The organism is Ramlibacter humi, from assembly GCF_004681975.1.
In the GTDB taxonomy this organism is placed as follows: domain Bacteria; phylum Pseudomonadota; class Gammaproteobacteria; order Burkholderiales; family Burkholderiaceae_C; genus Ramlibacter; species Ramlibacter humi.
This window is the reverse complement of the sequence record NZ_SMLK01000006.1, coordinates 165,071-222,246: the sequence shown is the minus strand read 5'-3', so window position 1 is coordinate 222,246 and position 57,176 is coordinate 165,071. Positions and strand designations below refer to the sequence as shown.

Annotated in this window: 48 protein-coding genes and 2 pseudogenes (2 of these 50 running past the window's edge); 25 read left to right on the top strand and 25 right to left on the bottom strand. The window is 69.0% G+C overall.

Features of this window, described 5'->3' with window-relative positions; translation table 11 throughout:
• Positions 1-380, bottom strand: the 5' portion of a protein-coding gene (locus EZ216_RS17380; protein WP_135251053.1) for an ATPase domain-containing protein. It extends 1,123 nt beyond the left edge of the window; the window shows 380 of its 1,503 coding nt (coding positions 1-380); it begins with the start codon at positions 378-380; its stop codon lies beyond the left edge, outside the window.
• A gap of 114 nt (positions 381-494) precedes the next feature.
• The gene (gene pyrE / locus EZ216_RS17375; RefSeq protein ID WP_135251052.1) at positions 495-1,175 is read right to left on the bottom strand and encodes an orotate phosphoribosyltransferase; all 681 of its coding nucleotides are present in this window, start codon (positions 1,173-1,175) and stop codon (positions 495-497) included.
• Between the two features lie 10 nt (positions 1,176-1,185).
• Here pyrE and EZ216_RS17370 point away from each other — a divergent pair, with 10 nt between their 5' ends.
• The 6 genes and pseudogenes from EZ216_RS17370 (at position 1,186) to EZ216_RS17345 (ending at position 4,953) form a co-directional block, all read left to right on the top strand.
• Complete coding sequence (locus tag EZ216_RS17370; protein ID WP_135251051.1) at positions 1,186-1,977, top strand: exodeoxyribonuclease III; 792 nt, start codon at positions 1,186-1,188, stop codon at positions 1,975-1,977.
• A gap of 84 nt (positions 1,978-2,061) precedes the next feature.
• Positions 2,062-2,286, top strand: coding sequence for a hypothetical protein (locus EZ216_RS17365; protein ID WP_135251050.1), 225 nt, complete (start codon positions 2,062-2,064; stop codon positions 2,284-2,286).
• A 189-nt stretch (positions 2,287-2,475) separates the two neighbouring features.
• A pseudogene (gene rbp / locus EZ216_RS17360) lies at positions 2,476-2,766 on the top strand (RNA-binding regulator); the annotation flags it as partial.
• Positions 2,767-2,886: 120 nt separating this feature from the next.
• The gene (gene infA, locus EZ216_RS17355; protein WP_239024428.1) at positions 2,887-3,162 is read left to right on the top strand and encodes a translation initiation factor IF-1; all 276 of its coding nucleotides are present in this window, start codon (positions 2,887-2,889) and stop codon (positions 3,160-3,162) included.
• A gap of 46 nt (positions 3,163-3,208) precedes the next feature.
• Complete coding sequence (locus tag EZ216_RS17350; protein WP_135251047.1) at positions 3,209-4,450, top strand: FAD-dependent oxidoreductase; 1,242 nt, start codon at positions 3,209-3,211, stop codon at positions 4,448-4,450.
• The gene (locus tag EZ216_RS17345) at positions 4,447-4,953 is read left to right on the top strand and encodes an MOSC domain-containing protein (RefSeq protein WP_135251046.1); all 507 of its coding nucleotides are present in this window, start codon (positions 4,447-4,449) and stop codon (positions 4,951-4,953) included. Before EZ216_RS17350 ends, EZ216_RS17345 begins: the two co-directional genes overlap by 4 nt.
• A 3-nt stretch (positions 4,954-4,956) precedes the next feature.
• On the opposite strand, the gene EZ216_RS17340 is transcribed toward EZ216_RS17345, so the two are convergent.
• The 3 genes from EZ216_RS17340 to EZ216_RS17330 are packed head-to-tail and all read right to left on the bottom strand — an operon-like array spanning position 4,957 to position 8,627.
• Positions 4,957-6,102, bottom strand: coding sequence for a phospholipase A (locus EZ216_RS17340; protein WP_135251045.1), 1,146 nt, complete (start codon positions 6,100-6,102; stop codon positions 4,957-4,959).
• A gap of 18 nt (positions 6,103-6,120) precedes the next feature.
• Positions 6,121-6,543 carry a hypothetical protein gene (locus tag EZ216_RS17335; RefSeq protein WP_135251044.1) on the bottom strand — a complete coding sequence of 141 codons (423 nt, stop codon included), beginning with the start codon at positions 6,541-6,543 and terminating at the stop codon, positions 6,121-6,123.
• Complete coding sequence (locus tag EZ216_RS17330; RefSeq protein WP_135251043.1) at positions 6,543-8,627, bottom strand: ATP-dependent helicase; 2,085 nt, start codon at positions 8,625-8,627, stop codon at positions 6,543-6,545. Before EZ216_RS17330 ends, EZ216_RS17335 begins: the two co-directional genes overlap by 1 nt.
• 116 nt (positions 8,628-8,743) lie before the next feature.
• On the opposite strand from EZ216_RS17330, the gene EZ216_RS17325 reads away from it, so the two are divergent.
• The 5 genes from EZ216_RS17325 to EZ216_RS17305 all read left to right on the top strand — a co-directional run bounded on the left by EZ216_RS17325 (position 8,744) and on the right by EZ216_RS17305 (position 15,090).
• A complete protein-coding gene (locus EZ216_RS17325) occupies positions 8,744-9,709 on the top strand; it encodes an AEC family transporter (RefSeq protein WP_135251042.1) in 966 nt (321 codons plus the stop codon).
• Positions 9,710-9,841: 132 nt separating this feature from the next.
• Positions 9,842-10,459, top strand: a complete 618-nt coding sequence (locus EZ216_RS17320; RefSeq protein ID WP_135251041.1) for a biliverdin-producing heme oxygenase — start codon at positions 9,842-9,844, stop codon at positions 10,457-10,459.
• Entirely contained in the window at positions 10,440-12,632 is a 2,193-nt protein-coding gene (locus EZ216_RS17315; protein WP_135251040.1) for an ATP-binding protein, read from the top strand. Before EZ216_RS17320 ends, EZ216_RS17315 begins: the two co-directional genes overlap by 20 nt.
• A gap of 36 nt (positions 12,633-12,668) precedes the next feature.
• The gene (locus EZ216_RS17310) at positions 12,669-13,127 is read left to right on the top strand and encodes a response regulator (RefSeq protein WP_135251039.1); all 459 of its coding nucleotides are present in this window, start codon (positions 12,669-12,671) and stop codon (positions 13,125-13,127) included.
• Positions 13,120-15,090 carry a hybrid sensor histidine kinase/response regulator gene (locus EZ216_RS17305; protein ID WP_135251038.1) on the top strand — a complete coding sequence of 657 codons (1,971 nt, stop codon included), beginning with the start codon at positions 13,120-13,122 and terminating at the stop codon, positions 15,088-15,090. The genes EZ216_RS17310 and EZ216_RS17305 overlap by 8 nt, the downstream gene beginning before the upstream one ends.
• A gap of 50 nt (positions 15,091-15,140) precedes the next feature.
• On the opposite strand, the gene EZ216_RS17300 is transcribed toward EZ216_RS17305, so the two are convergent.
• From EZ216_RS17300 to EZ216_RS17290, 3 genes are all read right to left on the bottom strand, one after another.
• Entirely contained in the window at positions 15,141-16,670 is a 1,530-nt protein-coding gene (locus EZ216_RS17300) for an MFS transporter (protein ID WP_135251037.1), read from the bottom strand.
• 38 nt (positions 16,671-16,708) lie between these two features.
• Positions 16,709-17,011, bottom strand: a complete 303-nt coding sequence (locus EZ216_RS17295; protein WP_135251036.1) for a hypothetical protein — start codon at positions 17,009-17,011, stop codon at positions 16,709-16,711.
• A 95-nt stretch (positions 17,012-17,106) separates the two neighbouring features.
• Positions 17,107-18,300, bottom strand: coding sequence for an esterase/lipase family protein (locus EZ216_RS17290; protein WP_135251035.1), 1,194 nt, complete (start codon positions 18,298-18,300; stop codon positions 17,107-17,109).
• A gap of 233 nt (positions 18,301-18,533) precedes the next feature.
• On the opposite strand from EZ216_RS17290, the gene EZ216_RS17285 reads away from it, so the two are divergent.
• Positions 18,534-18,872, top strand: a complete 339-nt coding sequence (locus tag EZ216_RS17285; protein WP_135251034.1) for a hypothetical protein — start codon at positions 18,534-18,536, stop codon at positions 18,870-18,872.
• Positions 18,873-18,884: 12 nt separating this feature from the next.
• Here EZ216_RS17285 and EZ216_RS17280 read toward each other — a convergent pair whose 3' ends face one another.
• Complete coding sequence (locus EZ216_RS17280; RefSeq protein WP_135251033.1) at positions 18,885-20,702, bottom strand: carboxyl transferase domain-containing protein; 1,818 nt, start codon at positions 20,700-20,702, stop codon at positions 18,885-18,887.
• Positions 20,703-20,763: 61 nt separating this feature from the next.
• Between EZ216_RS17280 and EZ216_RS17275 the strand changes: the two genes are divergently transcribed.
• Entirely contained in the window at positions 20,764-21,093 is a 330-nt protein-coding gene (locus EZ216_RS17275; RefSeq protein ID WP_205959699.1) for a hypothetical protein, read from the top strand.
• A gap of 4 nt (positions 21,094-21,097) precedes the next feature.
• Here the strand turns inward: EZ216_RS17275 and EZ216_RS17270 are convergent, their stop codons facing one another.
• The 8 genes from EZ216_RS17270 to EZ216_RS17235 all read right to left on the bottom strand — a co-directional run bounded on the left by EZ216_RS17270 (position 21,098) and on the right by EZ216_RS17235 (position 29,984).
• Complete coding sequence (locus EZ216_RS17270; RefSeq protein ID WP_135251031.1) at positions 21,098-22,237, bottom strand: YeeE/YedE family protein; 1,140 nt, start codon at positions 22,235-22,237, stop codon at positions 21,098-21,100.
• A gap of 187 nt (positions 22,238-22,424) precedes the next feature.
• On the bottom strand, positions 22,425-23,837 hold the full coding sequence (locus EZ216_RS17265; protein ID WP_135251030.1) for an enolase C-terminal domain-like protein: 1,413 nt from the start codon (positions 23,835-23,837) through the stop codon (positions 22,425-22,427).
• Positions 23,830-24,675, bottom strand: coding sequence for a sugar phosphate isomerase/epimerase family protein (locus EZ216_RS17260; protein WP_135251029.1), 846 nt, complete (start codon positions 24,673-24,675; stop codon positions 23,830-23,832). The genes EZ216_RS17265 and EZ216_RS17260 overlap by 8 nt, the downstream gene beginning before the upstream one ends.
• A gap of 13 nt (positions 24,676-24,688) precedes the next feature.
• Positions 24,689-26,221, bottom strand: coding sequence for a tripartite tricarboxylate transporter permease (locus EZ216_RS17255; RefSeq protein WP_135251028.1), 1,533 nt, complete (start codon positions 26,219-26,221; stop codon positions 24,689-24,691).
• Between the two features lie 15 nt (positions 26,222-26,236).
• Complete coding sequence (locus EZ216_RS17250) at positions 26,237-26,791, bottom strand: tripartite tricarboxylate transporter TctB family protein (protein ID WP_135251027.1); 555 nt, start codon at positions 26,789-26,791, stop codon at positions 26,237-26,239.
• Positions 26,791-27,795: a Bug family tripartite tricarboxylate transporter substrate binding protein gene (locus tag EZ216_RS17245; protein WP_135251026.1), complete on the bottom strand. Its 1,005-nt coding sequence runs from the start codon at positions 27,793-27,795 to the stop codon at positions 26,791-26,793. The genes EZ216_RS17250 and EZ216_RS17245 overlap by 1 nt, the downstream gene beginning before the upstream one ends.
• Positions 27,796-27,892: 97 nt before the next feature.
• Positions 27,893-28,960: a dihydrodipicolinate synthase family protein gene (locus tag EZ216_RS17240; RefSeq protein WP_135251025.1), complete on the bottom strand. Its 1,068-nt coding sequence runs from the start codon at positions 28,958-28,960 to the stop codon at positions 27,893-27,895.
• Position 28,961: 1 nt separating this feature from the next.
• Positions 28,962-29,984: an NAD-dependent epimerase/dehydratase family protein gene (locus tag EZ216_RS17235; RefSeq protein ID WP_135251024.1), complete on the bottom strand. Its 1,023-nt coding sequence runs from the start codon at positions 29,982-29,984 to the stop codon at positions 28,962-28,964.
• A gap of 382 nt (positions 29,985-30,366) precedes the next feature.
• Here EZ216_RS17235 and tehA point away from each other — a divergent pair, with 382 nt between their 5' ends.
• The gene (tehA, locus tag EZ216_RS17230) at positions 30,367-31,323 is read left to right on the top strand and encodes a dicarboxylate transporter/tellurite-resistance protein TehA (RefSeq protein ID WP_135251023.1); all 957 of its coding nucleotides are present in this window, start codon (positions 30,367-30,369) and stop codon (positions 31,321-31,323) included.
• On the opposite strand, the gene EZ216_RS17225 is transcribed toward tehA, so the two are convergent.
• Entirely contained in the window at positions 31,320-32,024 is a 705-nt protein-coding gene (locus tag EZ216_RS17225; RefSeq protein WP_135251021.1) for a TerC family protein, read from the bottom strand. The genes tehA and EZ216_RS17225 overlap by 4 nt on opposite strands.
• Before the next feature lie 333 nt (positions 32,025-32,357).
• Between EZ216_RS17225 and rocF the strand changes: the two genes are divergently transcribed.
• Entirely contained in the window at positions 32,358-33,269 is a 912-nt protein-coding gene (gene rocF / locus EZ216_RS17220) for an arginase (RefSeq protein ID WP_135251020.1), read from the top strand.
• 100 nt (positions 33,270-33,369) lie between these two features.
• On the top strand, positions 33,370-33,639 hold the full coding sequence (locus EZ216_RS17215) for a hypothetical protein (protein ID WP_135251019.1): 270 nt from the start codon (positions 33,370-33,372) through the stop codon (positions 33,637-33,639).
• Between the two features lies 1 nt (position 33,640).
• Here EZ216_RS17215 and EZ216_RS21490 read toward each other — a convergent pair whose 3' ends face one another.
• Positions 33,641-33,790, bottom strand: a complete 150-nt coding sequence (locus EZ216_RS21490; RefSeq protein ID WP_167772948.1) for a hypothetical protein — start codon at positions 33,788-33,790, stop codon at positions 33,641-33,643.
• Between the two features lie 282 nt (positions 33,791-34,072).
• Here EZ216_RS21490 and EZ216_RS17210 point away from each other — a divergent pair, with 282 nt between their 5' ends.
• On the top strand, positions 34,073-35,788 hold the full coding sequence (locus EZ216_RS17210) for a ShlB/FhaC/HecB family hemolysin secretion/activation protein (RefSeq protein ID WP_239024424.1): 1,716 nt from the start codon (positions 34,073-34,075) through the stop codon (positions 35,786-35,788).
• Positions 35,789-35,808: 20 nt separating this feature from the next.
• Positions 35,809-44,493, top strand: coding sequence for a two-partner secretion domain-containing protein (locus EZ216_RS17205; protein WP_135251018.1), 8,685 nt, complete (start codon positions 35,809-35,811; stop codon positions 44,491-44,493).
• 601 nt (positions 44,494-45,094) lie between these two features.
• Here EZ216_RS17205 and EZ216_RS17200 read toward each other — a convergent pair.
• A protein-coding gene (locus EZ216_RS17200) for an IS5 family transposase (RefSeq protein WP_239024423.1) occupies positions 45,095-46,076 on the bottom strand; the annotation gives its coding sequence in 2 pieces (ribosomal slippage) (positions 45,095-45,821 and positions 45,820-46,076; 984 coding nt in all).
• A gap of 541 nt (positions 46,077-46,617) precedes the next feature.
• On the opposite strand from EZ216_RS17200, the gene EZ216_RS17195 reads away from it, so the two are divergent.
• Positions 46,618-46,977: a hypothetical protein gene (locus EZ216_RS17195; protein ID WP_135251017.1), complete on the top strand. Its 360-nt coding sequence runs from the start codon at positions 46,618-46,620 to the stop codon at positions 46,975-46,977.
• Here EZ216_RS17195 and EZ216_RS22085 read toward each other — a convergent pair.
• From EZ216_RS22085 to EZ216_RS17185, 3 genes and pseudogenes are all read right to left on the bottom strand, one after another.
• Entirely contained in the window at positions 46,970-47,410 is a 441-nt protein-coding gene (locus EZ216_RS22085) for a RecQ family zinc-binding domain-containing protein (RefSeq protein ID WP_369126985.1), read from the bottom strand. The genes EZ216_RS17195 and EZ216_RS22085 overlap by 8 nt on opposite strands.
• Before the next feature lie 26 nt (positions 47,411-47,436).
• Positions 47,437-47,775: pseudogene (locus EZ216_RS21850) on the bottom strand (DEAD/DEAH box helicase); the annotation flags it as partial.
• 3 nt (positions 47,776-47,778) lie between these two features.
• Positions 47,779-48,141 carry a hypothetical protein gene (locus tag EZ216_RS17185; RefSeq protein ID WP_135251015.1) on the bottom strand — a complete coding sequence of 121 codons (363 nt, stop codon included), beginning with the start codon at positions 48,139-48,141 and terminating at the stop codon, positions 47,779-47,781.
• A 140-nt stretch (positions 48,142-48,281) separates the two neighbouring features.
• On the opposite strand from EZ216_RS17185, the gene EZ216_RS17180 reads away from it, so the two are divergent.
• Both EZ216_RS17180 and EZ216_RS17175 read left to right on the top strand, forming a co-directional pair.
• Positions 48,282-50,294, top strand: a complete 2,013-nt coding sequence (locus EZ216_RS17180) for a hybrid sensor histidine kinase/response regulator (protein WP_135251014.1) — start codon at positions 48,282-48,284, stop codon at positions 50,292-50,294.
• A 58-nt stretch (positions 50,295-50,352) separates the two neighbouring features.
• Positions 50,353-50,616: a DUF378 domain-containing protein gene (locus EZ216_RS17175; RefSeq protein WP_135251013.1), complete on the top strand. Its 264-nt coding sequence runs from the start codon at positions 50,353-50,355 to the stop codon at positions 50,614-50,616.
• Here the strand turns inward: EZ216_RS17175 and EZ216_RS17170 are convergent.
• On the bottom strand, positions 50,610-53,576 hold the full coding sequence (locus EZ216_RS17170) for an L-glutamate gamma-semialdehyde dehydrogenase (RefSeq protein ID WP_135251012.1): 2,967 nt from the start codon (positions 53,574-53,576) through the stop codon (positions 50,610-50,612). The two genes, EZ216_RS17175 and EZ216_RS17170, sit on opposite strands and share 7 nt — an antisense overlap.
• Positions 53,577-53,650: 74 nt before the next feature.
• On the opposite strand from EZ216_RS17170, the gene EZ216_RS17165 reads away from it, so the two are divergent.
• From EZ216_RS17165 to EZ216_RS17150, 4 genes are all read left to right on the top strand, one after another.
• Positions 53,651-54,127 carry an Lrp/AsnC ligand binding domain-containing protein gene (locus tag EZ216_RS17165; protein WP_135251011.1) on the top strand — a complete coding sequence of 159 codons (477 nt, stop codon included), beginning with the start codon at positions 53,651-53,653 and terminating at the stop codon, positions 54,125-54,127.
• 89 nt (positions 54,128-54,216) lie between these two features.
• Entirely contained in the window at positions 54,217-54,432 is a 216-nt protein-coding gene (locus EZ216_RS17160) for a hypervirulence associated TUDOR domain-containing protein (RefSeq protein ID WP_135251010.1), read from the top strand.
• A 57-nt stretch (positions 54,433-54,489) separates the two neighbouring features.
• Positions 54,490-56,007: a glycerol kinase GlpK gene (gene glpK / locus EZ216_RS17155; RefSeq protein WP_135251009.1), complete on the top strand. Its 1,518-nt coding sequence runs from the start codon at positions 54,490-54,492 to the stop codon at positions 56,005-56,007.
• Between the two features lie 44 nt (positions 56,008-56,051).
• Positions 56,052-56,591: a DUF3617 domain-containing protein gene (locus EZ216_RS17150; RefSeq protein WP_135251008.1), complete on the top strand. Its 540-nt coding sequence runs from the start codon at positions 56,052-56,054 to the stop codon at positions 56,589-56,591.
• 42 nt (positions 56,592-56,633) lie between these two features.
• Here the strand turns inward: EZ216_RS17150 and EZ216_RS17145 are convergent, their stop codons facing one another.
• Positions 56,634-57,176, bottom strand: the 3' portion of a protein-coding gene (locus EZ216_RS17145) for a YggS family pyridoxal phosphate-dependent enzyme (RefSeq protein WP_135251007.1). The gene runs 153 nt beyond the window's last position; only the last 543 of its 696 coding nucleotides appear in the window; its start codon lies off the right edge, out of view; its stop codon occupies positions 56,634-56,636.

Genomic DNA, 57,176 nt, shown 5'->3' with positions numbered 1-57,176 from the left:
GTGCGCTCCACCGCTTCGAGCACCTTGCGCGTGGTCTCGCTCAGCTCGATCTCGGCCGGGTGGAACATGGTCAGCCCGCCGTCCTCGCCGGCCACCTGCTGGTCCGAGGTCAGCTCGAAGAACTCGATGCCGTCCAGCGTCCAGCCGTGCGAAACGGCGTTGGCCACCAGCTCGTCTTGCGTCTCCGACAAGGTGACGTAGAGGCACTTCTCCCCTTCGGCGACCCCCGCGAGGAGGTACTGCAAGGCCAGGGTGGTCTTGCCCGCGCCGGGCTCGCCTTCGAGCAGGTAGAGGCGGTCGCGGATCAATCCGCCGTGGAGGATCTCGTCGAGACCAGGAATGCCCGTGCTGCAACGGGACGGCAAGGGAGGTCGTTTCATGGGCCCGGTTCCCGGCGCTGTAACCGGCCCATTCTAGGGAGACTGCCGCCTCAACGGGGCAGCGCAGATGCTGCTGAGCTGGGCCGGTGAAGCGCCGCCGGCCAGCTCATCGGCTCAGTCGACGCCGTAGCGCTCGCGGTACGCCAGCACGCCGGCGTAGTGCTGTCCGAGTTCCGCGCCGCCCTGCGCCTGCAGGTACGCCAGCAGGTCCGACAGTTTCGCGATGGCGCACACCTGCAGCCCCAGCTGGTCCCGCACGTACTGCACGGCGCTGTGGTCGACGTCCTGGCCGTTCTCGGTCGCTTTTTCCTGGCGGTCCAGCGCGATGGCCACCGCGTGCGGCGTGGCGCCGGCGGCCTGGATGATGGCGATGGATTCGCGCGCCGCGGTGCCGGCGGACATGACGTCGTCGACGACCAGCACGCGGCCCTTGACCGGCGCGCCGACCAGGTTGCCGCCCTCGCCGTGGTCCTTGGCTTCCTTGCGGTTGTACGCGTACGGCACGTTGCGGCCGGCACGCGCCAGCTCGATGGCGACGGCCGCGGCCAGCGGGATGCCCTTGTACGCGGGCCCGAAGATCATGTCGAACCGGATGGCCGAGGCGAGGATGCGGCGTGCATAGAATTGCGCCAGCCGGCCGAGCTTCGCCCCATCGTCGAACAGGCCCGCGTTGAAGAAGTACGGCGACAGCCGCCCGGCCTTGGTCTTGAACTCGCCGAAGCGCAGCACGCCGGATTCCACCGAGAACTGAACGAACTCCTGCGCCAGGGCGTCCTGGCCGAGCGCTGCCGACATGGGAAATTCCTTGTTCAAACTCACGAGCCTCAACCTGAACGGCATCCGTTCGGCCGCCAGCAAGGGCGTGGAAGCCTGGCTCGAAAAAGAGAAGCCGGATTGTATTTGCGTGCAGGAGGTCAAGGCCCAGGCCGATGACGTCGCCGGGCGCTTCGAATCGCTGGCGGGCCTGAAGGGCCACTTCCATTTCGCGCAGAAGAAGGGCTACTCGGGCGTCGCCGCGTACAGCAAGCGCGAGCCCAGCGACGTGGTGGTGGGCTTCGGCTCTACCGAGTTCGACGCGGAAGGGCGCTACGTCGAGCTTCGCTTCGATACGCCGCAGCGCAAGCTTTCCGTCATCAGCGCGTACTTCCCCAGCGGGTCTTCCGGTGAGGAGCGCCAGCAGGCCAAGTTCCGCTTCCTGGGCGAGTTCGAGCCTCACCTGCAGCGCCTGAAGGGCGAGCGTGAGTTCGTGCTGTGCGGCGACGTGAACATCGCGCACCAGGAAAAGGACCTGAAGAACTGGCGCAGCAACCGCAAGAACAGCGGTTTCCTGCCCGAGGAACGAGCGTGGATGACGCGGCTTTTGTCCGAGCACCGCATCGTCGACGTGTACCGGCACCTGCAGCCCGACACCACGGACACCTGCTACACGTGGTGGAGCAACCGCGGCCAGGCGTACGCCAACAACGTGGGCTGGAGGCTCGACTACCACCTGGCCACGCCGGGCGTCGCGCAGCAAGCCCGGCGCGAAGCGATCTACAAGGCCGAGAAGTTCTCCGACCACGCGCCGATCAGCGTTGACTATGACCTGACGCTTTGACGGTTGTTCGCGGCTGGGCCGCCGCGAAAACGCCGTGGCTGCCATACTCGGTCGTTTGGAAAGGGACAGTCGATGAAGGAATGGATGGAAGAACTGGCCCTCGTTGAATCTGCGGCGCTGCACATGGAATCGCTCGAAGCCGCCGCCGAACGCCGTTTCGATTCGGTCCATGCCGAAGCCGTCGCCGCCGGCGACGCCGAGCGCGCGAAAAACACGCCTGAACTGGAGCAATGGCTGAGCGCCCGTGAGCAGACCGATGCCGCCTGGTCCCGCTGGGCCCAGGTGATGGACGCCAAGCCCGCAGCCTGACGGCCGGTGCGGTTAATTGCACCGGCGGTGGGCACGGGGGCCCGTCTCGGTGGATAATGCGGGTTGCATCCCTCGTGGGTGCACACCTCGCGGTGACTAGTCAGTACGTGTTTCCGGATGCCCCGCTTTTCCAGGGTTTTTGATCGCACAGGCTCCCATCGCGGTCAACTCGTTCACTCTGGAGGCCTCATGGGCAACAAACTTTACGTGGGCAACCTGCCCTACTCGTTCCGCGATTCCGACATGGAGCAGGCGTTCAGCCAGTTCGGCTCCATCACCAGCGCCAAGGTCATGATGGACCGCGACAGCGGCCGCTCCAAGGGCTTCGGCTTCGTGGAGATGGGCAGCGCCGAAGAAGCGCGTGCCGCGATCGAAGGCATGAACGGCCAGAACTTCGGCGGCCGCGACCTGGTGGTCAACGAAGCGCGTCCGATGGAACCGCGTGCTCCCCGCTCCGGCGGCTTCGGCGGCAACCGCGGTTACTGATCCGCGGCCGGGCCGTCCCGGCATCCACATCGCGCGCCTGTCGTGTCCCGGGGTTCCGGGACAGGCACGGCGCGCTTGTCTTTTTGATGCGCGCGAACGCGCGCGGAAGGAAACATCATGGCCAAGGAAGAGCTGATCGAAATGCGCGGCCGGGTCGAGGAAATCCTCCCCGATTCCCGCTGCCGCGTGGTGCTGTCCAACGGGCACGAACTGGTGGCCTACACGGGCGGCAAGATGAAGAAGCACCGCATCCGCATCATCGCCGGCGACGACGTGACGCTGGAGATGTCGCCCTACGACCTGAGCAAGGGCCGCATCATGTTCCGCCACCTGCCCGAGCGGCGTCCCGACGCCGGCGGCGCGCCCCGCCGCCCGCCGATCCGCCGCTGACGCGCGGCCCTGCAGGATCACGCGGCCGGGCGTACGATGCCCGGCCATGTCCCAGCCCGAAGACACCACGCAGTGCTGCATCGCCGGCGGCGGACCCGCCGGCCTGATGCTGGGCTACCTGCTCGCGCGTTCCGGCGTGCGCGTCACCGTGCTGGAGAAGCACGACGACTTCCTGCGTGACTTCCGCGGCGACACCATCCATCCGTCCACGCTCACGGTGCTCCAGGACCTGGGGCTGCTGGACTCGTTCCTGAAGCTGCCGCACGACGAAGTGCCCGAGCTGGTGGGCGACGTGTTCGGCGAAATCACCCCCCTCGCCGACTTCCGGCACCTGCCCGCGGCCCGGCCCTTCCTGGTGCTGGTGCCGCAGTGGGACTTCCTCGACTTCCTGGCCGACGAGGCGCGCAAGCTGCCGAACTTCACGCTGCTCCTGGGCACCAAGGCGGAAGCCGTGATCGAGGAAGGCGGCGCGGTGCGCGGCGTGCAGGTGCGCAACCGCGAGCGCGCCTGGCACATCCGCGCGGACCTGGTCGTGGGCGCGGACGGCCGCCACACCACCATCCGCGAAAGCGCCGGCTTGCCCATCACCGAAGTCGGCGCGCCCATCGACGTGCTCTGGTTCCGCCTGGAACGCGATGCGCAGGCGCATCCCGCGCGCACCGGCGGCATCCTGCGGCCGGGCGCGATGCTGGTGATGCTGGGCCGCGGCACTTACTGGCAATGCGCGTACGTCATCCCGAAAGGCTCGCTGGAGACGCTGCGGGCCCAGGGCCTGGCGCATTTCCGCGACCGCGTCGCCGCCATCGCGCCCTACCTGGCGCCGCAACTGGCGGCGCTGCAAAGCTGGGACGACATCAGGCTGCTCAGCGTGCAGATCACCGACCTGCCGCGCTGGTGGCGCGAGGGGCTGCTGTGCATCGGCGACGCCGCGCATGCGATGTCGCCGGTGGGCGGCGTGGGCATCAACCTCGCCATCCAGGACGCGGTGGCCGCGGCCAACCTCCTCGCGGTGCCGCTGCGCGAAGGGCGCTTGCGCGCCAGCGACCTGGAAGCGGTGCAGAAGCGCCGCCAGTGGCCCGCGCGCGTCACGCAGCGCGCGCAGGTCGCGGTGCAGAACTCGCTGCTGTCGCCGCTGCTGGCGCGCCCGGCCGGCGAACATGCGACGCCGCCGCTCGGCGTCAGGCTGCTGCAGCGGCTGCCTTTGCTGCGCCGCCTGCCGGCGCGCCTGGTGGGCATCGGCGTGCGGCCCGAACGCGTGCGCGTCGCGCCGCATCCTCCGGTTCAGTGAGCGACCTGCGCGAGCTGTCTTCGCGCTTCCCGGCCGCCGGCCGGGTGGAAGCGATCTACCTGCGACCCGCCCGCGGCCAGCCTGTGCTGCGCCCGTCCGCGGCCATCGCCATCGCGGGCCGCGGCATCGATGGCGACCGCACGGCGGCCGGCCGCGGCGGCAGCAGGCGGCAGGTCACGCTGTTCCAGGCCGAGCACTTGCCGGTGGTGGCCGCGCTGCTGAGGCGCGAAGTCGATGCGGGCGAGCTGCGCCGCAACCTGGTGGTGTCGGGCCTCAACCTGCTCGCCGCGAAATCGCTGTTCGCGGACCGTCCGCTGCGCTTGCGCATCGGCGCCGAGGTGCTGCTGGAGATCACCGGTCCATGCGAGCCCTGCTCCAAGATGGAAGACCGCCTGGGCGAGGGCGCCTACAACGCGCTGCGCGGGCACGGCGGCGTCACCGCGCGCATCCTGCGGGGCGGCCGCATCGGCATGGGCGATGCGGCCACTGGCGAGCCCGGCTGACGATCACCAGTCGGACAGGCTCAGCCCGATGCTCAGCATGGTGCGGCGCCGGTTGTAGTCCAGCAGGCTGTCGCCGTAGCCGCTGAACAGCTGCGTGTGCAGCTGCAGGCCTTCGCCGCCGCTGCCGGCCAGCGTGTGGAACCACTCCAGCCGCACCGATCCGCGCGCGTCACGCTGCAGGTTGTGCCGCACGGTCAGCCGCAGCTGGTTGTCCAGGTTGGCGCGCCAGTTCACCACGCCTTCCGCGCGCCCGATGAACGAAGAGATGTTCGGGTTGTCGTCGTTCGCGGCGCTTTCGTGGATGCGCTGCCACACGCGCGCCTGCACCACCACGTCGCCGCGTTCGGCGCCCGCCATCAGGTACACGCGGTTCCAGCTTCGCGACAGCGGCAGCGACTGGCCGTTGGACTGGTGCGAGATGCCGATACCGCCGAAGCGCAGCCGCCAGCGCGAGGCGTCGGCCGCCTGCAGCGGGTACAGGTAGAAAAGCTCCGGCTCGTGGTCGGTGCTGCGGAACGGCCGCGAGATCGCCGGCGTGAACAGCTGCCAGTACGACTGCTGCGTGTAGCCGAACCACAGCGAGTCGTTCAGCGTCGGGTCGCGCACGGGCAGCAATCCGGTGGCGAGCTTGGTGCGCACCGACAGCTGCAACCGCGTCTCGGTGTTGCGGTACGGCTGCGGGGCGGCGGCGTTGTTGAGCGGGTTGGGTGACGTCGGCTGCTTGTTCACCGAGTCGGACGCGACGACGGCGATGCTGGTCGGGCGGTAGCCGCGCAGGCCGAAGGTGCCGCAGTCGCTGGTGTCCTCCAGCTCCCACGCGGCCGACAGGCCCGTGAGCTCGGGGTTGTGGCAACCCTGCTTGCGCGTCAGCCGCAGGCCGCCGCCGCGCGTGGCCGCCAGCGCTTCGCGCACGGCCTTGGCCGCGCCGGCATCCACGGGAGGCGCAGCCGATGGCGTGGCGGGTGAAGCCGCCTGCTGGGCGGCTTCACGTTGCGCGGCCGCCCATCGGTCGTAGCAGGCGAGGCGTGCTTGGGGATCGTCCAGCGCCGTGCAGGCTTGCCACGGGTCGGTCTGCGCGTGCAGCGCGCCTGCGCTTGTGAGCAGTGCGGCAGCGAAAAGGGAGCGGGAGAGTCGTCTCGGAAAAGGCACCGGTTGATGGTAGCCGTGCTACCAGCCCTGCACCCGCCTGAGCACGAAGTTACGTTCTTGACCGCCGCCTTCGGGCTTCCACTGGCCGCGGATCTCGCGCCCGCACGAACCTTCGACCAGGTCGCCCAGCCAGGTGGCGCTGATGCGCCGGCCGTCGGCCGATTCCTCCAGCGTGAAGGCGCCGTCTTCCAGGTCGGCCGCGACGCGCGATTTCTCGCCGTTGCGGTTGATCTCGCCGGACAGGCTTTGCGCGTATTCCTTGTGCGGTTCCAGCAGCAGCGTGGCGCCGGCACCGCCGTCGGCGAACTCGGCGCGCCACAGGCCCACCAAATGGCGCGGCGTGACGTCGGCCGCCTTCGGGCAATCGGCGGGCGCCGCGCCCTGCGCGTGCGCGGCGGCCAGCGGCAGCGCGAGCAGCAGCGCCAGGACCTGGCGGCGCATCAGGCTGCGCCGCCCGCGGCAGCCGCCGATGCGGCGGCCGCCGACTCCGCGCTCTTGCGCGCGAACTCCGCGCGCAGCGCTTTCAGCTTTTCGCGCGGGTCTTCCTTCACCGTCTTCACGTCCAGCGCCATCTCGGCGATGAAGCGGCTGGGCTGCGCGGCGATGACGTCGCGGCCCTTCTTGCGCTTGCGCGTCCAGCTGACGGCCAGCGAGCGCTGCGCGCGCGTGATGCCCACGTACATCAGCCGGCGCTCTTCCTGCAGCCGCTGCAGGATGCCTTCGTTCACGGTGTCCTTGCCGGCGCCTTCGTCGTCCAGCTTGAACGGCAGCAGCCCTTCCACGCAGCCGGCCAGCGTGACGTGCGGCCACTCCAGTCCCTTCGAAGCGTGCAGGGTGGACAGCGTCACCACGTTCTGGTCCTGCTCGCGCTCGGACAGCGTGGACAGCAGCGAGATGGTCTGCGCCACTTCCAGCAGGCTCTTCTTCTCGCCCGCGATCTGCACGCCCGCGGTGTCGTCGATCTGCCCGCCGCAACGCTGCGCCATCCAGTCGCAGAACTCCATCACGTTGGTCCAGCGCGAAGCCGCCAGCCTCTCGCTGTCCTCGCTGTCGTACAGGTGCTTCTCGTAGCCGATGTCTTTCAGCCAGTCGGTGAGGAAAGCGCGCGCATCCTCTGCACCCATGGTGTGGCGGGCGCGGAACTCCAGGTCGTTCACGTACCGGCCGAACTCGTGCAGGCTGCCCACCGCCTTGGCCGGCAGCACCGAGCCGAGCGAGGACGAGAACAGCGCCTCGAACAGCGACAGCTTCATCTTGGTGGCGAAGATGCCCAGGTTCTGCAGCGTGGTGTGGCCGATGCCGCGCTTGGGCGTGGTGATGGCGCGCAGGAAGGCCGGGTCGTCGTCGTTGTTCACCCAGAGGCGCAGCCACGCGCACAGGTCGCGAATCTCGGCGCGGTCGAAGAAGCTCTGGCCGCCCGACACCTTGTACGGGATCTGCGCCTTGCGCAGCGCCTGCTCGAACACGCGCGCCTGGTGGTTGGCGCGGTAGAGGATGGCGAAATCCTTCCACTCGTGGCCCATGCCGTTGGCGCGGATCGACTGGATGCGCGCCACGGCGCGCTCGGCCTCGTGGTCCTCGCCGTCGGCGTCGACCACGCGCACCGGCTCGCCTTCGCCCAGCTCGGAGAACAGCGTCTTGGGGAACAGCTTGGGGTTGGGCTGGATGACGTTGTTGGCCGCGCGCAGGATGGCGCTGGTGGAGCGGTAGTTCTGCTCCAGCTTCACCACCTTCAGCTGCGGGTAGTCCTGCGGGAGGCGCTTCAGGTTGTCCAGCGTGGCGCCGCGCCAGCCGTAGATGGACTGGTCGTCGTCGCCCACCGCGGTGAAGCGGCCGCGCTCGCCCACCAGCAGCTTCAGCAGCTCGTACTGGGTGGCGTTGGTGTCCTGGTATTCGTCGACCAGCACGTGGCCCAGGTGCTTCTGCCACTTCTCGCGCACTTCGGCGTGGTCGCGCAAAAGCTTCAGCGGCAGGCCGATCAGGTCGTCGAAGTCCACGCTCTGGTAGGCGGTGAGGCGCTCCTCGTAGCGCGCCATGATGCGAGCCGTCACCTTTTCGTTGTCGTCCTTGGCCTGCGCCTCCGCCTGCGCGGCGTTCAGCCCCATGTTCTTCCACAGGCCGATGGCCCATTGCCACTGGCGCGCGGTCGCCGAATCGGTGGTTCCACCGGCGTCCTTCAGGATGGAAGTGACGTCGTCGCTGTCCAGGATGGAGAACTGCGGCTTCAGGCCCAGCACCGCGCCGTCGCTGCGCAAGAGGCGCACGCCCAGCGCGTGGAAGGTGCAGATCACCACTTCGCGCGCATCGCGCCCGATCAGCGACTTGGCGCGCTCGCGCATCTCCGCCGCGGCCTTGTTGGTGAACGTGATCGCCAGGATGCGCTTGGCTTCCACGCCGGCCTGGATCAGGCGGCCCACCTTGTGCGTGATGACGCGCGTCTTGCCCGAGCCGGCGCCGGCCAGCACCAGGCAGGGGCCCTGCATGTAGTTGACTGCTTCCTGCTGGGCGAGGTTGAGGCCGGACATTCGGTGGGAGGGGAAGCTGCGGGCGGCTGTCGATGCGGGAGCGACGGATCATACGGGCCGCCGCGGAGCGCCTCCGCGCAATAAGACCGCTTCCGGTTGCATCGACAATACGCGCCGTGCTGGACATCCTGAAGGTCACGTTCCCGTTTTTCGCGCTGGTGCTGTGCGGCTACGTGGCCGCCCGCCGCCGGCTGCTGCCGCTGGAGGCGATCGGCGGGCTGAACACCTTCGTGCTGTTCTTCGCGCTGCCCTGCATGCTGTATCGCTTCGGCGCCGGCACGCCCATCGCGCAATTGCTCGATCCGGCGGCGCTGCTGGTCTACCTGCCGTGCGCGCTGCTGATGGTGTGGGGCACCGTGGCCATCAGCCGCAACGAGCGCATCGGCTGGAACGATGCGGCTTTCGGCGCGCTGGTGGCGGCGTTTCCCAACACGGGCTTCATGGGCGTGCCGCTGCTCGTGGCGCTGCTCGGTGCGGCCGCGGCGGGGCCCGCCATCCTCACCATCCTGCTGGACCTGATCGTCACCAGTTCGCTGTGCATCGCGCTGTCGCGGCTGGATGGCGCGGACGAACACGGGGCGGCCATCGCGGCGCGCAAGGCGCTGCGCGGCATGGCGGGAAACCCGATGCCGTGGGCCATCGCGTGCGGCGCTTTCTCGTCGGCGCTGGGCATCGCGCCGGTCAAGCCGGTGATGGACACCATCGGCCTGCTGGCCGACGCGGCTTCGCCGGTGGCGCTGTTCACCATCGGCGCGGTGCTGGCGCGCTCGCAGGCCGTGGCCGCGGCGTCGGAACACGGACCGATGCCGGCCAGCGACTTCGTCCCGGTGGCGATCGCCAAGCTGGCCATCCACCCGCTGCTGGTGTGGCTGGTGGGCAAGGCGGCCATCCGCTTCGGCCTGCCGCTGGACCCTTTCGCGCTCACCGTGATGGTGCTGGTGGCCGCGCTGCCCAGCGCCAGCAACGTTTCGTTGCTGGCCGAGCGCTTCGGCGCCGACACCGGCCGCATCGCCAGGATCATCCTTTTGACGACGGCGGCGGCCTTCCTGACCTTCTCCGGCGCGGTCGCACTGCTGCGTTGAACCCCGGAAGGGTTGGACGACGCTGGGTGTGGGAGTGGTCCTACAGATCGGCAGGGAGGCTTCTGGCATGCTGATCCGAGCTCCCCAAGGCGGCCCCGAGGGCCCGCCCCGCCAGGAGCCCTTCCATCCAAGATGCTCCCATCCCAGCAGTTTCCGGCGCCGACCTCCGGGCGCGACGGCGCCATGGCCGCGCTTCGCGCCGGCACGGCTGCGCAACACGATCGCATCGAGGCGCTGCTCGGCCTGGGCGGCCCGTTCGGTCATGCGCACTACGGTCGCGTGCTGCAGGGCTTCTTCACCTTTCTCGCCGGATGGGAGAAGCTCGTCGCTGCGGCGCTGCCGCAGCGCCTGCTCGGCTGGGCCGGCGGGCAACGCTCCGGCCGCGTGGCCGATGACCTGCACATGCTGGGCCTCGAAGCGCCCACGGCCGGGGCGCAGCTGCCCGCCATCCATGGTCCGGCGCAAGCGCTCGGCTCCCTTTATGTACTGGAAGGCTCCGCGCTGGGCGGCCAGGTGATCTCGCGCCACCTGCGCGACCAGCTGGGCATCGAGCCGCACAGCGGCGGCGCCTACTTCCATGGCGAAGGCGCGGCCACCGGCGCGCGGTGGCGCGACTTCCGCGCCACCGTCGAAGCCGAGCTGGCCGGCGACGACCGCGCGCTGGCGCAAGCCGTGGACGCGGCCGCGCGCACGTTCGAAGCCTTGCTCGCCACTTTCCAGGACCGCCTGCATGAACGCGCAGCTGCCTGACCTTTCGCTCTGCGCGCAGGAGCCGATCCGGCTGCCCGGCGCGATCCAGCCGCATGGCTGGATGGCGGTGCTCGATTCGCAAGGCAAGCTCGCCGCGTGGAGCGCGAACTGGCGCAATGCCGACCGCGCCGCCGAGGCCGCGGCGCTGGTGCTGCGAGGCCAGCTGGAAGACCTGTTCGGCGGCGACGGTCCCGCGGCGCTGGGCCGCATCGACGTGGACCGCACGCCGCTGGACGTGGTGGGCCACCGCAGCGGCGAGTGGTTCGTGCTGGAGTTCGAGCCGGCCACGGCCGAGACCGGCACGCGGGCGCCGATCTATTCGCTGGCGCGCCACTTCCTGCCGCAGCTGCAACGCGCCGACTCGGTGCAGTCGCTGGCGGAACTGGCGGCGGTGGAGATCAAGCGCCTGTCCGGCTTCGGCCGCGCGCTGGTGTACCGCTTCGACGGCGAGGGCCACGGCGAGGTGCTGGCCGAGGCCATCGACCCCGGCTACGACTCGTACGAAAGCCACCATTTCCCGGCCGCCGACATCCCCGCGCAGGCGCGCGACCTCTACCGGCTGAACCACATCCGCCTGATCCCGGACGCCAACTACGCGCCGGTGCCGTTGCTGTCCAACCGGGCCGGCTGGGATGCAGGCAAGCTGGACCTCTCGTGGGCCGGCCTTCGCAGCGTGTCGCCCGTGCACCTGGAGTACATGCGCAACATGCGCACGCTGGCGTCGATGTCGGTGTCGATCGTCGTGCGCGGACGCCTGTGGGGCCTGATCTCCTGCCACGACCACGACCCGAAGCACCTGCCGTTCCAGACCCGCGCGGCCTGCGAGCACCTGGGCTGGCTGCTGTCGCTGCAGATCGCGGCCAAGGAAGACAACGCCGAGGTCGCCGCGCGGCTGGAATTGCGCCAGCTGACGCTGCAGATCGTCTCGCACCTCGCCGAAGGCGATGCCACGCTGCAGCGCATGGTGCAGGAACCGGCGCCTCTGCTGCGCATGGCGCAGGCCACAGGCGCGGCCGTGGTGCTGAACGACGAATGCTGGACCACCGGCGACACGCCCGGCCGCGCGCAGATCGCGCAGCTGGCCAAGTGGATCGCGGCGAAGGGACAGGAAACCTGGTCGAGTGACCGGCTGCCGGACGTGTTTCCGGAAGCCAAGGCGTATGTGGACCGCGCGGCCGGTGTGCTGGCGATTTCGATCTCGCAGGTGCACCAGCACCTGGTGCTGTGGTTCCGGCCGGAGCTGGTGACCACCATCCGCTGGGCCGGCGACCCGCGCAAGGAACTGAGCGTCAGCGAAGGCCGCATCCATCCGCGCCAGAGCTTCTCCAGCTGGCAGGAGCAGGTGCGCGACCGCTCCGCGCCGTGGACCGCCGCGCAGGTGTCCGCGGCCGGCGAGCTGCGCAACGCGCTGATCGGCATCGTGCTGCGCCGCGCCGAGGAGATGGCGGAAGTCGCCACGGAGCTGGGCCGCGTGAACAAGGAGCTGGAAGCCTTCTCGTACACCGTGTCGCACGACCTGCGCGCGCCGATGCGCCACATCGCGGGCTACGTCGACCTGGTGCAGGACGCGGAAGGCAAGCAGCTGTCCGAGCGCTCCATGCGCTACCTGTCGCACGTGAAGGATGCCGCCGCGTACGCGGGGCACCTGGTCGATGCGCTGCTGGACTTCTCGCGCATGGGCCGCTCGGCGATCAAGCGCGCGCGCGTGGACACGCGCCTGCTGGTGGGCGAGCTGGTGGCCGAGTTCAGCCACCAGGAAGGCGGCCGCAAGATCGAGTGGGACATCGCCGATCCGCTGCCCGCGCTGTGGGCCGACCCGTTCCTCATGCAGGTGGCGCTGCGCAACCTGCTTGGCAATGCGGTGAAGTACACGCGCACGCGCGATGTGGCCCGCATCCGCATTTCGGCGGCGCGCAATGCCGAGGGCGAGGGCCTGGAGATCAGCGACAACGGGGTCGGCTTCCAGCAAAAGTACGTGGCCAAGCTGTTCGGAGTGTTCCAGCGGCTGCACCAGGCCGAGGATTTCGAGGGCACGGGCATCGGCCTGGCCAGCGTGCGCCGCATCGTGGAACGCCATGGCGGCGCCGTCTGGGCCAGGGGCGAACCCGGCCACGGCGCCGCCTTCGGCTTCACCCTGCCCGTCGCCAAAGCGGATGCCAAGCCGCGGCGCTGAGCGAAGAAACAAGAGACGAGGAAAGAGGACTCCATCATGCTCAAGCCGATCCTGCTGGTCGAAGACGACAAGAGGGACCTGGAGCTCACGCTGGTGGCGCTGGAGCGAAGCCAGCTGGCCAACGAGGTCATCGTCGTGCGCGACGGCGCCCAGGCGCTGGACTACCTGCTGCGGGAGGGCGACTTCAGGGACCGCGCCGAAGGCAACCCCGCCGTGGTGCTGCTGGACCTGAAGCTGCCCAAGGTGAACGGCCTGGAAGTGCTGCAGAAGGTGCGCGCGACGCCCCACCTGCGCAGCATGCCCATCGTGATGCTGACTTCCTCGCAGGAGGAGTCGGACGTCGTCAAGAGCTACGAACTGGGCGTGAACGCCTACGTGGTCAAGCCCGTGGAGTTCAAGCAGTTCGTCGCCGCCATCGCCGACCTGGGGGTGTTCTGGGCCGTGCTCAACGAGCCCCCGCCGGGCTCCATGAGGTCCTCCCGAAGGTATGAATGAACACCTGCCGGAGAACGGTTTCCGCGACCGGCCCCTGAAGGTCCTGCTGCTGGAGGATTCGCGTTTCGATGCCGAACTCCTGCGCGAGGAACTGCTCGCCAGCTACCCGCAGGCGATGCTGGAAGTCGTGCGCGACGAACCCGGCTTCATCGGCGCCCTGGCGTCCACTGGCTGGGACCTGATCCTCTCGGACTTCGAGCTCCCCGGCTTCACCGGCGAGCAGGCGCTGGCCGAGGCGCGGGTGAAGAGCCCGCGCGTGCCCTTCATCTTCGTCTCCGGCGTCATCGGCGAGGACAACGCGGTGGAGATGCTCAAGCGCGGCGCCACCGACTACGTGAGCAAGAACCGGCTGGCGCGGCTGCCGCTGGTGATCGACCGCGCGCTGCGCGAAGTGGCGCAGCGCCAGGGCCGCGAGTCGGCGCAGGTGCAGCTGCGCGAAGCCAACGCGGTGTTCGCGCGCGTGGTGGACTCGCTGCGCAACTACGCGGTGGTGCTGATGGACGCGCGCGGCGTCATCCGCTCGTGGAACCAGGCGGCGCGCGACATCTTCGGCTACGAGGCCGGCGAGGTGATCGGCCGGTCCGCCACCATGCTGTTCACGCCCGAGGATCGCGAGGCGCGCGTGTTCGAGCGCGAGATGGCGCAGTCGCTGGACAAGGGCAAGGCCGACGACAACCGCTGGATGATGCGCCGCGACGGCCTTCGCCTGTGGGCCGAAGGCGTGGTGATGCCGCTGTACAGCGATTCGAAATCGCACAGCGGGTTCTCCAAGATCGTCCGCGATGCCACGTCCGATTACCGCGACGCGGAGGCGCTGCGCGCCGCGAAGGAGGAAGCCGAGCGGGCCAACCAGGCCAAGGACCGCTTCCTCGCCGTGCTGTCGCACGAGCTGCGTACGCCGCTGTCGCCCATCGCGACGGCCGCGCACCTGCTGGAACGCACGGCCACCGTGCCGCCCAAGTACCAGCACCTGCTGCCCATGATCCGGCGCAACGTGGCGCTGGAGGCGCGGCTGATCGAGGACCTGCTGGACCTCACCGCCATCTCCGCGGGCAAGGTGAGCCTGAAGCCCAGGCCGGTGGACATGCACCACCTGGTGCAGGTGGTGCTGGACATGCTGGACGGGCAGGTGAAGGAAAAGCGGTTGCGCGTGCAGCTGGACCTGGCTTCCCGCGAGCCCACCGTCACCGCCGACGAGGCGCGCATGCAGCAGGTGCTGTGGAACCTGCTGCGCAACGCCATCAAGTTCACGCCCGGGGAAGGGCGCGTGCAGGTGCGCACGCGCAGCGAAGGCGCGTGGTTCGTGCTGCAGGTGACCGACAGCGGCATTGGCATCGAGCCCGAGGCGCTGCCGCGCATCTTCACCGCCTTCGAGCAGGCCGACCGCGAGGTGTCGCAGCGCTTCGGCGGGTTGGGCCTGGGCCTGGCCATCGCGCGCGGCCTGGTCGCGGAACACAAGGGCGAGCTCAGCGTCGCCAGCGAAGGCCGCGGCCTGGGCGCCACCTTCACGCTGCGCCTGCGCACGCATGCGCAACTGGAAGCCACGGCCAAGGGCGACGCGCCTTCGGAGCCGGCGTCCGGCGAAGGCGGCTGGCGGCTGCTGCTGGTGGAAGACAACCACGACGCGGCCGAGACCATCGTGATGTGCATGGAGAGCTACGGCTACCAGGTCACGCACGTGGGCACGTGTGCCGACGCGGTGCGCACCGCGCGGCAGGGCGATTTCGACATCGTGCTGACCGACCTGGGATTGCCCGACGGCAGCGGCATCGACGTGGGCCGCGCGCTGAGCAGTTCGCTGCCCGTGGTGGCGCTGTCCGGCTACGGCGCCACGCCCGACCTGCAACGTTCCGCGATGGCGGGGTTCTCCGGCCACCTGGTCAAGCCGGCGGAACCGCAGGCGATCCACGCCACGCTGCAGAAGGCGCTGGCCGCGCGGCGGGCGCTGAGCAGCCAATCCTGACCCGTCATCCCCGCGCTTTCGCGGGAATGACGCTGGTGGCGCCGGCCGCGCTAGTGGTGCCGCCGGTCCATCACCAGCCGCTGCTCCGCCCACAGCTCCGGCCGCGATGCGCGCCGCCGGTCGCCGCGCCACCACTTCCTTCGCTCGGACAGGCGCTCGAACGGGAACAGCGCCGCGATCGCCACCGACGACAGGCTGTTGAGGCCACGCCAGGCTTCCAGCGCGAACGCCTGCACCACCTGCCGCTCGCTCACCTCGTGGCCTTCCTGCACGCGCGACAGCGCATGCAGCACGTACAGACCCACTAGCGCCGAGATCGCGAACAGGAATTCCCAGTGGGCGAAACTGAGCAGGGCCATCTCGTGCCACTGCCCCGGCGACTGCCAGCGCACGATGGCGCTCAGCTCGCTGGTCTGAAAAGTCTGCGCCAGCGCGCCCGCCACGATGGGCGCGATGCCGCCGGCCACCGCCGAGGCCAGCCCCACCGCGGCCAGGTAGGCCGTGCCTTCGCCCTGCGGCGCGAGCTTCAGGCCGAGGTTGCCGGTGGCCAGCGCGATGCCGCCGCCCGCCACGCCCATCGCCAGGTGGATCACCAGCAGCAGGGCCATCTGCCACACCGGCGTGTGCACTGCGCCCACGAAGACGAGCGCCAGCACGCAGGCGAAGTGAACCGGCAGGGCCACCGCCAGCACGCTCTTGTTGGTGAAACGGTCCGACAGGCTGCCCCACAGGTACAGCGTCATCGCGTTGGCGACCTGGCTGGCCACCCACAGTCCGGTGACCGTGCCCACGGCGTAGCCGCGCTGTTCGATCAGGTAAACGGTGAGGAACGGGCCGGTGAGATTGGAAGCGACGACCCACGCCGCCAGGAAGATCAGCAGCTTGCGGAAATTGCGATCGGCGAAGGGGCGCTTGAGCCGTTCGACCATTCGCCCCGCGGCGCCGGCGGTGTGCATCACGGGCTCCGGCGCGCGGCCCAGGTGCCACGAACTCACGAAGCCGGCCAGGGCCGAGACCGCGAACGCCGTCGCGTAGGCCAGCATCGGATCGTTGTGCGGCGCGCGGTCCACCAGAGCGCCCGCGGCCAGCGTGCCCACGCACGCCAGCGCCGTGCCGGAAAGCAGCCGCCTGGCGAAGAAGTTGCCCAGCCGCTCGTGCGGGATCAGCTGGTGCAGCCACGAGTTCACCGCGCAGCCGCCCACGGCGTTGAGCGACGCGATCATCAGCTGCACCAGCATGAGCGAGCGCAGCGCCAGGTCCTGCGACCCCATGAAGGGCAGCAGCGCCATCAGCAGCACCAGCACGCGCGCGCCGGTGATCGCCAGCACGCCGATGCGCCGGCGCATCTTCACGCGCTCCACCAGCAGCGTGGCGGGCAGCTGCGTGGCTTGCGCCATGAACGGGATGGCCGCCAGCAGGCCGATCTGCAGCGGCGTGGCGCCGAGCGTGAGCGCGAATGCCACCAGGATGACACCGCCCGAAAAGGCGCCGGAGAGGCTGGCCCAGGCGAGGTCCTGAACCAGCGATCGTTGTCCGGCGGCGAGTTGGGCGGGGGTGATGTGGTCGACCGGTCGCAGCATCGGTCAGCGGGCGCGGCCCGCGGCGCGAAGGCGCAGGGTCAGGGGACGGTGTTCAGGCGCGCGGCGAGGTCGCCGTGCAGGGCCTTGAGCAGGTTGCGGCCACGCTGTTCCTGCTCGGGGTCGGGCAGGTCCAGCATCTCGCGCACGCCGGGAATCGGCTCCAGGCACGGGCCGATCGCGTTCTCCAGCGCGGCGAGGCCGGTGGTCTCCAGGTCCGGCGAGCCGGTGCGCTCCAGGTGGGACTTCAGGTCCCGCAGAACGCGGTGCAGGAACAGCTTGGTGGTCTCCGGCACGAGCAGGTCGCCGTTCATCTGTTCCTGGGCTCGGGGTAAGTAGGACATGGCACGCACTCCTCAATGGGCACCACCAGTGTCGCCCCGTGCGAAGCACGCGCGGTGTCAGCCACCATCCGACGCTCATGTGCGCACCCCGCGCCTCAAACCGACAGCCACTGCCGCATGCGCTGGTACACCGCGTCGCTGCCCAGCAAGCCCACGTGGTCCACGCCGCTCGCCACCCACCGGTGTTCCTCGGGCAGCATGAGATCGCGCGCAGGCTCCGCGTGCTTGCCCAGCGCGCTGGCCACGGTGACCAGTCCGTCGCTGCCCGTGCCGGGAAGCTCGGCGGCGATGGCGTACGTGGGCAGGCTCGCCGGCACGCCGGCGATGGCGTTGGCCATGGGCGTCATGCCCGTGCGCGCATCGTCTTCCAGCACGCGCCCGTGCAGGAAATCGTCGATGCCGTCGCTGCGCCGCCGCGCCAGCTGCGCCAGCGGCAGCACCGCGGCCGCGGGACCGGCGCCCAGGCGCGACAGCAGCTGCCACGTGCCCGCCGGTTTCGCCCCGTCATGCGGCGTGCCGAGAAACACCACCTGCCGCACGTGGCCCGGCCATGCCAGGCCGGAGCGGGTGGCCTGATGCAATGCGCTGCGCAGGACGAGGCCGCCCTGTCCGTGGCCGATCAGCGCCACGCCCTGCAGCGGCACGCGCCAGTGGCTCAGCATGGGCTCCAGCTCGGCCGACAGTTCGTGTGCCACGTCGGCCACGCGGCGCCCGCTGTTGTAGTGGACGTAGATCGCGGTGGCATCCAGGGCCGCTGCCAGCGCCTCGCCGTGGTCGTGGCCGCGGCGGCGCCATGCCTCACCCAGGCCCAGGTCGTGCACCAGCACGATCACCCGTGCCTTCGGCGATGCGGGGTCGTGCACGCGCAGGCGCGTGCGCACGGCCAGCGGGTTGTCGGTGCGGTGAAGGTGGTCGCCGGCCAGCGCGTTGATCGCGTCGACGACCGCCTCGCGCCCGGGCGAAGGCGCGGCGGGCGCGCGTTCCAGCTGGGGCTGCAGCAACGAGGCCTGCAGCGATGCCAGCACCAGGTCGAGCGCGCTGCCGGCCATGTTGGTGCCACCTCGCAAGACGCGGTACGCGGCGCGCGTGATCGTGCGCGCGGGCCGCGGCATGGCGCCGCCTGCCGGCGCGGGGTCGACCTGGCCCAGCTTTTCGTGCAGCTTCTCCGCGCGGTCGAGGCCGTGGCGCATGACGTCGAACAGGAGGCGCACGCCTCCACGCGCATCGCGCACCGCGGCGGCGGCGCGGCCGGGCGAACGGGAACGATGAGGCGGGCTGCTGGCGGCCATCGGCTTGCTCCTGTGTTGCGCTCCCATGCTAGGGCGCGGCCGATGCCCCGTCCGTAGGAAGAAGGTGACAGGCGCCATCGCGGCAGGGCCCGTACGGCCGAGATACGGCCGCACAGCAGCCATTGCCGGGCTCCTACAGCCGCGCATGGGAAGGCTGACCAGAATGCATTCACACGGGATGCGGCTGCGATGCCGCGTCGATCTCAATCTCAAGCAATCCAAGGGAGAAGTTCATGATCAAGACCGCCGCCATCGCCGCCATCGCCTCGGCCGCCGCGCTGGGCCTCAGCGCCTGCGACGTGCAGAAGACCCAGGAAGGCAAGGTCCAGGCGCCCAGGTACGACGTGTCCAAGACGCAGGCCGGCCAGGTTCAGCTGCCCAAGTACGACGTCAAGGGCCCGGACGTGCAGGTGAGCAAGGAACAGAAGCAGGTCGCGGTGCCGGACGTGGACGTCCACACCGAGAAGAAGACCATCACGGTGCCCAAGGTCGACGTCACCACGGCCAAGGAGAAGGAGCAGAAGGAACGCGCCGCCACGATGGGTGCGCCCGCCGACACCGAGAAGAAGTAAGGCGAGCCGGCCTTACCAGGCGTCCACCGGCCGCCCGCTGCCGCGGGTGGCCGGCGTTGCTTCCAGCGCGCGCTGCAGCCAGGCGCGCGTCTGCGCGGGGTCGATCACCGCGTCGATCTCCAGCGTCTGCGCCATGCGCAGCGCCTGCCCGTTCCCGTACTGCCGCGCCAGCAGCTGCTGGTACAGCGCTTCGCGCTCGGCGCCTTCGGGCTTCGCCTCCAGTTCCTTGCGAAAGCCCAGCTTCACCGCGCCTTCCAGCCCCATGCCGCCGAATTCGCCGGTGGGCCAGGCGATGGTGAACTCCGGCCCGTGGAAGCCGCCCGCGGCCATGGCCATCGCGCCCAGGCCGTAGCCCTTGCGCAGCACGATGCTCCAGAACGGCACTTCCAGGTGCGCCGCGGCGACGAACATGCGGCTGACGTGCCGCACCTGCGCCTTGCGTTCGATGTCGGGGCCGACCATGAAGCCGGGCGTGTCGATGAAGCTCACCATCGGCAGGCCGTGCGAGTCGCACAGCTGCATGAAGCGCGCGGCCTTGTCCGCGGCGTCGGCGTCGATGGCGCCGCCCAGGTGCGCCGGGTTGTTCGCCAGCCAGCCGAACGGGCGGCCCGCGATGCGCGCGAAGCCGGTGTGGATGCCGGCGCCGAAGCCGGTGCGCAGCTCCAGGACCGAATCGATGTCGGCCGTGCCGTGGATCGCGGTGCGCGTGTCGTAGGCGCGCAAGCGGTTCTCGGGCACGGCTTGGCGCAGCTGTTCCGCATCGGGTGCATCCCCTGGCGGTGTCGCACCCTGGAAGAACGCGAGGTACTGTTTCGCCGCAGCGACGGCCTGCGCCTCGTCATCGACCAGCAGGTCGACCACGCCGTTGCGGTGCAGCTCCTCCGCGGGGCCGATGTCTTCCGGCGCGAAGCGGCCGAGGCCGCCGCCCTCCACCATCGCGGGGCCGCCCATGCCGATGTTGGCGCCGCGCGTGGCGATGATGACGTCGCAGCACCCCAGCAGCGCCGCGTTGCCGGCGAAACAGCGGCCGGCGGCGATGCCGATGGTGGGCACGCGGCCGTTGAGCCGCGCGAACGCCGCGAACGTGGGCACGTGCAGGCCCGCGACGATGGGCATGTCGGTGTCGCCGGGCCGCCCGCCGCCGCCTTCGGCGAACAGCACCAGCGGCCAGCGGTGCTTTGCGGCCAGGTTGAGCAGGCGATCGGTCTTCTGGTGGTTGCGGAAGCCCTGCGTGCCCGCGAGCACCGTCGCGTCGTACGCCAGCACAGCGGTGCGCGCGTGCACGGGGTCGAACCACTGGCCGTTGACGTTGCCCACGCCGGTGACCAGGCCGTCGGCCGGCGTGTTGCGCTGCAGGTCGTCTTCGCCGCGGCGGTTGGTTTGTGCCGCGATGGCCAGCGCGCCGTATTCGTCGAAGCTGCCGCCGTCGCACAGGTCGGCCACGTTCTCGCGCGCGGTGCGCAGGCCCAGCGCGTGGCGCCTGGCCACCGCTTCCGGCCGCGCGGCGTCGAGCGTGAGCGCGTGGCGGTCGAACACGCGCTGCAGGTCGGCCCGCGGGCCGTCGTCCAAGGCTCCGCCCGCATCGTCCTCCAACGCGGCCGGCGCATCGGCCGTAGCCGGTTCGGCGGTCCACAGCACGTCGCCTTCGTTCACGGTCTCGCCCGGCGTGTAGAGCAGTTCGCGCACGCGCAGCGTGGCCGGCGCGCGCACCTCGTGCTCCATCTTCATCGCCTCGAGGATCAGCACCACCTCGCCTTCGCGCACCACGCGGTCGGGCTCGACCAGCCATTGCACGACCTGGGCCTGGAGGGGAGCGCGGAGGACGGTCATGCGGCGATTGTGGGTCAGCGGCGCGGCGTGCGGCGTCAACGCGGCGACAAGGCGGGGTTCAGTGCCACTCGAGGGTCACCGGCATGCCGGCGACACGCCCGGTCACGCGGCGGCGGTCGGCCTAGGCTACCGGCCCGTCCGAGTGCAGAAGCGCGACCAGCCCGCCGCCGTGCTCCTGCGTCACGACGCGCAATCCCAGACCCAAGGGCGCCAGCACTTCGGCCAGCTTGGTCTGCCCATCGCGGCGGCGGTGGAAGTGATGGACCAGCTGGGCTGGCTGGACGAGGAGCAGCGCGCGGAACTGCAAGCGTGGCGCGCGCCGGTGATCCGCAGCATCCGCGGCGCGGCGGTGGGCGAACGCCGCCCGGTATTCCGCCTGCAGGAAGCCTAGGCGCTCAGACGGGCGCGGTGGCCGCGCGCACCTGCTCGTCGCGGCGGCCTTGCCACTTCAGCACCAGCACCGTGCCGCTCACCATGCCGGCCACGGCCAGCAGCGAGCCGGTGGACAGCAGCGCGGCGCCGGTGACGCCGTTGCCGACCGAGCAGCCCAGCGCGGTGACGCCGCCGAAACCCATGAGCGCGCCACCCGCCAGGCCGACGACCAGTTCGCGCTGGGTGCGGAACGATTCCACGCGGAACTCGCCGCGCACGCGCGAAGCCAGGTGGCTGCCGATGACGATGCCCAGCGACAGCATCACGCCGAAGGTGGCGACCGTGTTCTTGTCGGTCCACAGCGTCAGCAGGTCCAGCGTGTTGGCCAGGGGCGAGACGAACGACAGGCCTTCGGGGCGCTTGCCTTGCGTGCCCAGCCAGGCCGCGTCCAGCGTCTCCGGGTGCTCGGCGACGAAGCCCACGTGGCCGGTCAGCCAGAAAGCCGCTGCCAGCAACAGCCCGACGCCGATGCCGGCGATCCAGGTGCCGCGTTCCAGCCGCGCGCGCAGGCGCCAGGCCGGCACGCCGATCACCACGGCCAGCGCCACGGCGATGACGGCGCGCATCGCGGCGGCGGACACGCCCAGCGCGCCGCCGGCCAGCGTGCCCAGGTCCTGCGGCTTGCCCAGCGACACCGCCCAGGCATCGAAGAGGGAGGTGCGCGGCACCGCGAGCACGCCGCGCAGCGTCATCGCGGCGGTGACGGCGATCACCAGCAGCGTCACCAGCGCGGTGAGGTCGCCCGAGCCGGCCTTCACCAGGCAGCGCTGCGGGCAACCGGGCGCGATCATCATGCCGATGCCGAACAGGAAACCGCCCGCGAGGCTGGAGAACCAGAACAGGCGCTCGTTCCACGCCAGCGTCCTGGTGGCGTCGAACATGCCGCCGGCGATCATGGCTTGCAGCGCGAGCGCGCCGACCGCGACGGAGATCAGCCACGCGAACAGGCGCGAGGGTCCCTGGAAGGTCACCCAGTCGGCGATGCCGCCGCGCACGCAATAGCGCGTGGCCTGCGCCAGCGCGCCGAGCAGCAGGCCCAGCGGCAGCGCGCCCCAGACGACGAGGCGGGTGAGTTGGACCAGGGTTTCGGGGGTGACGTTCATGGGAACTGCACGGGTGCGGGAGGGCCGTGATTTTACCGAGGCCGCGAATGCGGACACCCGTACGCAGAGGGCGCAGAGGTTTCGCAGAGGACGCCGGGGAGCCAAAGAAAACAAATGAAGGTTTTCTTTGCGAGCTCCGCGAATCCTCTGCGTTCTCTGCGTAAGGGTGTCCGCTTTCGACCAGCGCTCAAAGAGCGCGCATCGCCCCGAAATCCGGCAGCGCGCCGCTCGCGAAACCAGGCGCGGCGAGCGAGGCGATGGCCAGCCGGCCTTCGCGGATCTTCAGCCGCACGGCGCCGTGGCTGCGCTCGTACAGGTCCGAGTGCGCGTCCAGGAAAGCCTGCTGCTCGCTTTGGGGCAAGGCGGCCATGCCATCGACGTAGTGGTGGCCGTTGCGCTCCACGTGGCGGATGCCCAGCAGGTTCACCAGCGCGAGGTCCTGCTGCACCGACAGGCCGGCTTGCGTGGTCAGGTCTTCCGCCGAGAGAAAGTAAACGGGCTTGCCGGCTTCGCGGTTCCAGGCCGCGCAGCGCGCGCCATTGAGCAGCGACTTGTAGAAGCCCTTGCAGGTCTTGGACGACACGCCGGCGTAGCCGCGCTCGCGCGCCTGCACGAAGGAGTCGAGTTCGCCGTCGGACTCGTCCACGATCACCGGCTTGCCCAGGCCGTCCGCGCGCAGGTCTTCCCGCAGCGCCAGCTTGCGCGTGATGGGCTGTTCGATGAACACGATGGACAACCACAGGCGGCTGAGCGCGGGCGTGGCGCGGATGGCGGCCACCAGTTCGGCGATGCCGGCGGCCGACTCGTACTGCTCGTTGCCGTCGAGGGAAGCGAAGTACGGATGCGGCAGGCGGTCCAGCACGCCCGCGATGGCGGAAAGGCGCTGCAGGTCCGCATCGACCTTGCCGCCGACCTTCAGCTTGAACCAGCGGTGGCCGTACGTCGCGACCACCTGCTCCAGTGTCTCGGGCAGGCCGTCGTTGACCGGCTCGGTGAGGTCGGCGGCGGTGATGGCATCGACCAGGCCCACCGTGTGGCGCGCCTCGATGTCGGCATGCGGTTGCAGCGAGGCCAGGAAGCTGTCGATGCCCAGCCCTTCGAACTCGCGGCGGCCCGGGCCGATGCCGGCCACGTTGCCGCGGATCGCGTCGTAGAAAGAGATGCCTTGCAGGCGGCACAGCGCATCGAGCACCGCGCGGTCCAGCAGCGCCGGCCCGTAGCTGGCCAGCAGCGGGTTGAAGCCTTCGCGCGCCGCCGCGGCCTGGTGGGCGTCGAAGTGGCGCGCGAAATGGCCGAATGCGGTGGCCGGCGACTTGTCGCAGAGGTAAGCCTCGCGCGCCATGCGCAGCACGCGCCGCAGCTGGTCGAAGTTGTCTTCGTTGGACAGCTGCAGGTTCTTGTCGAACCACTTGGGCGCCATCAGCTCGGCGGCCGCGCCCCAGCCGCTGCGGCCGCCGGGCAATTCAATTCGGGCGCGCGCGAAAGCCTGCGGTGCCTCGCGCAGCGTGACCACGCCGAAGCGGAACGGCATGCGCAGCTGCACCGGCCGCTCGTACAGCTCGATGTCCGCGATGCGGAACAGCGGTGCGGTGTCAGTCATCGATGCACTCCAGCACGCCGCGCAGGAAGCCGATGGCGCGTGCCGCGCAGCCCGGCCCGTCGGGCACGTAGTCGAACGGCTCGACGGCGATCCAGTGGCCGTAGTGGCCCTGCACGTTCATCTGCAGCAGCGTGGAGAGGATGGGTTCGAACTTGAGGGCGCCTTGTCCCGGGCCGCGGCGATTGGGGTCGTTGACCTGCACGTGCGCGATGTGGCCGGTGGGCATCCAGCGCGCCATCAGCTCGTGCACGGGCTCGCTCTCGGCCTGGCCGGCGGCGCTGCAATCGATCATGGTCTTGAGCGCCGGCGAGCCGATCTCTTCGACCATGCGCACCGCTTCCTCCACGGTGTTGAACATGTCTGTCTCGCGTGGCGACAGCGGCTCCAGGCAATAGGTGAGGCCGCAAGCCTGCGCCCGCGCCGCGGCGCGGGCCAGGCATTCACGCGAACGGTCCCACGCCTGCTCGCGCGTGCCGCCGGGCGGCACGCTGCGCTGCCTGGGCGAGCCGTGCACCAGGTAGCGGCCGCCGAGCGCGGCGCACAGGTCCACCAGGCGCTCCATCGCGGCCGCGGTGCGTTCACGCACCGCGGCGTCGTCGCTCACCATCGACAGGCCCGCCGGCGCCACCAGCAACCAATGCAGTCCCGTGATCTCGAGGCCTTCTTCGGCCGCGGTGCGGCGGAACGCGGCGGCCTGCGCGTCGCTGATCTTCAGCGGGTCTTCGGCCAGCGTGAAGGGCGCAACCTCCAGCCCGTCGTAGCCCATGGCCGCCGCCAGGCGGCACTGGTCCTCGAACTGCAGCGGCTGCAGGACTTCGTTGCAGAGCGCGATGCGCATGGCGGGCGCCGGGTCAGGCGCGGCGGCCGAGCAGCGAGCGCACGCCGCCGAAGGCCGCGGCCTTGACGCGGTTCACCGCCGACTTGAACTGCGGCACGTACAGCAGGATGGTGAAGATGGTGACGGCGGCGAACACCATGGAGATCGGCCGGGTGAAGAACGGGCCCAGGCTGCCGTCGGAGATGACCAGCGCGCGGCGCAGGCTCTTGTCCAGCAGCGGGCCCAGCACCAGGCCCAGCACCAGCGGCGCCATCTCGTAGCCGCGGCGGCGCAGGAAGAACGCCAGCACGCCGATGAACAGCATGGTGTAGACGTCGAACAGGCGCGACGCGGTGGCGAAAGCGCCGACCGTGCACAGCACGAACACGATGGGCATCAGGATGGCGCGCGGCACCTTCAGCACGTGCAGCAGCGGCCGCACGCCGAACAGGCCGAAGAACAGGATGGCCAGCGACGCCAGCGTGGTCATCGCCACCACCTGGTAGACGAAGTGCGGGTTCTGGATCATCAGCATCGGCCCGGGCTGCACGCCGTGGATGATCATGGCGGCCATCAGCACCGCGGACGGCGCCGAGCCGGGGATGCCCAGCGCCAGCGACGGGATGATGTGGCCCGGGATGGACGACATGTCGCCCGTCTCGGCGGCCATGAGGCCGTCGATGGACCCCTTGCCGAACTTCTCGGGCTCCTTGCTCACCGACTTGGCCGCCGCGTACGACACCCAGGCGCCGGCGTCCTCGCCCACGCCGGGCAGCAGGCCCGTGAGCACGCCGATGATCCCCGAGCGCAGCACGGTCCACTTGTAGGTGATGATCTCCTTCCAGCGCGGCAGCACCGAGTCTTTCATCTCGATGATCTTGCGCTCCACCGGGTCGGCCAGCGTGGTCAGCACCTCGGCCAGGCCGAACGCGCCCACCAGCGCGGGGATGAGGCCGATGCCGCCGGCCAGTTCGTCCCAGCCGAAGGTGAAGCGGTTGTACGCATAAAGGCCCTCCTGCCCGACCTGCGCCAGCAGCAGGCCGAGCAGGCCCATCAGCCAGCCCTTGAGCGGGTCGTTACCGACGATGCTGCCGGACATGGTGACGCCGAAGAGCGCCAGCCAGAAGAATTCGAACGCGCCGAACTGCAGCGCCACTTCGGCCAGCAGCGGCGTGAAGAGGGCGAGGCAGATCACGCCGATGAGCGTCGAGACGAAAGCGCCCGACGTCGCGATGCCGATGGCGTAGCCCGCCTTGCCCTGCTTGGCCAGCGCGTAGCCGTCGGCGCACGACGCCGCGTTGGCCGCGGTGCCGGGAATGTTCAGCAGGATGGCCGTGCGCGAGCCGCCGTACAGCGCGCCCACGTACGAACAGATCAGGACCAGGATGGCCACGTGCGCTTCCAGCTTGATGGTCAGCGTGGTCAGCAGCGCGATGGCCAGCGTGGCCGACAGGCCGGGCAGGATGCCCATCACGATGCCGACGAAGGCGCCGCCCAGCCCATAGAGCAGCGTCATCGGGTTCATGAAGCTGCCCCAGGCGTGGAGGAGGTCGTTCAGGCCTTGCATCGGAGGAACGTCAGGTCAGGGCATGCGCACCAGGAACACTTCCTGGAACACGAGGTGGATGGTGAGGGAAGCGGCGAAGCCGATGACCGCCGCCAGCACCCAGGCCTTGGGGCCCAGTTGGCGCTGCACGGGATCGCGGCTCAGCCGCCTGACGATCAGGATGGACGCGGTGACGTACAGGCCGGACGCGAGCCAGAACGGGAGGCCGTGGCCGATCAGCACCATGCCGTAGCCAATGCACAGGGCGGCCACGACGCCGATGCGCATGCGCTCCTCGCGCAGCGCGGCCGACGCGGCCGGCAGTGCCTGCCGCAGCGCGCCGCGTTCCCAGCTGCGCACGGCGAGCACGCCGCCCAGCAGGATCATCGCGATGGCCAGCAGGCCGGGCAGCAGGCCCGGCACCGTGTACGGATTGATGTTCTGGCCCTGCAGGCGGTCCATGGTGACGGAGCCCACGAGCGTGGCCACGCCCAGCGCGATCCAGACGACCGCGTCCTTGAGGTCGGACCGTGGCGGACGGGGGGCGTCGTCGTCCCCGTGGTCCACCGTTTCGTCGTTCGCCGCGGACATCAGGGCTTGGGGATGCCCACCGTGTCCGGCGACACCTTGGTCTTGCCGCTGTTGTGCAGGTTCCAGGCGTTGGACTGCACGGCCGGGAACACGGCCTTTTGCGCGGCGTCGCCGGCCAGCGGGTTGTACAGCGCGCCGCGGCTGGTGGCGTACTTCTTCAGCGCTTCGCTCTTGGGCATCTGCTCGGCCCAGATCTTCTCCAGCGTCTTGACCACTTCGTCGGGCACGCCCTTGGGCAGGAAGATGCCGAAGTAGTTGGCCGGCGCGGTGAAGTGGGGCACCGTCTGCGACAGCGGCGGAATGGTGCCGAAGCCTTCCAGCTCCAGCGGCTTGTCGCTGACGGTGGCCAGCGGGCGCAGGCGCTTGCCGCGGATCATGTCGGCCTGCTCCACCGCCAGCTGGGTGGTGAGGTCGGCTTCGCCGGCGACGGTGGCCACCACCGCGGGGTTGCCGCCGTCGTAGGAGACTTCCTTGTACTTCACGCCGGTGGCCTTGACGATCTCGTCCATCGCCGCGTGCGCCGCGGACGTCACGCCCGCGGTGGCCACGCTGATCTGGCCCGGCCTGGCCTTCATGTCGTCCAGCAGTTCCTTGGCGTTCTTCCAGGGGCGCTGCGGGTTCACGCCGATCACCTGGATGTTGGCCACGTTCAGGAACAGGTGCCAGTCCTTGATGTTGGTGTTCACCGAACCCAGCGCCTGGTAGGCGCCCAGGTCCTGCGCGGCGCCGGCGGTCCAGGTGTAGCCGTCCTTGGGCGCGTCCAGCGCGCTCTTGGTGCCGATGGCGCCGGAAGCGCCCGGCTGGTTGACGATCACGATGGTCTGGCCCAGCGCTTTCTCCAGCTCGGCCGCGGTGACGCGCGTGACCTGGTCGGTGGAGCCGCCGGCGGCCCACGGCACGATCAGGTTGATCGGCCGCGTGGGCTTCCAGTTCTGGGCGGCGGCGGGGCCGGCGACGGTCAGGGTGGCGGCCGCGAGGGCGGCGAGGAAGAAGCGCTTCTGCATGTGGGTGTCTCCTGTGCAATTCCCCAACTGGTGAATTCCGCGCACTTTATGGGCGGGGCGTTCGGCTGTCAACGAGGCTTGCCCTGACCGAAGAGCTTCAGCTGAGCCAGCGCGCGCGGTGCTTCGACACGAAATCGTCGTCGACCAGGTGCGGGTAGTCGCGCGCCACGCGCGTCAGCGCTTCGGCCTGGCCGGGGCTCAGTCCTTCGTTCGGGTCCAGGCACCAGGTGCCTTCCAGCAGGCCCTGGCGGCGCAGGATCTCGTGGCAGCCGGCGATGCAGCCGTGGAAGTCGTGCGCCACGTCGAACAGCGCCGCATTGCAGTCGGTCACCTGCGCGTCCAGCGCCAGCAGGTCGGCCGGCACCTGGCCCGCGTCGACGGCCGCATGGATGCGTTGCAGCAGTTCCACCGCGCGCTGCGTCCACACGCTCCAGTGGCCCAGCAGCCCGCCGCGGATGCGCGCCGTCACAGGCCGGCCTTCGCGCATGAAGGTGAAAGGCGCCAGCAGGTCCATCACGATGTGGTCGTCGTTGCCGGTGTACAGCGTCACGCGGTCTTCCGCCTTCGCCGCGATGACGCCGCGGATGACGTCCAGCGTGCGGTAGCGGTGGAAGGGCGCCATCTTGATCGCAACCACGTTGTCGATGGCGGCGAAGCGCTGCCAGAACGAAGCGGGCAGGTGGATGCCGCCGACGGCGGGCTGCAGGTAGAAGCCCACGAGCGGCATTTCCGCCGCGACCTTCCCGCAGTGCGCGATGAGCTCGTCTTCGGACGAACCTTTCATCGCGGCCAGGCTGAGCAGCGCGGCGTGGTAGCCCAGGCCGCGCGCGATGCCCGCTTCGCGCACCGCCTGCCCGGTGCGGCCCGCCAGGCCCGCGACCATGAACAGCGGGCGCTTGCCGCCGATGGGTTCCCACTCTTTCGCGGTGCGCATCGCGAGTTCCAGCACCGGCTCGTACAGGCCGACGTCGCGGATGGCGAACTGCGTCGAGTGCACGCCGACGGCGACGCCGCCCGCGCCCGCGTCCAGGTAGTAGCGCGTGAGCGCGCGCTGGCGGCGCTCGTCGAGTTGCCGGTCGGCGTCGAGCGCCAGCAGGTGCGCGGGAATGCAGGCGCCTTCGCGCAGGACGGCGAGGGAGTCTTGGGGGATGTCGGTGCGGTGCATGTCAGTACTTCCCGTCGCGCGCTTCGTAGTGCGTCGGCTTGCCGTGGCTGGCGCCGCCGCGGGCCACCCAGTCGGCGGTCCAGTCCAGCATGCGGTCGAGGTCCACCTTGGGTTCGCCGAACAACCGGAAAGCCTCGCGGCAATCCACCAGCCACGCGGTGGGCGCTTCCTTGCCCACCAGCACCGGCGCGATGCCCAGGCGCTCGCCCAGGCCCTTGGCCACTTCGCGGATCGACACCTTCGGGCCGCTGATGTTCAGCGCCGACGTGGGCCCGGTGCAATGCGCCAGCGCGCGCAGCGACCAGTCGTTGGCGTCGCCCTGCCAGATGACGTTGGCGTGGCCCATGGCCAGGTCGATGGGCTCGCGCCGGAGCACCTTCTGCGCCACGTCGTGCAGCACGCCGTAGCGCATGTCGATGGCATAGGACAGGCGCAGCAGCCGGCCCGGCGTGCCGAGCTCGTGCGAGAAGTGCTCGAACATGCGCTCGCGCGCCACGCAGGAATTGGCGTACTCGCCGGAAGGCGCGGTGGGCGGCACCGATTCCGGCGCGCCTTCGCCCGCGGTGTCCACGAACGGGTACACGCAGGCGGTGGAGAACGCGACGATGCGCGAGCGGGCGTAGCGCTCGGCCACCAGCGCGGGCACGTGCGCGTTCATCGCCCAGGTCAGCCATTCGCTGCCGGTGCTGCCGAACTTGCGGCCGGCCATGAACACCACGTTGGGCGCGTCGGGCAGGTCGGCCAGCGCTTCGCGCGAGAGCAGGTCGGCTTCCAGGCAGTCGACGCCGTCGCACTCCAGCTCCTGCCGCAGGCCCGGCTGCGAGAAGCGCGCGACGCCGATCACGCGCCGCAGCGGGTCGGCCCGCTTGGCCATGCGCGCCAGGGTCGGCCCCATCTTGCCGCCCACGCCCAGCACCAGGATGTCGCCGGGCGCGCGCGCCAGCGCCTGCGTCAGTTCGGGCGAGGGCGTGGACAGCGCGTCTTCCAGCTGGGCGACGTCGTCGAAACGGGTGGGAAGTGTCATGGCGATCGATCCTGAACCGTTTGGTGAATTGCCGCCAGCGGGCCAGCCCGTAGAACGAAAGCGGACTTCCTGCGCGGCCGTGCAATGGCGTCCGACCGGGCCGGCCGGAGGTGCACCTTACCTTGTTCCCATGGCCCGCGACCGACACAAGGTGGAAGAAGCGCCGGCCACGGATGAGCCGGCTTCGCCGCGCGGCTCGCGGGCGCTGAGCGTCGCCCTGTGCATCACCTGACCGGCACCAGCGCCTCACCCGCTGGGTCATTCCCGCGAAGGCGGGAATCCATGGCTTCCGAACCGCCGTGAACACGGAAGCCATGGATCCCGGCCTCCGCGGGGACGACGCCCTGGGGCGACTACCATCCGCAGCTCTTCCGGAGCTGTCATGCGCGTCTACCGTTTCCCCATCCCTGCTTCCTTCTTCGGCATGGTCCTCGGCCTCGCCGGTTTGGGGCAGGGCTGGCGCGTCGCAACGCGCTTGTGGGCCGCACCCGCTGCGATCGGCGAAGCCGTCCTCCTGCTGGCCGGCATCGTATGGGCGACGCTCATCGTCCTGTACGCCGGCAAGTGGCTGTACGCGCGCGAAGCGGCGCGCGCCGAAGCGAACCACGAGATCCAGTCCGGCTTCGTCGCCCTCGTGCCGCTGACCACCATGCTGATGGCCGCGGCGCTCGCGCCGTACGCGCATGGCCTCGCGGTGGCGATGTGGGTGACCGGCACCATCGCGCAGCTCGCCTGGGGCGCCGAGTGCCATGCGCGCGTGTGGCGCGGCGGGCGCGATCCGTTGTCGGCGACGACGGTGCTTTACCTGCCGACGGTGGGCGTGAACTTCGTCTCCGCTTTCGTGGGCGGCATGCTTGGCTTCCCGCAATGGGGCGCCGTGTTCTTCGGCATCGGCCTGCTCGCGTGGCTGTCGCTGGAATCGGTGCTCTTGCAGCGGCACTCCATTGGCACGGCGTTGCCGCTGCCGCTGCGCGCGACGCTGGGCATCCAGCTCGCGCCGCCGGTGGTGGGCGCGCTCGGCTATCTGGCGATCACCACCGGGCCGGTGGACCTGCCGCTGCAGATCCTGTTCGGCTACGGCCTGTTCCAGGGCCTGGTGCTGCTGCGGCTGGTGCCGTTCTTCCGCGGCCCGGGCTTCACGCCGGGGCTGTGGGCCTTCACGTTCGGCGTGACGGCGATCGCCACGGTGGCGATGCGCATGACGGAGCGCGGCGACACGGGACCGGCTTCGGTGCTGGCCCTGCCGCTGTTCGCTTTCGCCAACCTGTTCGTCGGCGCGCTGGCCGTGCTGACCGCGCAGCTGGCGCTGCGCGGCCGCCTGGTCCCGCGCCCGGCCTAGGAAGCCGCTTCTTCCTTCTTCGCGGCCGCGTGGCGGCCGACGATCCAGCCCGCGCCCAGCACCGCGGCGACGGCGCCGATGTAGACGACCCAGCGCGCCATCGTGGCTTCGAAGGTCTGCGGGTCGAACACGGGGTCGAGCCAGGGCTCGCCGATGATCATCTTGGCCGCGGTGAAGGCCAGCACGGCGGCGCCCAACTGGATGATCACCGGGAAGCGGTCCACCAGCTTCAGTACCACGCTGCTGCCGAACACCACGATGGGCACGCTCACCAGCAGGCCGATGACCACCAGGTCGAACGAGCCGTGCGCGGCGCCGGCCACGCCCAGCACGTTGTCCACGCCCATCAGCGCGTCGGCCACGATGATGGTCTTCATCGCGCCCCAGAAAGTCGTGGCGGCCGGCCCGTGCTCGTCGCCACCGCCGCCGGGCGCCAGCAGCTTGTAGGCGATCCACAGCAGGCCCAGCCCGCCCACCAGCATCAGGCCGGGGATCTGCAGCAGCCACACCACGCCGACGGTCATCACCGACCGCACCGCGATGGCGCCCACCGTTCCCCACACGATGGCCTGCTTGCGCAGGTGCTGGGGCAGGTTGCGGGCGGCCAGCGCGATGACGATGGCGTTGTCGCCGGCCAGCACGAGGTCGATGAGGATGATGGCCAGCAGCGCGGACCACCAGGCGGTCGAGAGGAATTCCATGGGCACTCCGTTGTCGTTTCGTTGCTCGAAATCGGACTGCCGCGTGTGCCGGGCGGGGCCGGCGGGCGTGGGGCGCGCGCAGGGACCTCGACCCGGCCCGCTGTGCAGGCCGCGTCGAAGGTCTTGCTCGGCTTGGAAACCTGGGAGCCCGGCGCACCGGAGGCCGCGAGGCCCCGTACTGACGATGTGCCGATCGGTGCGGCGAAGGCCGCTTGCCGCGGCTGCCGCACGTGGGAGCTACTCCCCTTCGTGGGGACGGATTATCCCATGGATAGGCCGCCCCCTGCACGGCGTCCCGCGCACAAGTGCCGCTGCGCCAAGCACAATGCGCCGATGTCTCGCACCGTCAGCCTCATCGGCGCACCCACCGACGTCGGCGCCAGCGTCCGCGGCGCGGGCATGGGGCCGGATGCATTGCGCGTGGCCGGCCTCATCGAGGCGCTGCGCTCGCATCGCCTGGACGTGATGGACCGCGGCAACCTCTCCGGTCCGCCCAATCCCTGGAAGGCGCCCGAGGGCGGCGCGCGCCACCTCGACGAGGTGGTGGCGTGGAACCGGGCGGTGTACGGTGCGGTGGACCAGGCGCTGACGGACGGCCACGTGCCCTTGCTCATGGGCGGCGACCACTGCCTGGCCATCGGGTCCATCAGCGCGGTGGCGCGGCACTGCCGAGCCACCGGGAAATCATTGCGCGTGGTCTGGCTCGACGCGCACACCGACGTCAACACCGAGGCCATCAGCCCCAGCGGCAACCTGCACGGCATGCCGGTGGCCTGCCTGCTGGGCCACGGCCCGAAGCCGCTGGTGGGCTGGAGCGGCGAACCCGCCGCGGTGGCGCCGGACCAGATCGACTTCATCGGCATCCGCAGCGTGGACGCCGACGAGAAGCAGGCGATCCGCCAGCTGGGCCTGTCGGTCTACGACATGCGGCACATCGACGAGCACGGCATGCGCCACACCATGACCGAGCTGCTGGCCGACGTGGACGACAACACGCACCTGCACGTGAGCTTCGACCTGGATTGCCTCGACCCGATGGAGGCGCCGGGCGTGGGCACCGGCGTGCGCGGCGGGCCCACCTACCGCGAGATGCAGCTGTGCATGGAGATGATCGCCGACACCGGATGCATGGGCTCGCTGGACGTGGTGGAGATCAATCCGGCGCTGGACGTGCGCAACCGCACGGCGGAACTGGCGGTGGATTTCATCCAGAGCCTGTTCGGCGCGTCGACGCTCGCCCGCTGAGGCACCGTATCGCGGCGGTCACGGAAGCCGCAAAGTGTGAGCGGCCCGCTGGCCGGTCAGTGGGCGCCGGTATCTTCGTCGTGAACGGAGGACCGCCGCGATGGATTCCGCCATCGAAAACGCCAACCTCGACCCGCCCCCGCCGCGGCACATCCTGCTGCGCGGCCTGCCCATCGCCGTGCTCGCGCATGTCGGGCTGGCGGTCGCATTGACCTGGGGCGTGCAGTGGCGGCGATTGCCCGACGTGGCGCATGCGCCGGTACCGCTGCCGCCGGTGGCGGCGGAGACGGACACGAGCACCAGCACGATGGGAGCGCCGCCGGCGCCCGCGTCGCAGCCGGTGCAGCGCGCGCCCGCAGCCCGGCGCTGAGTCAGGCGAGCGGCAGCACGATGAGGATCGCCACGCCGCCTTCCTCGTTGGCCGGGCGGATGCTGCCGCCCCTCTTGGCCAGGCAAGTGCGGGCGACGAACAGGCCTTGCCCCCGCCGCATGCCGGCTTCGTCCGGCGCCGCGTCGCTCACGCCGTAGTCGAAGACCGATTCCAGCCGGGAAGCTTCGATGCCGGGACCCCGGCTCGCGAGCGCGTGTCGTGCCTTTGCCGCACAGATGCGCGCGCGCCTATGCCTATCTCCTCTTTCGTGCCGGGCTGTCCCTCGGGATCGCCATTCACGCGACGCGCCGGACTGTCGTCGCAGGTCTGACTACTGTAGTTGCACGACGAGCCCGCGTGATGAGGGGTTCGGCGGGTTGGCCGCACCTAGACTCGCGCCGCGCGCAAGTGATCAAAAAGGGAGGGCGCGGCTTTGAGCTTCAGAGGAGGAGGCTGCCTTGCGGCGGCCTGGTTTTTCGCGCTTGCGGGACAAGTGCATGCCCAGCCCGCCGATGCGGCCGTTCGCGAGGAACGGCGCGCCCAGGAGCGAAGCGATGAACTTCGGCAACGCCTGGAACCGGCGCCATCTGTCCGGCTGCCTTCGCAGGCCGGCGACAACCCGCGCATCCCGGCCGAAGGCATCTGCTTTGCGCTGAGGTCGGTCACGTTCGCCGGGCAATCCGAACTGGCGACGGACGACGAACTGCGCGCCTCGCTGGCCGGCACCGCCGGCGACGATGCGCCCATCGGCCGGTGCGTGGGTGCCGCCGGATTCAGCATCCTGGCCAGCCGCGTTCAAAACCAGCTGATCGCAAAAGGCTTCGTCACGACACGCGTGTTCGTGCCGCCTCAGGATGTCTCACAGGGAACATTGCACCTGGTGGTTGTCCCGGGCCGCCTTCACTCAGTCAGGACCGCATCCGGGCAGGCCTTGCCGCCGGTCGCACCGCTGCAGAAGGGCGCAGTCCTGAATCTCCGCGCCATGGAGCAGGCGCTGGAGAACTTCAAGCGAGTACCTACGGCCGAGGTCGATTTCAAAATTGAGCCGAGTGAAGAGGATGCGACGCTGGGTCCGGGATGGAGCGATGTTGTCGTGACCTGGTCGCAGCCGCGCCCATGGCGGCTGTCGTTGACTGCGGACGACGGCGGCACAAAGGCCACCGGCCGATACCAGGGCACGTTCACCCTCAGCCTGGACAACGCGCTCGGCTTGAATGACCTGTTCTATGCGACAGCTTCGCGCGACCTGGGGGGCGGTGAAGGACAGGGTGAGCGCGGCACGCGGGCACAGACGGTGCACCTGTCCATCCCGTACGGCTGGTGGCTGGTGGGCGCCACCGCCAGCACCAATCGCTTCTACCAGCGGGTTGCAGGTGCGTCGCAGACCTACGTCTACAGCGGCACTTCGGCAACCGCCGAGGTGAAGGCGGCATGCCTGCTGCGGCGGGACGCCGTGGGAAAGACCAGCGCCTACGTTCGAGCATTCACGCGCAGTTCAAGCAACGCCATCGACGACATCGAGATCGAATTGCAGCGTCGGCGCGTCGGTGGCTGGGAGCTCGGGATGAATCATCACGCCTTCGTGGGGCCCGCGACGCTCGATCTTTCGGCCGGCTACCGCCGCGGCACGGGCGCCTTCGGCAGCCGACCTGCACCGGAAGAGTTGGTCGGTGAAGGCACGTCGCGCATGGCCCTGGCATTTGCCGACGCAGCCGTTGCCGTTCCATTCCAGTCATTCGGCCAACGCTGGCGCGCAAGCAGCCAATGGCGCGCGCAGTGGAACCGCACGCCACTGACGCCCCAGGATCGCTTCTCGATCGGTGGGCGCTACACCGTCCGCGGCTTCTCGGGCGAACAAACGTTGGTCGCGGAGCGCGGCTGGTTGATCCGCAACGAGTTGGCGATGGCGTTGGGGGAATCGGGTCAGGAATTTTTCGCATGGCTGGACCACGGCCAGGTCGGCGGACCGTCCGTGCAGCGCCTGATCGGCCGCAGCCTGAGCGGAGCGGGCATTGGCCTGCGCGGGGGTACCCAGGCCGCTGCAGGCGCGTTCCAGTACGAATTTTTCGTCGGCACCCCCATTGGCAAGCCTGACGGCTTCCAGGCGGCCAGAACGACCGGCGGCTTCAGTGTGAGCTGGAGCTACTGAAAGGGATCGAGGGAGAAGAGATGAACAAGAACTGCTACCGCCTCATCTTCAGCCGCGCGCGCGGCGCCATCGTTGCCGTCGCCGAGACCGCGTCGTCCAGAGCGAAAGACGGTCGCACCGGCGGAACGCGGCGCCCCCCGCTTGCACCGCAGGCACTCACTGCATTGGCGTTCAGTCTTGCGTGTGCTTTCACGGCCCCTACCCACGGCCAGATCATCGCGAACCCGTCCGCGCCGGCCGCCCAGCAGCCCAAGGTCATCGCCGCGCCGAATGGCGTGCCCTTGGTGAACATCCAGGCGCCTTCGAGCGCGGGCGTCAGCCACAACAAGTACAGCCAGTTCGACGTCTCGAAGCAAGGCGTCATCCTGAACAACAGCACTGGCAACGTGCAAAGCCAGTTGGGTGGCTGGATCCAGGGCAATGCGGCCTTGGCAGGCGGGTCCGCGAAGCTGATCCTCAACGAGGTGAATTCGTCCAGCCCCAGCGTGCTGAAAGGGTTCATCGAGGTCGCGGGCCAGCGTGCGGACGTGGTGGTCGCCAACCCGGCGGGCATCACAGTGGACGGTGCAGGTTTCATCAACGCCGCGCGAGCGACCCTGACCACGGGCGTTCCCATGATCGGCTCCGCTGGCACCCTTGACGGCTTCCAAGTGCGGCAAGGGCTGGTGACGGTCGGGGGTGCGGGGCTCGATGCGCGCAGCACGGACTACACGGCCATCCTCGCGCGTTCCGTCGTGCTCAATGGCGGCGTCTGGGCCAACAACCTGCGCGTCGTCGCCGGCAGCGCGAACACTAACGCGGATGCGAGCCAGGTGGTGCCGGTATCTCCCACATCATCGGCCCCGGCCTTCGCGATCGATACTGCGCAGCTCGGCGGCATGTACGCTGGCTACATCCACCTGATCGCGACCGAAGCGGGGGTCGGGGTCCGCAACGCTGGCACTTGGGGCTCCAGCGGGAACCTCGTCCTGAGCGCCGAGGGACTGCTGACCAACTCGGGAACGATCTCGGCCACGGGTGCGATGTCCAGCGCAAGCAAGGGCGTCACCAACACCGGCACGATCTTCGGCCAGACGGGCGCCGCGATCACCGCCAACGGCGCGCTCTCGAACAGCGCCGTGATCGCCAGCGGAGCCGACCTGAGCATCCAAGCCACTGGCGCCGGAGCCTCGATCAACAGCACCAGCGCTTCCACGCTCGCTGCGGGCGTGCAGTCGGACGGCTCCATCGGGAGCGCGGGCACCCTGAATCTGTCGTCCACCGGGCAGGTGACCGCGAAAGGCATGAACCTGGCCGGAGCGGACATGGCGGTGTCCGCCAGCAACATCGACTTGGGCGCCTCACGAAATGACGCGAGGAATGTCACGCTAACGGCCACCGCAGGCGGCGTTGATCTGGCTGCGGCGACGATGGCGGCCGGCCAGCGCCTGAAGGTCACCGCAGCAGGTGCGGTGCGTACCGACGATGCGGCAGTGTCGTCGGCCGCGCTGGACATTGCCGCGGCGTCGCTGTCGAACGTACACGGCAAGATCATGCAGACCGGGACGGCCGATGCGTCCATCCTGCTGTCGGGTGCTCTGGACAACGCCGGTGGCGAGATCGCGGGGAACGCTTCGAACCTGCGCGTCCAGGCGGGCAGCGTGGCGAACGTGGCCGGCCGCATCGACCACAGCGGGACGGGAACGCTTACCGTCGACGCGGCAGCGGGCCTCGACAACAGGTCGGGCGTGATCGCCACTTCCGGGGCGCTGGGTGCGAATGCCGGTGGGGCGCTGACCAACACGGCGGGGCAGATCGTGGCCGCCCAGAACGCCGTGATCGCCGCGACTGGCATCGCGAACGACCAAGGCTTGATCCAGGCCGGCGGGAACCTGTCGGTTGATGCGGGCAGCGGCACATTGGCCAACAGCAACTCCGGGACCGGCGGGGGCATTCAGTCGGGGGGCAACCTGGTTGTCCACGGCGGGACGATCAGCAACACGGCCGGCCGCCTATCCGCCAGCACGGATCTGTCCATCGGCGGCGGTGCCGTGACGAACACCGGTTCGATCCTGGCGGGGCGCGATCTCTCGGTGGCGAGCAGCGCGATGGTGAGCAATGCCGCGGGCACGATGGCTGCAGCACGCACCGTTGATGTGACCGCGACAGGGCTGCAGAACCAGGCGGGCTTGATCCAAGGCGGCCAGTTGGTGCACGTGGACGTGGGCGCGGGCACCCTGCTCAACGCCGGTTCCGGCGCGGCTGGTGGCATCCGCGGCGGCGGCACCGTGGACCTCCGAGCGGACACCATCAACAACCAGGGCGGCACGCTGCTGGCGCAAACGCAATTGAGCGTCACTGCGCAGTCGTTCACCAACGATGCGGCTTCCACGCTGGCGAGCCTGCAGGATGCGGCCCTCACGGTGCACTCGCTGACGAACGCGGGGCAGCTGCAGGCCAACCGCGACCTGTCGATCCAGTCGCAAGGCACCACCAACACCGGCAAGGTGTTGGCGGGCCATCAGCTGGCCCTGACGGGCGGTGTCCTCACGAACAACCACGGCCTGCTGCAAGCAGGGGCTGATCTTCAAATCCAGACCGGTGGTGCCGCCCTGATCAACACGGGAACGGCGGCGGGACAAGGCATCCTCAGCGGCGGAACGCTCACTGTCGCATCGGGCAACCTCACCAACTCGGCGGGCTTGCTGGCCGCGGCCACCGACTTGGACGTCCAGGCTGCTGCGGTGAGCAACACCGGTGGCACGGTCATGGCCGGCGGTGCCGGGAAGGTCAAGACAACGGGTGCGCTGAACAACACCGGGGGCCTGGTGCAGGCGACCGGCAGCCTGACCGTGGATACGGGCGCCAATGCGCTGACGAACGATGCGACGGCGGCGGGCAAGGGCATTGCCTCCGGCGGGGCCATGTCGATCACCGCCGGAGCACTGTCCAACCAGTCCGGCCGCATCGCCGGCGTGGGCGCGGCGGGTACGACCGTCAAAGCCAGCACGCTGAATAACGCAGGCGGCCTCGTCGTCTCATCCGGCAACCTGGGTGTCACGGCCACAGGGACCATCACCAACACCGCGGGCACCTTCGCTGCCGGCCAGGACTTGTCTGCGACCGCGGTCGGCTACACGAACCTGGGCAAGTTCAGCGCACAGCGCGACTTGTCGCTGACTTCGCAGAACGACCTGAACCTCACGGGCAAACCGCTGGAAGCAGGCCGCGACCTGGCGCTGCAGACTTCCGGCCAACTGGTCAACACCGGTGAGCTGATGGCCAGCCGGAACCTGGCCGTGGGGGCCAACAAGATCACCAACTCCGGGAGCATGGACGCCGGCAGCCAGCTGACGGCGGCAGCTGCGACGAGCATCGTGAACACCGGTGCGATCGTCGGCGCCAGCGTGACGCTGCAAGGCGGCACCTTGGTTGCCAACCGCGGCGTGGCGGCCCTGATCGGCGCGACCGACACCGCAGGGGACCTCACGATCCTGGCGCCCACGATCGAGAACTCCGACGACGTCACGGCCACCGACACGATGGCCAAGCCCATCATCCTCGGCCTGGGCCGGGTCACGCTGGCAGGCGGCAAAACCGCCGCGGGCGGCTTCACCGCCGCCAACGAAGTGACGAACCGGTCCGCCATCATCGAGTCGGGCGGCAACCTGCGTATGTATGCCGCGAACGTCACCAACACCCGGCGCACGCTGGCGTTCTCCGGCACGTTCGACCAGACCCTGTCCGACGCGGAGGCAGCTGCGCTTGGCGTCAGCCTGTCGGGACAGGTAGGTACCGTCAACACGCCCGACCCCACCCAGATCGGCGGCGTTTACATCGACCCGCCGCACAGCGGCTCGATGAACAGCGACTACTGGTACACGACCTACAACGGCGTGGCCATGCGCAACACGTTGCTCTCGATCAGCCCCAAGGCGCAAATCATCTCGGGCGGCAACATCGACACGTCCGCCGGCAGCACCTGGAAAAATTACTGGAGCGACATCTCGGCGGCCGGCGCCATCAACCTCTCGGGCGTGACGCTCGACCAGGATGGCTGGAAGGGCGCGCCGCGGCCGCAGGTGATGGTCAACTACTCGGGCGACTACCACTACCAGACCTACAAGGGCTACTGGTGGACGATGAGCTTTGCCGACGATCTGCGGTACTACGCCGGCGGCCCCAACTACGACTCCACGTTCTCGGCCGGCGGGTCGATCGCCGGCTCCGGTGCGACCATCATCAATGGCGCTCACGGCGCGAGCGCTCCCGTCTCTGGTGGCACCTTGGGCTCGGTGTCGGTGGCTTCCATCACACCGGCGGCCGGTGGAACCGGCGCCACAGTCATGCCCGGCCCCGTGCCGGCCTCGGGTGCCAAGAAGCCGCACTCGGTCACGCTGGACCTGACCGTGCCGAACTCGGCCTTGTTCCACCCGGCCACGTCACCGGGGGCTGCCTACCTGGTTGAAACCGATCCGCGATTCACCAACTACCGCCAGTGGATGTCCAGCAGCTACATGCTGGACGCGTTGAACATCGACCCGTCTTCCCTCACGAAGCGCCTGGGCGATGGCTTCTACGAACAGCGGCTCGTGCGCGAGCAACTGCTGGTCTTGACCGGGCAGCGCTTCGTGGGCAACTACACGGACGAGGATGCGCAATACCGGTCGTTGCTCGCCAACGCGGTCACGGCGGCCAAGCAGTGGAGCCTGCGTCCTGGAATTGCCTTGAGCGCCGCGCAAATGGAGCAGCTCACGAGCGACATCGTCTGGCTGGTGGAGCAGGACGTCACGCTGCCGTCCGGCGAGAAGACGCGGGCACTGGTGCCCGTGGTTTACCTGGCGGCCAACAGCACTGCGCTGCGGCCCGATGGCGCGCTGATCGCGGCCAACAAGATCGAGCTGACCGACCTGCAAGGCTTCGCCAACAGCGGCACCATCGCCACCAAGGACAGCCTGAAGCTGCAGACGCAGGGCGACCTGGACAACCGGTTCGGCCAACTGACTTCCGGCGGCGCCATGGTGCTGGCAGCCGGCGGCAACGTCGACCTGACGGCCGCGCGCCTGAACGCCGGCACGCTGCAGATGGACGTGGGGCGCAACCTGCTCCTGGCCAGCGCCACGCAGACCGAGACCGGCCAGGCACTGGGCATCGCGCGCCAGTACACGATGCTTGCCGCCCTGGCGAGCATTGACGTGAAGGGCGACGCGACCCTGAAGGTCGGCGGCAACGTGCAGCAAAGTGGCGCGGACATCAAGGTGGGCGGCAACCTCAAGGCAGATATCGGCGGCACGTGGACCATGGACACGGTGCAGACCGGCGAGACGAAATCCGCCTACCGTTATGGCGGCAATGCGTCCAGCGACTTCGAGAGCAACCGCGGCAGCTCACTGCAGGTAGGGGGCAGTGCGCAGATCGGCGTTGGCGGCGATTTCATCGCCAAGGGGGCCATGCTGAACCTGGGTTCAACGGCCGACAGCACCGCCAGCATCTCGGCGGGCGGCAGCGTGGTATTCGAAGCCGCGAAGGACCGGGCGCAGATCGACAGTTCCAGCCGAACGTCATCGCATGGACGCAGCGCGTCCGACACGAAGCACGTCCTGGACGAGCGGGTCGTGGGCACTTCCGTCAACAGCGGCGGCTCGCTCGTGATCGGTGCGGCCAAGGACGTGGTCGTCAAAGGCAGCGACGTGAACTCCCAGGGCGCCCTCACCGTCGCCGCCGGGCGGGACGTGATCGTGACCACCGAATCGGAGCGGCACGGATCCGACAGCACCCACTCCGGCAGCCATCGCGGGCTCGTGAGCTCCAAGACAGTCAACGAACAGAGCTCGTTTGAACAGGTGCTTCAGCAGGGCAGCAGCCTGGACGGCCAGCATGTCTCGATTGCGGCGGGACAGGACGTGAAGATCCTCGGCAGCCAGGTGATCTCGGACCTGGGCACCACCATCGTCGCCGCACGGGATGTCGCCATCGAAGCGGCGACCAACACCACGAGCACCAACGCGGGCCGGCAGGAAACACGCTCGGGCCTGTTTGGCTCTGGCGGCTCGATCACGCTCGGCAAGCGTAGCCAGGAGAACGATCGTCAGACCACGAGCACCACAGTGGTAGCGTCCACGGTCGGCAGCGTGGGTGGGGACATCGTTATCCGCGCCGGCGGCGAATACCGGCAGACCGGCAGCGATGTCATGGCGCCGGTGGGGAGCATCGACGTCGCCGCGGCCTCGGTGAAGATCACCGAGGCGCGAGAGACCAATCGCGAGTCCGAGCAAAGCCGCGTCAGCCAGAGCGGGCTGTCGGTGGGCATCAGCGCGCCGGTACTGAGTACCGTGCAATCTGCGGCCGGTTTGGTGAAGGCAGCGGAGCAGACCGGCGATGGTCGCATGCAAGCCTTGGGTGTGGCTGCTGCGGCTGCGAAGGGGTACCAAGCCGCGAAAGACTTGGCGTCAATCGCGGATGCTGCGAATCCCGTTGAAGCGGCCGGCATTGGCTTGAGCATTTCTCTTGGTTCTTCCAAGAGCCAGAGTACACAGACGGCGCAAAGTGACATTGCGCGCGGATCCAGCGTTGCTGCGGGCCAGAACGTCTCGATCACCGCGACCGGCGCGGGAAGGGCCAGCAACATCCTTGCACAAGGAGCGGAAATTTCAGCTGGACGTGTCGTCCAGATGAAGGCCGACGGCGACGTGGTGTTGAAGGCAGCGCAAAACACCGCTTCGGAAAGCAGTTCGAACAGCTCGAGCTCCGCGTCAATCGGAGTTTCGATCGGCAGCAGTGGGATCGGGATCACAGCATCGGCGAGCAAAGGCTCGGGGACCGGCAATGGCTCGGATGTCTACTACTCGAACACGCACGTCGGCGGCGGCGAGAGGGTCGCCCTCCTGAGCGGCGCGGACACGACGCTGCAGGGAGCGGTCGTGACGGCGCCGCAGGTGGCGGCCAGCGTGGGAGGAAACCTCAGGGTCGAGAGCCTACAGGACACCAGCAGTTATCACAGCAACTCACAAACCAGCGGCGTGAGCGTCACCCTGACTCCGGCCGGCGTTCCCGTGGGCGGCTCGATTTCGGCAGGTCGAAGCAGCATCGACAGTACGTTCGTCAGCGTGGGAGAGCAGTCCGGCATCCGGGCGGGTGACCAGGGATTCCAGGTCAGTGTTGCCGGGGCTACCAGCTTGCTGGGTAGCCAAGTCACGAGTTCGCAAAGAGCAGTCGATGCCGGCAACAACATCTTCAGGAGCGCGGGCGGAATCACCACTGCCGATCTTGAGAACAACGCCAGCTACAGCGGCAGCGCCATTGGTGTGACCGTTGGCGCTGGCAAGAATCCGGCTGGTGAATGGAATGCGCAGGGCACAAGCGCGGGCGTGGGCAGGGATTCAGGCAGCGCCACCAGCGTGAGCACGGCCGGCATCAGCGGCGTGGCTGGCGATCAAGAGGCGCGGACAGGCGACGCCTCGACCTCGCTCCGGCCGATCTTCGACAAGTCGAAGGTGCAATCCGAGATCGATGCACAAGTTCGCATCACCGCAGCTTTCGGCAGCGAGGCGGCCAAGGTAGTCGGCGACTACGCGAACGCCAAGTACGAAGAGGCGAGGAAGGCTGGAGATACCGCGGGGATGGAGGCTTGGGCTGAAGGAGGTGCCGCTCGCGTGGCCTTGCACGCGGTGGTCGGCGGCCTGACTGGTGGTGCAAAAGGTGCCGCGGGTGCTGCGGCCAGTCAAGCCGCCATCGAATTCATCGGGAAAGAGGTTGCCGAGGCTGACTTGCCCGACTCCGTGAAGAAGGCCCTGATTGGATTGGCTGGCACGGCAGTGGGCGCTGCCGCAGCCGGCACTTCAGGAGCGGCAGCCGGCTACAACGCGACCACCAACAACTACCTGTCAGCAGCGGATCTCCGCTCCAGGGCGCAGCGCCTGGACGATGCAAGGAAGCGGGGGGATGTGGTCGAGGAAGTGCAGATCCTGCGGGAGTACGCACTGAAAAGCGCTGCGAACTCGGGGGTGATCGTTCACGACAGCATCCTGCAACGAGAGCAATTGAGCCTGGACAAAGCGGGGCTTGAGCAGCTCTTGACCGATCCAGGCATCTCCGGCGAGACGCGGATGCAGGCGACCATCAGCTTGCGAGAGGTCACCCGCGCCATCGCGGTGATCGACAAAGGTCCGGTGATCGCAGATGCCCTGCAAGCCGGCCTCACGCTCGCAGACGTGGCGACTTTAGGTCAGATCCTTCGAGCAGGAGGGTTGACGGTCAAGGCGACCTTGGAGCTCATGCAAAGCCGGGTCGGTGCTGAAGCATCGGCTGAGGCTGCCGGCCGAATAACCACCAATTTCTATGTTGACCGGGGCCTTGACTTAAGCCCGCAGATGTATCGATCTGCGGCGGAAGCGTCTACGCATAACCCCAGCGCTGGAAAAGTTGTCCTCGGCCCTCATGTTGCGGAAAGCTCCCAGTCCTACGAGAGCGTCGCGAAAGAGATGGGCGCCACCTTCTTCGAGATGGGAGATTGGAAGCGAACATCTGCCATCCTGGGCGAAGACAAAATGTGGTACATCAATCGGGAGTTTCTGGATCAGCAAATTGCACTGGGGAAAGAGTTTCTTTTCACTGTTGATCCCAGGAAGGTTTCACAAGGTTCGTTCACGTGGAGGGAGTTCGACCACTTGAGGTCCCAAGGCTATAGGCTGGAAAATTCAGGAGACATGTACCGTGCTGTTCGCTAATACGGAAAGCGGCTTGAACGAGCTTCGCCGACACATCGACCAGTTTTACAGAGATCGAGGACGCCCCTTTGTCATCTTCGATGAATCAACTGACGAGTGGAAGTGGCATTACTTTCATCTACTTGTCGACCGTAAGCACGTCGTCCGAATCTCAATCGGTGAAGACCGCGGCCTGCAGATTCTGGGTGTGGCTCTCGGGATCGGGCCGAGTTACTTCGCCCCTGAACACTTCTGGGGTTCCCAAGAAGCATGTCAGTTCACTATGGAGGCCTCTGCAGGCGGTCTTTGGCAGAACTTAAGGGCCCTCGACCGCTTTCTAAGCGGCGATGATGCGCAGTCGAGCGGGGGATAAGCGCACGCGAGAAGAATACGTGTCTTCGAGCCCGAGTGCGCCTTCTACATGACGCCACTTTCGCCAGTTGTGCTCTGCCGGCGCGTCGCACGTGGCATCCGAACCAATAGCTTCGTCCGGTTGTACGACCCTAGGGAAGGTCTGAACAAGACCGTTGTCGACGCTCCTCGGTCCGTCGAGTCGGCGCGTGACCGAGAAATGCGTCTTGCGATGCGCGTTTTGAAGCTGTTTCGGGCCTCACTCCTCGCCTCATGCCGCGTTCGGACGGACTGCTCCCATCGTCGCCATCAACTGCTTGCGGGCCATCCAAAGATCTGACAGCGCAAACAGGGTGACGACATGTGCCGTGTTCTTGGCGAGACCACGGAACCGGACCTTCGCCAGACCGAACTGCCGCTTGATCACGCGAAAGGGGTGCTCCACCTTCGCGCGCACGCTGGCCTTGCGGTGCTTCGCCTTTTGAATCTTCGCCTTGGCCCTGCCTTCAGGCAGCTTGGCGATGTCGCTCGGCCTGGCCGCGATGTGCCACTGCAAGTCGTCGCGGTCCACGCGGCTGGGCGCACCTCGGTAGCCGGAATCGGCCCAGACCTGTTCTTCCTTGCCATGCAGCAGGTCGGCCACCTGTTCGACATCTGATTCATAGGCTGCGGTCGTGGTGACCGTCTGCACCAGGCCGCTATCGGCGTCTACCCCGATGTGGGCCTTCATTCCGAAGAACCATTGGTTGCCCTTCTTGGCCTGGTGCATCTGCGGGTCTCGCTCGCCATCGGCATTCTTCGTCGAGCTGGGCGCCGCGATGATGGTGGCGTCCACGATGCTGCCTTGCTTGAGCAGAAGGCCCTTGCGTGCCAGCAGCGCATTGATGAACTTCAGGATGTCCTCGGCCAAGTCGTTGGCCTCCAGCAGATGCCGAAAGTTCAGGATCGTCGTCTCGTCCGGGATCGGCTCGTTCAGGCTCAGACGCGCGAAGCTGCGAAGCGAGGCAATCGTACAGAGCCTCCTCCATCGCCGGGTCGCTCAGAGCGAACCAGTTCTGCATCAGGTGCACCCGCAGCATCGACTCCAGCGGATACGGCCTGCGGCCCCGGCCGGCCACCGGGCAATGCGGCTCGATGATCTTGAGCAGCACTTTCCACGGCACGACGAGTTCCATCTCCTCGAGGAACACCTCACGCCTGGTCTTCTTCCTCTTGCCGGCGTATTCCGCGTCCGCAAAACTGATCTGGCTCATCGCAGGTTCCCCTTTGCATCCATCAACGCGCCGCGGAATGATTGGTGGACTTGTTCAGAGCTTCCTTAGGTCAGATCCTTCGCGCAGGGGGATTGACGGTCAAGGTGACCTTGGAGCTCATGCAAAGCCGGGTCGGTGCTGAAACATCGGCTGAGGCTGCCGGCCGAACAACCACCAACTTCTATGTTGATCGAGGTCTTGATCTAACACCGCAGATGTACCGGTCAGCTGCGGAAGCTGCCATGCACAACCCGGAGGCGCGCGAAGTCGTTCTTGGGCGGTACATCAGCGGAAGCTCTCAGTCGTACGAAAGAGTCGCCAAAGCGCGACGCCACGTACTACGAAATGGGTGACTGGTCGAAGACGGCGTCCATCCTCGGCGAGGAAAACATGTGGAATATCAACGAGGAATTCCTCGCTCAACAGATTTCCCAGAGAAAGACGTTTGTATTCACCTCAGATCCGACCCTTGTGCCGAGCAAGAGTTTCACGGCCCGCGAGTATGATTACTTGATTAAAGCTGGATATAGATTGGAGCACCATGGGAGCTATTTCCGTGCGGTTCGATAACTCCGAGCAAGGGCAAAATCTGCTGCGCCGATATGTGCAGGAGTATTACGCAGTGCGCGGGAGGTCGTGCTTCCCATTCGCTGAGACAAAGAATGAAGAGTGGGAGTGGTACTACTTTCACTATCTGATTGATCGCCGGACGGTGATGCGGGTATTCCTCGGGACGGATCGTGGGATTCTCCTGCTGGGTATCGAGTTGGGAATCGGGCCTGCGTACTTTGCGCCGGAGCAATTTCAAGGCTCCTCCGCTGGTTTCACTTCTGAGCCCTCGGAAGCTGGGGTTGTACAAAACCTCGCGGCGCTCGATCGATATCTCTCCGAGACTAAGTGAGGCTCTGCTGGGCTCGGAGTTTTCGGGCGCTTGCTGGCTCATCGCGCATAGCGACCGGTGAGTTGGACCGGCGCCTATCTATCACGCCGTCAGGACCCTTCCTCGCCTTCTTCACATACTCCGGCTGAAACGTCCGCAACGCGCCATCAGTGAACACCACCGTCACTTCATCCGCCGTGGCCTGCTTCACCTGCCCGCGCCCATAGCGCTTCACCGTCACCACATCCCCAGCCGCGAACATCGCGCGCGGAGGCCGGTCGTCCACTTCGATGCGCGCCGCCTGTTCGTGCTCCGCGCGCTCCAGCACTTTCTCCTGCCGCGCGATGCGCAGGCAGTTGTCGCAGTGGCCGCAGCGCTCGACCGCGGACTCGCCTTCGAGGTGTTCCAGCAGCACGCGCCAGCGGCACCGGCCGGTCTGCGCGTAGAACACCATGCGTTCCAGCGTGTCGCGGTCCTGCTCGCGCTTGTCGCGGCGTGCGCCTCTTCGCTGTCCACCGCGCTGTTGAGTTGCACCGCCGCGATGCCCAGATCGCGCAGCGCTTCAACCTGGTCTTTCATCAGCGCGATCAGCGGCGAGACCACCACCGTGCGGCCCGGCAGCAGCAGCGCGGGCAGCTGGTAGCACAGTGACTTGCCCGCGCCGGTCGGCATGATGGCCAGCGTAGGCCGGCCGGCCAGCACCTGGTCGATGACGGTGCGCTGGCCGGCGCGCAGGCGTTCGATGCCGAACACCCGCTTCAACACATCGGCGACGCGCGCCGCCCGCTTTTTCGAAGTGTCGGCGCGCCGTTCCGGCATGGATCAGCGGTCGGCTTCGCCTTCGGGGTCGGCGTCGTTGTCCAGGTCGGTGAACTCCTGCGCATCCGGGTCGGCCGCGGGGAAACCGTCGCCGGAGGCTTCGTCGGCGTCCTCGCCGAGGTCTTCCCCGCTTTCGCCCATGCGGATCACGCGGTCGGGCGAGATGTCGGCGCCTTCGATCGCGTCGTCGCCGACGACCGAGCCGCGCTCGCCGGTGCCCGAGCCGTCGGAATCGGCGTGAAGCTCCTGCGTGCCGATGGCGTCGCTGCCGCTGTCGGAGTTGTCGCTGGGACCCAGCAGGTCGCTGCCGCGGCCGCTGGGCTGGATGGGCGCCGGGTCGGCGCCCAGGATGCTGCTGTAGGCCATGGGTTCGCTCCTTTGTCTTGTCGTCGCTTGAGTTTGGTGCGCCCAACGCGGCGGGGCCGTCGGAGCCGGGGCGGGCTGCTTGTGGGACAACGGCGATCCCCCCGCGCAGCGCCGCACGTGCCCATAATGGCCGCCCGACCATGACTGCTCCCTTGCCCGATCGTGAGTCCAAGGCGCCGCGCAGCGCCGCCAGCCAGGCCGCGCGTGGCTGGGGTCCGCGCCACCTAGTGCTGCTGGAAGCGCTGGCGCCGCCTTCGCTGGTCGCCGACGAGCGCGGCCGCGTGGTGCACCTGTCGCCCAAGGCCGGCGATTTCCTGCGGGTACCCGGTGGCGAGCCGACCCGCGATCTCTTCGACATGGTGCAGCCTGCGCTGGCCGAGCCGCTGCGCAAGCTGTGGCGGCAGGTGACGGGCACGCGGCGCGAAGCGTCGGTGTCGCTGGACGGCGCCGCCGCCGAATGCGGCGCGGCCGCGCTGCGCATCGTGCCGCTGGAAGACGGCGGCCAGCGCTGGTATGTGGTGGCTTTCGAAGCGCGCGCCACAGGCCCGCGCGAAACGCCGGGCGGCGACCTGCGCGACGTGCTGCTGCGGCACGTCATCGAAAGCGCGCAGGACTTCGCCATCTTCTCGCTCGACCTGGACCGCAACGTCACCAGCTGGAACAGCGGCGCCGAGCGCCTGCTGGGCTACAGCGAAGCCGAGATGCTGGGCCAGCCGGGCGACGTCATCTTCACCAACCTGGACCGGCAATCCGGCGCGCCGGAAACCGAAGCGCGCACCGCGCTGGCCGAGGGCCGGGCCACCGACGACCGCGTGCACGTGCGCAAGGACGGCACCGTGTTCTGGGCCGAAGGCGTGTCCATGCCGATGCGCGACGCGAGTGGGCAACCTGCGGGCTTCGTGAAGATCCTGCGCGACCAGACCGCGGAACGCGAAGCGCGCCGCCGGCTCGAGCGCAGCCAGGCGGAGCTGATGCAGGCCTTGGCGGAAACGCAGAAGGCGCGACAGGAGCTGGAAGCCGCCGACGCCGCCAAGGACCGCTTCCTGGCCGTGCTCTCGCACGAGCTGCGCAACCCGCTGGCATCCATTGCCAGCGCGTCCGAGCTGCTGCTCATGCCCAAGCTGCCCGAAGCCGCGCTGGAAAAAGCCGCGCTGGTCGTGCAGCGGCAGGCACGCGCGATGAAGGTGCTGCTGGATGAACTGCTGGACGTCTCGCGCCTGACGCTCGGCCGCCTCACGCTGACCCGCCGGCCCGTGTCGATCGCGGAGGTGGTGCAGTCCGCGCTGGAGACGGCGCGGCCGCTGGTGCAGACCGCGGGACATGAACTGGTGGTGAGCCTGCCGCCGCGCTCGGCCGAGGTCGACGGCGACCCCATGCGGCTGGCGCAGGTGGTGTCCAACCTGGTGGGCAACGCCGCCAAGTACACGCCCGACAGCGGACGCATCGTGGTGTCGGCCGAGGTGTTCCACGACGAGGTCGTGATCTCGGTGGAAGACAACGGCATCGGCATGGAGCCTGCGCAGATCGACCACATGTTCGATCTGTTCTCCCAGGGGGATCGGCCGCAGGGCCGCTCGAACGAAGGCCTGGGCATCGGGCTCGCGCTGGCGCGCAACATCGTCGAGCTGCACGGCGGCTGGATCATGGCCAGCTCGGGCGGCCCGGGGCAAGGCAGCCAGCTGCGCGTCGGCCTGCCGCTGCTGCGCGTGAACGACGAAGAAGAGCCGCCGCTGGAAGAGCCGCCGATGCGCGCGCCCGAAGCGGCGCAGGCCGCGGAAGGCGAGCTGGTGCTGGTGGCCGACGACAACGGCGACGCGGCCTGGGGCCTGGCCAAGCTGCTGGAGCTGTCGGGCTTCCGCGCCATCACCGCGCGCAGCGGCGAAGAGGCGCTGGCCATGGCCGACCAGCACCGCCCGGCCATCGCGCTGTTGGACATCGGCATGCCGGACCTCAGCGGCCACGAAGTCGCGCGGCGCCTGCGCGAGGAAGACTGGGGGCGCGACATGATCCTGGTGGCCGCCACCGGCTGGGGCCAGGAGACCGACATTCGCCACTCCATGGAAGCCGGCTTCGACGCCCACCTCACCAAGCCGCTGAACGTCGGCCGCATCAAGGGCGTGATCGAGGAACTGGCGGCGCGCCGCCGCCGCTGAGCGGTCCGCCGGGCACGGGCGTTGCCGCAGGCAGGCGTCCCGTGAAAGGAGGCCCGACATGGCCGAATCCGACATCCGCGCCGGCGAGCCACGCCGGCACGTCGCCCACAGCCGCATGAACGCGCTCGACTGGATCGCGCTCGTCCTGATGATCATCGGCGGCCTGAACTGGGGCCTGGTGGGCCTGTTCAACCTCGATGTGGTGGCCACCCTGTTCGGCCAGGACTCGTCGATCTCGCGCGTGATCTACGTGCTGGTGGGCCTGGCCGCGCTGTGGGGCTTCGTGATGATGCGGCTGGGCGGCCGCGGCGAACGCTACTGAACCGCCGCGCCGGCCAGCAGCGCGACGTTGCCGCCGGCCGCCGCGGTGTTCACCGTCACCGTGCGCTCGGCGCAGAAGCGCAGCAGGTAGTGCGGGCCGCCGGCCTTGGGGCCGGTGCCCGACAGGCCTTCGCCGCCGAACGGCTGCACGCCGACCACCGCGCCGATCATGTTGCGGTTCACGTAGACGTTGCCGATGCGCGCGCGCGCCGCGATGGCCTGCGCGCGGCTGTCGATGCGCGTCTGCACGCCCAGCGTGAGGCCCCAGCCCAGCGAGTTGATCTCGTCGACCAGCGCCAGCGGATCGCCCGACCAGCGCACCACGTGCAGCACGGGCCCGAAGACTTCCTGGGCGACGTCGGCGACGCGCTTCACTTCGAAAGCCTGCGGCGGGACGAGGTTGGGCAGCGCTTCGCGCGGCGCGGCCGGGGGGAAGCAGGCGCGTGCCTCGCGTTGCAGGCGACCCACGTGGCGCCGCAGGTTGTCGTACGCGGTCGCGTCGATGACGGGCCCCACGTCGGTGTCCAGGCGGCCGGGGTCGCCGCAGGCCAGCTCCCGCGCCGCGCCGCCGACCATCTCCAGCACCGCATCGGCGATGCCCTCGTGCAGGCACAGCAGGCGCAGCGCCGAGCAGCGCTGGCCGGCGGAGCGGAAGGCGCTTTGCACGACGGCGTCGGCCACCTGCTCGGGCAGCGCGGTGGAGTCCACCAGCATGGCGTTGATGCCGCCGGTCTCCGCGATCAGCGGCAGGATGGGACCGTCGCGATCCGCCAGAGAGCGCGCGATGAGGCGCGCCACTTCGGTCGAACCGGTGAACACCACGCCCGCGATGCCATCGGCTTTCACCAACGCGGCGCCCACGGTTTCGCCGGTGCCGTGCAGCAGCCGCAGCGCTGCGACCGGAACGCCCGCCGCGTGCAGCAGCGTCACGGTTTCACGCGCGATGGCGGGCGTCTGCTCGGCGGGCTTGGCGACGACGGTGTTGCCGGTGGCCAGCGCGGCCGCCACCTGGCCGGTGAAGATGGCCAGCGGGAAATTCCAGGGGCTGATGCAGGCCCAGGTGCCGCGGCCTTCCAGGCGCAGCTCGTTGCTTTCGCCGGTGGGGCCGGGCAGCGATTCGGGTTGCATCAGGCGTTCGGCCTGCCGCGAGTAGTAGCGCAGGAAGTCGATCGCCTCACGCACTTCGGCCACCGCGTCGCCCCAGGTCTTGAAGGCTTCGCGCACGAGCAGGGCGCACAGGTGCGGCAGCTCTCGCTGCATCGCGTCGGCGGCCTCGCGCAGGATGGCGCCGCGGCGCTCGACCGGGGTCGAACTCCAGCCGGCGAACGCGGTGCGCGCGGCGGCCACCGCCGCGGCCACGTCGCCGGGTTCGGCCATGGGCACCACAGGCACGGTGGTCGAGGCCAGCGCGCGCAGCAGCGGATCGAGCATGGCTTCTTCGGCCAGGTCCACGCCGCCGCTGTTGCGGCGCGAAGGGCCGTACAGGTCGGCGGGCAGGGGCAGGGCCGGCGCGGGCGAAGCGTGCAGCGGCGAACGCAGCAGTTCCCGCAGGCCGACCGATTCATCGGCGAGCTGGTGCACGAACGAGGAGTTCGCGCCGTTCTCCAGCAGCCGCCGCACCAGGTACGCCAGCAGGTCGCGGTGGCGGCCGACCGGCGCGTAGACGCGGCAGGCGAGCCGCGGGTCGCGCAGCACCTCGCGGTACACGCCCTGGCCCATGCCGTGCAGCCGCTGCAGTTCGAAGCTCGCGCCGTTGGCGCGGGCCATCTGCACGATGGCCGCGATGGTGCCGGCGTTGTGCGTGGCGAACTGCGGGTAGATGACATCGTTCGCCGCGAGCAGCGCGCGCGCGCAGGCCAGGTAAGAGATGTCCGTGTGGTGCTTGTGCGTGAACACCGGGTAGTGCGGCAGGCCCATCTCCTGCGCGCGCTTGACCTCGCCGTCCCAGTAGGCGCCCTTGACCAGGCGGCACATGAAGCGCAGCTTCAGCCGGCGGCCGATGGCGGCGACGTGCTCCACCAGTTCCAGCGCGCGCGTCTGGTAGGCCTGCATCGCGAGGCCGAAGCCTTGCCATTGCGGCTGCTGCGCGGCCACGTGTTCGGCCAGTGCCTCGAACACGTCCAGCGACAGCTCCAGGCGGTCCACTTCCTCGGCGTCGATGGTGAGGTTGAGGTTGGCGCGAGCGGCCTGCTCGCACAAGGTCCACACGCGCGGCACCAGTTCGTCCATCACGCGGGCGTGCTGGGTGAACTCGTAGCGCGGGTGCAGCGCGCTCAGCTTGATGGAGATGCCGTCGTTGGTTTCCACCGCGCGGCCAGCGGGCGTGCGCTGGGCGATGGCCGCGATGGCGGCGCGGTAGCTTTCCAGGTAACGGTCGGCGTCGGCCTGCGTGCGTGCGCCTTCGCCCAGCATGTCGAACGAGAAGCGCAGGTTGGCCTGCTCGCGGCGCGCGTCTTTCGCTTCATCCAGGGCTTCTTCGATGTCCTGGCCCAGGACGAACTGGCGGCCCAGCAACTGCACAGCGCGCAGGGTGGCGGCCACGACGGTGCGCGCGCCCAGCTTGCCCATCAGGCCCGGCTCGCCGCCTTCGGGCAGGAAGCGCTTGGACAGCGACAGGGCGGCCGAGGACAGCCGCGCGATGGACGACTCGCCGCCGTGCTGGCCGAAGTCGGCGCGGCCCAGCTGATCGGCGGTGAGCGCGATGGCAGTTTCGGCGTCGGGCACGCGCAGCAGGGCTTCGGCCAGCCGCATCAGCGCCAGGCCTTCGCTGCTGGAGATCGGGTACTCCTTCAGCAGCGTTTCCATCGCCCAGAACGGCGGCGGGTGCTTGCGCACGGCCTCGACCCAGGGCGCGGCGGCTACGGCCGCGGCCGGCCAGTCGAGGGCGCCGGCCAGGCCGGACAGGCGGTGGGCGACGACCTCGTTCTCGTCGCGGTAGGGGGTGGGCAGACGTTGCGGCATGAGCGCGATGTTCGGGCGATTGGCGCGGAGTTTTTGTCTAAACTGAACTGATCGAATTGAATATTTCACTAGCCATGGCCGAAGAAATCGAGGACATCGACCGCATCGACCGGAAAATCCTGAGCGTCCTGCAGCGCGACGGGCGGCTGTCCAACCTCAGGCTGGCCGAAGCGGTGGCGCTGTCGCCCACGGCGGTGCTCGCCCGCGTGCAGCGCCTCACGCGCGACGGCTACATCCTGGGCTACGAGGCGCGGCTGAACCCGCTGAAGCTGGACGCCGGCATGCTGGTGTTCGTCGAAGTGCTGCTGGACCGCACCACGCCCAATGTCTTCGACGCGTTCAAGGCCGCGGTGCAGGTGCACGACGAGATCATGGAATGCCACATGGTCGCGGGCGGGTTCGACTACCTGCTGAAGACGCGCATGCGCGACATGCAGGCTTACCGCGATTTCGCGGGCAGCGTGCTGTGGCAACTGCCCGGCGTGCGCGAGACCCGCACGTATGCCGTGATGGAAGAGGTGAAGAACACCGCCAGGCTGCCGCTGCGCTAGGAAGAGTTGCCACTGAAGGGCCGTCTTCACACCTGCGCGGGGCCAGCCCGGCCATCATGGGCCGGACCACAACCCCCACGGGAGCATGCATGAGCGACAAGCTGCGGGCCGGCGATGCGGTCGAATGGAATTCCCACGGCGGCACCGCCAAGGGCAAGGTGAAGAAAAAACTCACCAGCCGCACCATGATCAAGGGCCACCAGGTGGCCGCATCCCCCGACAACCCCGAGTACCTGGTCGAAACCGCGTCCGGTGCGCAGGCCGCGCACAAGCCGGGCGCGCTGCGCAAGGCGAAGCCCGCGTGACTGCTGCTGGGGCATGACCTGATGAACAAGCGGGGGTGGCGCCGCTAGCATCGGCGGATGACCACATCCACCAGCCCGGGGCAGGCTTACCTGCTCGCGCTCGACCAGGGCACGTCCAGTTCCCGCAGCATCGTCTTCGACTCGCGCGGCGGCATCGTCGCGATGGCGCAGCGCGAGCTGCCGCAGATCTACCCGCAACCCGGCTGGGTGGAGCACGACGCGATGGAGATCTGGCGCGGCCAGCTCGCCACCGCGCAGGAAGCGCTGAAGAAGGCCGGCATCGCGGCGAAGGACGTCGCCGCCATCGGCATCACCAATCAGCGCGAAACCGCGGTGCTGTGGAACCGCAAGACGGGGCAGCCGATCCACCACGCCATCGTCTGGCAGGACCGCCGCGGCGAGCCGCTGTGCGCGCAGCTGCGCGAGCAGGGCAAGGCTTCGTTGATCCAGCAGCGCACCGGGCTCATCGTCGACTCGTACTTCTCGGGCACCAAGATCCGCTGGCTGCTGGACAACGTGCCCGGCGCGCGCGCGCAGGCCGAACGCGGCGAGCTGGCTTTCGGCACCATCGACAGCTGGCTGTTGTGGCAGCTGACCGGCGGCGCGCTGCACGCCACCGACGTGAGCAACGCGTCGCGCACCATGCTGTTCGACGTGCACCGCAACCAGTGGGACGAAGAGCTGCTGGCATTGCTGCAGGTGCCCGCGTCGCTGATGCCCAAGGTGCTGCCGTCCAGCGCCGACTACGGCCGCACGGTGGAGACACTGCTGGGCGCCCCCGTGCGCATCGGCGGCGTGGCGGGCGACCAGCAGAGCGCGCTCTTTGGCCAGGCCTGCCTGCGCGAAGGCATGGCCAAGAACACCTACGGCACCGGCTGCTTCCTGCTGATGCACACCGGCGGGCGCTTCCAGAAGTCGGCCAACGGCCTGGTCACCACCAGCGCGGCGCAGCTGGACGCCACGCCGCAGTACGCGCTGGAAGGCAGCGTGTTCGTCGCGGGCGCGGTGGTGCAGTGGCTGCGCGACGGGCTGAAGGCGATCGAGAACAGCGCGCAGGTGGAAGCGCTGGCGGCCAGCGTGCCCGATGCCGGCGGCGTGATGCTGGTGCCCGCCTTCACGGGGCTGGGGGCGCCGTACTGGCAGCCGGATGCGCGCGGCACCATCACCGGGCTGACGCGCGGGTCCACGGTTGCCCACGTGGCGCGTGCGGCGCTGGAGAGCATCGCTTTCCAGAGCGCGGCGCTGCTGCAGGCCATGGGCCGCGACGCCGCCGCCGCGGGCGCGGCGCCCGTCGCCGAACTGCGCGTGGACGGCGGCGCCTGCGTGAACAACCTGCTGATGCAGTTCCAGGCCGACCTGCTGGGCATCCCGGTAGTGCGGCCGGCGGTGACCGAAACCACGGCATTGGGCGCCGCCTACCTGGCGGGACTGGCGGCGGGCGTCTATGCGGGTCCGGAGGAACTGCAGTCGCAGTGGCGCGCCGAGCGCCGCTTCACGCCCACGCTGCCGCGCGACCGCGCCCAGGAGCTGATGCAGCGCTGGGAGCACGCCGTCCGGCAGGCGACGGTGGCCTGACACGCGCAAGCGCCAGAATCGTGACTTTCTTTCCCGGAGCCAGCATGAAGAAAACCTTGTTCCTCGCCATCGCGATCGCCGCCGTGGCCGCGCCCGCCGCGGCGCAATCGCTCAAACCCGGCCTGTGGGAGCTCCAGCAGCGCACGCCCAGCAACCCCGAGATTGACAAGCAGGTCGCGCAGGCGCGCGAGCAGATCGCGGCCCTGCCGCCCGCGCAGCGCAAGCAGATGGAAGCGATGATGGCCAAGCAGGGCGTGCAGCAGGGCAGCGGCAACACCATGCGCGTCTGCATGAGCAAGGAGATGGCCGAGCGCAACGAAGTGCCGCCCGCGCAGGGCGACTGCAAGATGAAGGACCTGGGCCGCAGCGGCAACACGAGGAAGATGTCCTTCAGCTGCACCAACCCGGTTTCCAGCGGCGAGACCGAGGTGACGAGCAGCAGCCCCGAGGCTTACACGATGAAGACCGTCGCCACCGCCACCGTGGACGGCAAGCCGCAGAAGATGACGATGGAAGGCGGGGGCAAGTGGCTGGGCGCCGACTGCGGCAACCTCAAGCCCCTGGGGTCTGCGGCGAAGAAGTGATCTGTCGTCCCGGCGCAAGCCGGGCATGACAACCGAGGGCGCTCAGCCCTCTTTCTTCGGCCGGCCGCCGAAGATGGCGGTGCCCACCCGCACCATGGTGCTGCCGGCGGCGACGGCGGCTTCCAGGTCGGCGGTCATGCCCATCGAAAGCGTGTCCATCTCGATGCCCTGGGCCCGCAACTGCCGGAACAGGGCGGCGGCGGCCTCGTGCGGCGCCTTTTGCGCCTCGAAGTCCGCGCCCGGCTCGGGGATGGTCATGAGGCCGCGCAGGCGCAGGTTGGGCAACCGCGCGATCTCGCGCGCGAGTTCGGCGACTTCGCCGGGCGCGGCGCCCGACTTGGACGGGCCGCCGTCGATGTTCACCTGGATGCACACGCACAGCGGCGGCTTGCCTTCGGGGCGCTGCTCCGACAGGCGCTGGGCGATCTTCAGCCGGTCGACCGTGTGGGCCCAGTCGAAGTGCTGGGCGACCAGCCGCGTCTTGTTGCTCTGGATCGGGCCGATGCAATGCCATTCCAGGGCCAGGCCGGACAGCAGGCCGATCTTTTCCACCGCTTCCTGGATGTAGTTCTCGCCGAAGGCGCG

Coding starts and splice junctions, on each gene's coding strand:
- EZ216_RS22085 (WP_369126985.1), bottom strand. CDS start 47,410: ATGGTGTTCTACGCGCAGACCGGCCGGTGCCGCTGGCGCGTGCTGCTG.
- EZ216_RS17320 (WP_135251041.1), top strand. CDS start 9,842: ATGCTCCCATCCCAGCAGTTTCCGGCGCCGACCTCCGGGCGCGACGGC.
- EZ216_RS17240 (WP_135251025.1), bottom strand. CDS start 28,960: ATGCACCGCACCGACATCCCCCAAGACTCCCTCGCCGTCCTGCGCGAA.
- EZ216_RS17245 (WP_135251026.1), bottom strand. CDS start 27,795: ATGCAGAAGCGCTTCTTCCTCGCCGCCCTCGCGGCCGCCACCCTGACC.
- EZ216_RS17235 (WP_135251024.1), bottom strand. CDS start 29,984: ATGACACTTCCCACCCGTTTCGACGACGTCGCCCAGCTGGAAGACGCG.
- EZ216_RS17180 (WP_135251014.1), top strand. CDS start 48,282: ATGACTGCTCCCTTGCCCGATCGTGAGTCCAAGGCGCCGCGCAGCGCC.
- EZ216_RS17285 (WP_135251034.1), top strand. CDS start 18,534: ATGATCAAGACCGCCGCCATCGCCGCCATCGCCTCGGCCGCCGCGCTG.
- EZ216_RS17295 (WP_135251036.1), bottom strand. CDS start 17,011: ATGTCCTACTTACCCCGAGCCCAGGAACAGATGAACGGCGACCTGCTC.
- EZ216_RS17225 (WP_135251021.1), bottom strand. CDS start 32,024: ATGGAATTCCTCTCGACCGCCTGGTGGTCCGCGCTGCTGGCCATCATC.
- EZ216_RS17265 (WP_135251030.1), bottom strand. CDS start 23,837: ATGACTGACACCGCACCGCTGTTCCGCATCGCGGACATCGAGCTGTAC.
- EZ216_RS17250 (WP_135251027.1), bottom strand. CDS start 26,791: ATGTCCGCGGCGAACGACGAAACGGTGGACCACGGGGACGACGACGCC.
- EZ216_RS17365 (WP_135251050.1), top strand. CDS start 2,062: ATGGAAGAACTGGCCCTCGTTGAATCTGCGGCGCTGCACATGGAATCG.
- EZ216_RS17255 (WP_135251028.1), bottom strand. CDS start 26,221: ATGCAAGGCCTGAACGACCTCCTCCACGCCTGGGGCAGCTTCATGAAC.
- EZ216_RS17280 (WP_135251033.1), bottom strand. CDS start 20,702: ATGACCGTCCTCCGCGCTCCCCTCCAGGCCCAGGTCGTGCAATGGCTG.
- EZ216_RS17195 (WP_135251017.1), top strand. CDS start 46,618: ATGGGAGCTATTTCCGTGCGGTTCGATAACTCCGAGCAAGGGCAAAAT.
- EZ216_RS17185 (WP_135251015.1), bottom strand. CDS start 48,141: ATGGCCTACAGCAGCATCCTGGGCGCCGACCCGGCGCCCATCCAGCCC.
- EZ216_RS17205 (WP_135251018.1), top strand. CDS start 35,809: ATGAACAAGAACTGCTACCGCCTCATCTTCAGCCGCGCGCGCGGCGCC.
- EZ216_RS17175 (WP_135251013.1), top strand. CDS start 50,353: ATGGCCGAATCCGACATCCGCGCCGGCGAGCCACGCCGGCACGTCGCC.
- EZ216_RS17300 (WP_135251037.1), bottom strand. CDS start 16,670: ATGCTGCGACCGGTCGACCACATCACCCCCGCCCAACTCGCCGCCGGA.
- EZ216_RS17315 (WP_135251040.1), top strand. CDS start 10,440: ATGAACGCGCAGCTGCCTGACCTTTCGCTCTGCGCGCAGGAGCCGATC.
- tehA (WP_135251023.1), top strand. CDS start 30,367: ATGCGCGTCTACCGTTTCCCCATCCCTGCTTCCTTCTTCGGCATGGTC.
- EZ216_RS17310 (WP_135251039.1), top strand. CDS start 12,669: ATGCTCAAGCCGATCCTGCTGGTCGAAGACGACAAGAGGGACCTGGAG.
- EZ216_RS17215 (WP_135251019.1), top strand. CDS start 33,370: ATGGATTCCGCCATCGAAAACGCCAACCTCGACCCGCCCCCGCCGCGG.
- EZ216_RS17260 (WP_135251029.1), bottom strand. CDS start 24,675: ATGCGCATCGCGCTCTGCAACGAAGTCCTGCAGCCGCTGCAGTTCGAG.
- EZ216_RS17335 (WP_135251044.1), bottom strand. CDS start 6,543: ATGCGCCGCCAGGTCCTGGCGCTGCTGCTCGCGCTGCCGCTGGCCGCC.
- glpK (WP_135251009.1), top strand. CDS start 54,490: ATGACCACATCCACCAGCCCGGGGCAGGCTTACCTGCTCGCGCTCGAC.
- EZ216_RS17290 (WP_135251035.1), bottom strand. CDS start 18,300: ATGGCCGCCAGCAGCCCGCCTCATCGTTCCCGTTCGCCCGGCCGCGCC.
- EZ216_RS17160 (WP_135251010.1), top strand. CDS start 54,217: ATGAGCGACAAGCTGCGGGCCGGCGATGCGGTCGAATGGAATTCCCAC.
- EZ216_RS17330 (WP_135251043.1), bottom strand. CDS start 8,627: ATGTCCGGCCTCAACCTCGCCCAGCAGGAAGCAGTCAACTACATGCAG.
- pyrE (WP_135251052.1), bottom strand. CDS start 1,175: ATGTCGGCAGCGCTCGGCCAGGACGCCCTGGCGCAGGAGTTCGTTCAG.
- EZ216_RS17165 (WP_135251011.1), top strand. CDS start 53,651: ATGGCCGAAGAAATCGAGGACATCGACCGCATCGACCGGAAAATCCTG.
- EZ216_RS17170 (WP_135251012.1), bottom strand. CDS start 53,576: ATGCCGCAACGTCTGCCCACCCCCTACCGCGACGAGAACGAGGTCGTC.
- EZ216_RS17270 (WP_135251031.1), bottom strand. CDS start 22,237: ATGAACGTCACCCCCGAAACCCTGGTCCAACTCACCCGCCTCGTCGTC.
- EZ216_RS17305 (WP_135251038.1), top strand. CDS start 13,120: ATGAATGAACACCTGCCGGAGAACGGTTTCCGCGACCGGCCCCTGAAG.
- EZ216_RS17150 (WP_135251008.1), top strand. CDS start 56,052: ATGAAGAAAACCTTGTTCCTCGCCATCGCGATCGCCGCCGTGGCCGCG.
- EZ216_RS17350 (WP_135251047.1), top strand. CDS start 3,209: ATGTCCCAGCCCGAAGACACCACGCAGTGCTGCATCGCCGGCGGCGGA.
- rocF (WP_135251020.1), top strand. CDS start 32,358: ATGTCTCGCACCGTCAGCCTCATCGGCGCACCCACCGACGTCGGCGCC.